Below are 57671 nucleotides of genomic sequence, written 5' to 3' on the forward strand. Positions count from 1 at the left end.
CGACAGGCGGCCGGCTACAAGCCTGTCGGAAATATGGTCATCGATGAGGATATGCGCCAGGCGATGGTGAGGCAAAAGGCGATGGCTGTTTTGCTGAAACGCTTTTTCGACTGCTTGATTGCAGAAGAAAGGGGGCTGAATGTTGCTTGACATAACTATGCAATAAAAACTCGTAAATATTTGCAAGAGTTGTTGGATAAATAATATCTTTGTGAAACGTTAGAGGGGTATTTGCTTTCTAATGTCTTTTTTTACATGGAAAACAGAAGTGATAGCTAATCATTTACATATATTCATACTATGAGAACAAACAGAAGGGACTTCCTGAAAACTCTGGGAGGTATTGCGGCCTTTACTATTGTGCCGCGCCACGTGCTTGGAAAAGGCTTTATTGCTCCGAGCGATCAGTTGACAAAAGGTATTATCGGTACAGGTGGTATGGGACGCGGACATGTGAACTATGCCGGGACACGCCTGGTTGCGGTATGCGACGTCGACAAAAAACATCTCGAATTAGGAAAACAGCTGGTGAAAGATAAGATTGCCGCTTATCACGATTTCCGTGATCTGATTCTCGATCCGAACGTAGATATTGTACATATCGCTACTCCTCCTCACTGGCATGGTATCATGTCGACAGAAGCAGCCAAGGCAGGAAAAGACATCTGGTGTGAGAAACCTATGACACGTACCATCGGCGAAGGTAAACGCGTGATGGAAGCTATAAAGCAGAACGGACGTATGTTCCGCCTCAACACCTGGTTCCGCTTCGCTGACCCGTTCTATGGTCTGGGTACACCCGTTAAGCCGTTGAAGAAGCTCGTACAGAGTGGCATGCTGGGATGGCCGCTGAAGGTGACTATCAGTAAACACACCGGTTTCGACTGGAAGTTCTACTGGGTGGGTAAGGAGTATCTCGAACCGCAGCCTGTTCCTTCCGAACTCGATTACGATATGTGGTTAGGCCCGGCTCCATACAAACCCTACAACGCCCATCGTGTACACGGAACTTTCCGCGGATACTGGGACTATGACGGCGGCGGACTGGGAGATATGGGACAACATTATATCGACCCTGTGCAGTATTTCCTCGGAAAAGACCATACAAGCCCTGTAAAGGTGGAAGTGGATGCTCCGCAGCAACACCCGGATGCAGTAGGGACATGGCGTTCAATTACATATACTTACGAAGACGGTTGCCAGATCGTTCTTTGGGGTGGCGACTTCGGTGATCCGAATACCCCTTATATCTCAGGCCCGAACGGCAATGTTTATAAGAACTTTGTATGCGATATTCCCGACTGGGAAAAGAAACTGGCCGATTATCCGGAGCCGGAACCACAGGTGACCGACTTTATCGAATGCGTCAAAACACGCCAGCCTTTCGCATTGAACGAACAAAACGGTTTCCGTTCGGCTACGATCGTAAATATGGGGGCCGTTGCTCTTCGCCTGAACCGCACGCTGGAGTTTGATCCTGTTAAACTTGAGTTTATTAATGATGAGGCCGCTAATCGTTTGCTGGATCAGCCGATGCGTTCTCCCTGGAACATCTGATAAATTGAAAATTAATAATTGACAATTGGAAATTAGAGGCTAATCTATTAAATGAAAATAAAATGAGAAAAGTATATATATCTATTGCCAGCTTGCTGTTATTCGGCAGCGTACTGATGGCTCAGGCTCCGGCAAACCGTACAGCTAAGACAACTGCGGCCGATGTGCTGGCCCAGATGCCCGCAGAAAAGCAGGCTGAATATAATAAACTGATCAGCGATCTGAAAGGAACCGGTGAAGAGGGAGTTCTGATGCTGGTGAATATGATCAACGCTCCCGGTAAAGGAAGCAATGCCCAGGTAGACTATGCCCTGAGCGGACTGACGCATTATGTGATGGCCAAAGGAGAGGAAAGTGCCCGCCTGGCAACTGCCAACGCTTATCTGAAAGCACTAGAAATGGTGAGCGAACGCGAAACGAAGGCGTTTATTATCCGCCAGCTCCAACTGCTGGGGCAGGATGAATGTATCGACGCCCTGTCTTCTTACCTGAACGAAGAGAGCTTGAGCGGACCGGCTTCCCGTGCACTGGCGTCTATCGGTACCGAAAATGCAGGCAAAGCGTTGAAAGCTGCCCTGATGCGTCGTATGGGAACTCCGAAAACACAGAAAGATATTATTGTTGCTATCGGCGAAGCACAAGTAAAAGACTCGGAAGAACTGCTGAAAGCTCTCCTGGGCTCGGATGACGAAAATATGCAGAAAGCCGTTCTGCACGCGCTGAGTCGTGTCGGTAGCAAGGCTTCCATCAAGGAGATGGCAGATGCCGCTGCTGCTGCGGGTTATACCATGACTAATACGCAAGCTAACGAAGCTTATATCGCTCTGTTGAAGCGTGTAGCCGAACAAGGTGATGTGAAAGAGGTGGAAAAAGCCGCCAACGACTTGCTGAAGAAGGCAACGAAAGCCGGAAAAACGCAAACCCGTGATGCCGCCTTGCAGATCCTCTTGTCGCTGAAGAAGGAAAATAGTACCAAGCTGTTGCTCTCCGCTTTGAAGGATACGGACAAGGCTTACCGCAACGCGGCCCTGAATTATGCTTCAGACTTTGCAAACAAAGACGTATATATCGAAGTGATGAAGGCGATGCAGAAAGCAAAACCGGAAGCGAAGGTGGATATTATCAACTGGATCGGACGCGAAGCGAAATGCCCGTCGAAACATGACGTTATCAAGAACCTCGAACTGCGTTTCGACCTGACTGCCATGCAAGTGCTGCTGGATCAGCTGAAAAGTACCGACTTCGATGTAAGACAGGCCACGGTCTGGACGTTGGTTAAGATCGGAGATAAGCAGGTGATCCCTGTATTGGCCGAACTGCTGGCCAGCAACGACAAGCAGGTAATTTTACTGGGACAGGATGCTTTGGCTGCCTTCAATGGTGATATCGACCAGGCTGTAGCCCGCGTTATACCGTCAGCTACGGATGCCGGTAAAATTGCAGCGGCTGAATTACTGGCTATGCGTAAAGCGACCGCCAACCTTAACAGCGTGCTGGAACTGATCAAGTCAGGCTCTCCGGAGGTAAAGAAGGCTGCTTATACGGCTTTGAAGGATGTGGTTTCGGAAGGCGACCTGGTTAACTTGTGTGGTATGCTGGAAACGGCGGATGCTTCTGCTGTTGCTCCTATACAGCAAGCTGTTATTTCTGCTATATCTTCTATGTCTCCAGCCAAACAACAGGAAACGATTACCCGTCGTATGCTTCAGGCCGGCGACAGCAAGAAGCATTTGTATTATATTGTATTAGCTACAACCGGTCAGCAAGACGCCCTGGCTACCATTGTTGATGGTTTCCATAAAGGAAAAGGCGATGCCCGTGATGCCGCGTTTGAAGCTTTGCTGAATTGGAAAGGTATCGAGGCTGCCGACGAGTTGTTCGCTATTTGTAAAGATGCTTCCTCGTCTGCTTATTTCGACCGTGCCCTGAAAGCTTATATCCAGTTGGTTTCAAATCCGTCCTTTACGGGTGAAAACCGTTTGCTGGGGCTGCGTAAGGCAATGGAAATAGCCAAGACGGATGAACAGAAAATCGCTATTCTGCGACAGATCGAACGGACAGGTACGTTCCTGGGTATGTTGTATGCCGGCGAATTCCTCGACCAGAAACCTGTTCAGCAAGCGGCTGCTAATGCTGTGATGAATATTGCTTTAGGCAATAAGGAATATATGGGTGATAACGTCCGCGAGTTGCTGAACAAGGTTATGCAGGTGCTCGACAATCCGGACGCAGGTTACCAGAAAGAAGCGATAAAGAAACATCTGGGTGAAATGCCGCAGGGAGAAGGTTTCGTGTCTATATTCAACGGAAAAGATTTATCTGGTTGGAAAGGATTGGTTGCAAACCCGATTGCCCGTAGTAAGATGAAACCAGCTCAACTGGCGAAGGAACAGGAAAAGGCCGATCAGGTTATGCGTAACGGTTGGGTCGTGGAAGATGGTGTCCTGATGTTTACAGGCAAAGGTGATAATCTTTGTACCGACAAACAATATGGCGATTTCGAAATGTACGTAGACTGGATGCTCGATCCGGCTGGTCCTGAGGCAGATGCAGGTATCTACCTGCGTGGAACTCCACAGGTACAGATCTGGGATACAGCCCGTGTAAACGTAGGTGCTCAGGTGGGTTCTGGCGGCTTGTACAATAACCAGACGAACGAAAGCAAACCTTCGAAGGTGGCCGACAACAAGCTGGGCGAATGGAACAGCTTCTATATCAAGATGGTTGGCGACCGTGTAACGGTTGTTCTCAACGGGGAGAAGGTAGTGGACGATGTGATCCTCGAAAACTATTGGGATCGTAAACTCCCGATTTTCCCGGTAGAGCAACTGGAATTACAGGCTCACGGCAGCAAGGTTTACTACCGTAATATATATGTAAAGGAACTGGAGCGCAAAGAACCGTTTAAGCTGTCTGCCGAAGAACAGAAGGAAGGCTTCAAGGTATTGTTCGACGGAACCAACATGCATCAGTGGACAGGTAATACCGTGGACTATACGATTGAAGACGGTTGTATCTCCATGATACCGAGCAAGAGCTATGGCGGTAACCTGTATACCAAGGATGAGTTCGGTAACTTCGTTTACCGTTTCGAGTTCCAGTTGACTCCCGGTGCTAACAACGGTGTAGGTATTCGTACTCCTATGGAAGGCGATGCCGCTTACGTTGGTATGGAAATCCAGATTCTTGATTGCGAACATCCTATTTATAAGGATATTACCAAATATCAGCATCATGGTTCCGTTTATGGAATTATCCCGACGAATCCTGACCACCACAAGGCATTCAAGCCGGTTGGCGAATGGAATGAAGAAGAGATTGTGGCTAACGGAGATAATATCCGCGTAACGGTGAATGGCGTGGTTATCCTCGAAGGTAACATCCGTGATGCCGTGAAGAACGGTACTCCCGATGGCAAGGAGCACCCGGGATTGTTCAACAAAAAAGGACATATCGGCTTCCTGGGACATGGCTCTCCGGTGAAGTTCCGTAATATTCGTATTAAGGAATTGAAATAAGATTATATTCTTTTCAGGGAAAGCGGGGACCGATCTTGTCGGTCTCCGCTTTTATTTTTAACAAAAAACTTTGAAATCCCTTGAATATTAAAGTAATTAAAATTTGCGGATCTGGTTTATTATAGCGTATTTTGTGTGTGTTTAAGCGATGTAGTGCAAATGGATATAGAGCAATATCAGTTATTGTTGGACAACGCCCAGGTAGGTTGGTGGGAGGCCGATTTTACCAAAGGGAATTATATATGTTCAGACTTTTTGGTAGGTCTGCTGGAGTTAAGTAACAGAGAAATCCCTATTCCGGATTTTCTAGCCTTGATTCGTGAAGATTATAGGAGCAGGATTGCCAGTGAGTTTGCTTTCTTTAAAGAAATAGGTATCTATGAACAGGTGTTTCCCCTTAAAACCTGTTACGGATTTAAATTCGTCCGTTCGAAAATATGTAAGCGTGAGATCGCTCCTGACGGGAAGATAAGTGTGTTGGGTATCTTGCAGTTACTACCTTATAATGAAGAAGGGGATAAGCTACACGTAAACAATCAGGAAGATAATTTGCTCAGGCATTTGGGAAGCCTCTCGCGTTCGCTGCACTCTTTTATCCAAACGAATGATATGCCTAAATCGATCCACCAAGTTCTTTCGGAGATATTGTATTCGATTGGAGCTAAGGGGCGTGCCAGCATAATGGAGTATGATAACAGCCTGCAGACACTGAGCTGTACTTATGAAGTATGTAGTGAGGGAGTAAACTCTGTCCGCTCGTCTCTACAGGAGATACCTGTGTCGACATTACCCTGGTCTACAAAGAAAATACAAAACTTCTATCCGGTACTGATCAATCATCTGGACGAACTCCCGCCTGAAGCCGCCGAAGAAAAACGTTACCTGCAACTGAGAGGATCGCTTTCGCTTATATTAGTTCCTTTAGTTATCAAGGACAATGCCTGGGGATATATCGGTATTGATATTATGGACCGGAACCGTATCTGGAGTCTCGAAGACTATCAGTGGTTTTCGTCGATCGCCAATATCATCAGCATCATAACGAAAATGGCAAGGATCAACGAGGCACTCGACCGGGGTGAGAAGCTGTTGCGCAATATCTATACCAATATTCCTGTCGGGATAGAGCTTTATGATAAAGATGGTTACCTCGTCGATATAAATAAAAAGGATATTGAGATCTTTGGCCTGAAATCTAAGAAAGATGTGCTGGGTATCAATATCTTTGAGAATCCCGTTGTGCCGGAAGATGTCTTGAATAAGATGCGGAAAAAGAAGGCCGTATCCTTTCGTTTGAGTTATCCGTTCACCAAGGTAACATCCAATAACTACTATCCGACCCATAAACAAGGGGCGATCGACTTGCTTTCGAAAGTATGCATGCTCTATGATAATAAAGGTGAACTGATAAACTATTTATTCATAAATCTCGATAACACTGATAAAACAATTGCCTATAACCGTATAGAGGAGTTTGAATATTTCTTTACGCTGGTAAGCCGCTTTGCCAAAGTTGGGTATGCTAAATATGATTTGTTGACCTGCGATGGTTATGCCATCAGCCAGTGGTATCAAAATCTCGGAGAGAAAGACGGTACGCCTTTGCCTAAGATTGTCGGTGTATATGAAGCAGTACATCCGGATGATCGTAACATCATGTTAGACTTTTTTGAAAAAGTAAAAAAGGGACTGGCTACCAGTATACGACAGGAACTGCGTGTTCGTGCGGAGGATGGCTGGAAATGGATACGTGTAAATATCATGCGTAACCTTCAATCTAACGAGACGGATAAGTTGGAAATTATTTGTGTTAATTACGACATCACGGAACTGAAGGAAACCGAACAACAGAGGGAGAAAGCGGAAGAACTCGACCGTTTGAAGTCTGCCTTCCTGGCAAATATGAGCCATGAGATACGGACGCCTCTGAATGCCATTGTCGGTTTCTCCACCTTGCTGGTTGATACGGAAGACAAGGAGGAACAACAGCAGTTTGTGAGTATCATCCAAAAGAATAATGAGCTTTTACTTCAACTGATCTCGGATATTCTCGACCTGGCAAAGATTGAAGCCAACACGATAGAATTCAAACCTGTGGAGATCAATTTGAAGGAGTTCCTGGAAGAAATAGTCCGCTCGCTGAGTATCAAAGTGGGTGAGGGTGTGACGCTTTGCTGCTCTCCGGATCTGGAGCCTTGTGTTTTCATTTTCGACCATATCCGGTTGAATCAGCTATTTGCCAACTTCATAAATAATGCGATTAAATACACAGAGTGTGGTTCGATTACGCTAGGATACGAAATCCGTCCCGATGAAATAGAGTTTACGGTGACAGATACCGGAGTCGGGATGAAAGAAGAAATTCGTGCGCATGTATTCGATCGTTTCTATAAAGGAAATGATTTCAAACAAGGAACAGGTCTGGGTCTTTCTATTTGCAAAAGTATTGTGGAACAGATGAAGGGAAAGATCGGGGTAAGATCAGAGGTCGGTAAAGGTTCCTGCTTCTGGTTCTGCTTACCCCGTTAGTTCTTATTCTTTTTCTCCGTATGCCAGGTCGCCGGCGTCTCCCAGTCCGGGAATGATATAGGAGTGGTCATCCAGTTCGTCGTCGAGGGCAGCAATCCAGATGGTTGTTTTGTCGTCAGGCATTTTCCTTTGCAGGTATTCGATAGCCTGTTTGCTGGCGATGATAGAGGCCACATGGATATGTGACGGATGTCCCTTTGTTAGTAACGCTTCGTAAGCCAGTTCCATCGAACTACCCGTTGCCAGCATCGGATCGGTTATAATCAGGGTTTTCTCTGTTAATCTCGGGGAAGCGATGTATTCTATATGGATGTCGAAGTTCAGGCGATCCTTATATTTCCGGTAGGCTGATACGAATGCATTTTCCGCATAATCAAGATAACTCAGGAATCCCTGATGATAAGGGAGACCTGCGCGTAGGATGGTGCTGATCACGACCCGGTCGTCAGGCGTATTCATAGGGGCAATTCCAAGTGGAGACTGGATATCTTTTTGACTGTAAGAAAAATCTTTACTGATTTCATAGGCCATAATTTCGCCTATCCGTTCGATGTTTCTGCGGAAACGAAGACTGTCTTTCTGAATATTTACATCCCGTAATTCAGAAACGAATCTATTTAATATGGAGTTTGATTCTCCCAGATTAACTATTTTCATGTGACTATTTTGTATATGCCGGATATTTATTTTTTCGGAGCCGAAATTATATATAATTAGAGCATCATACAAATGTTTGTTGATAAAATCCAGAAGTAGGCACAAAGTTTCGTATTCCGAAACAAGATTGGACATCCGGATTTAAATATTGCGAAAAAAGAAGTGGGGATATGTATTCGGTTGTTTAATTAGAACCGGGCTGCTTAGGTATACTTTAAAATCACCTCTAAATACTAAAATACTATATGTATTTTTGCACAAGTGATATAAATAAGAGAAAAGGAGGTGAAAAAAACTTCCCCCATGCATAAGGCATGAAGGAAGTTATAAAAACAAATCATATTATTTTTTCTCGCCAGTGCCGTTCATAGCCTCCAGCAAGAATTTACCGGGTTTGAACTTTACCGTTGTTCTGGCTGGAATCTGTACCGGAGTACCAGTTTTTGGATTACGAGCCAGGCGACTTGTTTGAGGTCTAGGTATTAATGTACCAAAACCAATAAGAGTAATTTCCTCTTTTTGTGACATTTTTTCGGTTACGATTTCAATGTAAGCATCTAATACTTTTTTTGCTTTCTGTTTCTGTAACCCTGCCTTATCTGCTAAGGCCTCGATAAGTTCTGCTTTGTTCATGAGTGTTTCTTTTTAATGATTATATACATTGCAAATGTAAGCCATACTATCTTTTAAATGGTGTCTTTTTGCAGACAAGAAAAATGGCGGTCATTTCTTATTAAACAATAGCTGTAGGCTTTTGTTACGATTAGAGAAACAAAAAACGTTAATTAGTATCTGTTTGCGGTTATCGAAACAAAAACAAGGCTTTATGCCATTTGGATACACTGGACTGGCTATTTTTTTATGGAAAACATGAGTAGAAACAGTAAAAACAACACACTAATAGTTATGAAAGATGCATTGAATAACGGGCTTATAAAAGCCATGAGGGAACATCTCCCGGAGGAGACAAATTTGGCTAACTATATTATGGATATAATATCTATAGGAAAGGAAGCTGTATATCGTCGGTTGCGTGGAGAAGTTCCGTTTACTTTTTATGAGGTATCATTATTATCCCAGAGCCTGGGTATTTCGTTGGATCAGATTGTCGGGACCAACCGGGCAGAAGGTGCCGTCTTTAATCTGAATGTAGCTGACGGCGTAAGCCATATCGATAATTACCATGATATCATCAAACGCTATCTTAAATTGTTCACTTTCATTAAAGATGATCCGAAGTCGGTGGTCAGTACAGCATGCAACATTATTCCTTACACGCTCTACTCGCCGTTCGAGCGTATAACAAAGTTCCGCCTGTGCAGATGGTTGCATCAGAATAACGGGATGAAGATGACGGGAAGCATGGAAGATATTGTGGTTCCGGAGAAGGTGCTGGAGTCGCAGCGGAAGTTGATGCAGGAGATACGCCAGGTGCCGGTGACGTATACTATTATGGATAACAACCTATTTCAGTCGTTTGTGCGGGAAGTAAAATACTTTGCCGGACTGAATATGCTGTCGGATGACGACATCGAAGTGATGAAGAACGAACTTCACCGCCTGTTGGATGACCTGGAGCACGTAGCATCCTCCGGCGAGTTCTCCAACGGGAAACAATCTTATCTCTATTTGTCGAACATCAATTTTGAAGCGACTTATAGCTTTATTGAGAAAGGCAGTTTCCAGTTGTCGATGTACCGCCTGTATGCGATCAATTATATGGATTCGCAACATCCGGAAATATGCCGTGCGCAGAAAGAGTGGATACAATCTTTGAAACGATATTCCACACTGATTTCACAAAGCGGAGAGATACAACGGATGATTTATTTTACGAAACAAAGAGAGATAGTAGACACATTGTAAAAACAGAAAATATTTATACTATATATATAATGTAGGTATATACTTATAATATATGGTGCTTGGCGTCTCCTTCCGACATGCTGTAACGTCCCTTTTCGGTATAACGTTACATCGGGAGGAGATGTGTAATTTTCGGTTTTGCATTCTGAATTCCCGATTTTATAACTACTTTTGTCCTACAATAAATAAACAGAGAGATTATGAGGATAGAAGAAAATTACTCGTTGGAAAAGCATAACACTTTCCATCTGCCGGTCAAAACGCGTTGGTTTATGGAGTATGCGAATGAAGAGGAGTTGGGACGTATTTTACATGATGAGTATTTCCAGGAGTGTTTGTCGTTACACATAGGAAGTGGAAGTAATCTGTTATTTATAAACGACTTCAACGGGATCATCCTGCACTCGGCCATAAAAGGGATCACCCTGGTGAAGGAAACCGACGATCACGCCTACCTGCGCGTAGGAGCCGCCGAGCAGTGGGACGATGTAGTGGCCTATGCCGTGTCGAAAGGGTGGGGAGGTATCGAGAACCTGTCGCTTATACCCGGGGAGGCCGGTGCTGCCGCTATCCAAAACATTGGCGCTTACGGTGTGGAAATCAAAGACGTGGTCGAAAGCGTGGAGACATACAACCAGCTGACATTCACAAAGCATACCTTTACAAATGCCGAATGCCAGTACGGTTACCGCAACAGCTATTTCAAAAATGAACATAACGATCCACACATTGTTACTTATATAACACTGCGGTTGGATAAACACCCCCGTCTTTCCGTCAACTACGGAAACCTGAAAGAAGAACTGGCTCATTATCCGGAGATCACACCGGCAACTATCCGGGAAGCTGTCATCAAGATCCGTCGGGAGAAACTTCCCGATCCTGAGAAGCTGGGCAATGCCGGCAGTTTCTTTATGAATCCCGTTATTACTGCCGCACAGTTCGAGAAACTGAAGGCGCAGTATTCAGAAATCCCGTCATACGCTGCCGGCGAAGGCAAGGTGAAAGTTCCTGCCGGCTGGCTGATCGAGCAATGCGGGTTTAAAGGTAAGTCGCACGGGTCGGTAGGGGTTTACGAGAAACAGGCGCTTGTCTTGGTCAATCTGGGAGAGGCCAGAGGACACGAGATCGCGCTGGTGGCCGAAAGTATCCGTGCTGCCGTAAAAGATCGTTTCGGCATAGAGATCATGCCGGAGGTTAAATATGTAGGATAATGAAAATTACTTTTTTGGGGACGGGGACTTCAACCGGGGTTCCCGAGATAGGTTGCCAGTGCGAAGTCTGTACGAGTAAAGACCCCCGCGACTGGCGTCTGCGCACTTCAGTGCTGGTGGAGACGGAAGGAAAACGCATTTTGCTGGACTGTGGCCCGGACTTCCGTTGGCAGATGATAACAAATAGGACGTACCATTTGGACGCCGTTTTGATCTCGCATGAGCATTATGACCATGTAGGGGGGCTGGACGATCTACGTCCTTTCTGCCGCGAAAAAGGAGTCGATATTTATGCTGAAGACTCCGTAGCCGAAGCCATCGAGACACGTATCCCTTACGTCTTCCGTAAACATAAGTACCCGGGTGTCCCGAACCTGGAAATGCACCGGATCGGCACTGAGCCTTTCGTGGCTGCCGGGCTGCCGATTGTTTCTATCCGCGTGATGCATGGCAACCTGCCTATCCTGGGGTACCGGATCGGAAATATGGCCTATCTGACCGATCTGAAATCACTTCCGGAAGAGGAATATGCCAAGTTGGAAGGGTTGGATGTCCTGATTATCGCTGCGTTGCGGCGGGGAGAACATCCCACGCACGAAAGCTTGGAGCAGGCTTTGGCCAACGTCGAGCGTATCCGGCCGAAAGAAACCTACTTGATCCATATGAGTCACCGGATCGGACTACATGCCGAAATAGAAAAAGAATTACCTCCGCATGTGCATTTTGCGTATGATGGGCTGGTGATTTGAGGCGACTGTTAGAAAGTGCATCCCGTATAAAACACTTTTCCGTCCTCCTCATAACTCTGGCTGGAAATATGGAGTTGGGGGAAACGCTGTTCGAGTCGTAGCGAGAGCGTGTCGGCGACGGTGCGGTAGAGCGTGTCGGCCGGGGCGAGATAAGGCAGGCTGCTGAAATAACAGATGTTGCCTTCGCTTTCGAACAGGTCGGCTCCTAGCCATTTGTCGCTTATCTTCCAAAGGGTAGAGTCGCCCGTTCTGACGTAGAGGTTGAGTTTCTCGGACTGTATCATGAGGTTGAGCGGTGCGTTTTTGTCGAGGGTCTTGCGCAATTTAACCTGCGCTTTCTGCAAATAGTTCTTCTGATTTCTTTGTATGTCGGCCACCTCTTCGAGCAGTTTTTTGCTGTAACTGGCCACCCAGATGCCGTTGTACTGATAATATCCAAAAAAGCGATTGTCGGTATCCGGAAAATAAATGAACGTAATCTCCCCTTTAGTCTGTTTCTGGGGCGCAAATGAGGCAAAGGAGCTGCTCAGTATTTTGCTCTCGATGTGACTTGCTGTATGTTTGTCAGCTTTGGCATACATCACCACTCCCTGCGTGTGAAATGATAGTTGCAGGGCGGGAAGCTCTTTGTTCTTCCTGATGATAGACAGGAATATCTCCGGAATCTCCGATGCGAAGGCTTGATATACAGGCTTCTTGGATAGTATCATGTTGGCAAAGACAGCCGGGCGGTTCACGGTCAGGATGGCTTCGGGCGACGGAGCGGTCAGGGTATAGAGATCCGTTTGCTCCATGTTTATACCCTCTTTCATGTCACCGAAAAAGTAATAGACTGCCGACAGTGTAGCGAGAGCAGTTAGAATAAAAATTACTATTTCCCGCCTATGATCTTTCATGTTTTACGTTTTTGTCGTCAGGAAATGCTTGCACCAGGGCTTGAGGCCGCATTCTTCGCACTTGGGTTTCCGGGCAATGCAGGTGTAACGTCCGTGAAGGATGAGCCAGTGGTGGGCGATCGGGATCATTTTCTCGGGTATATGTTTCACCAGTTCGCGTTCTGTTTCGAGCGGAGTCTTACTGTTGTTGGTCAGTCCGATGCGGTTGGCTACACGAAACACGTGGGTGTCTACCGCCATGGCCGGCTTGTTGTAGACCACAGAGGCGATCACATTGGCTGTTTTGCGTCCCACACCCGGCAGTTTCTGCAATTCGTCGATATCGGACGGCACCACGCCGCTAAAATCGGAGATCAGCATCCGGGCCATTCCGACCAGGTGTTTCGCTTTGTTGTTGGGGTAGGAGACGCTGCGGATATATTCAAAGATGACTTCGGGCGTGGAGGCTGCCATTACTTCGGCAGTCGGGAAGTCTTCGAACAGGGCCGGGGTGATCATGTTTACACGCTTGTCTGTGCATTGTGCAGACAGGATTACGGCAATAAGTAACTGATAGGGGTTGTCGTAATGCAACTCCGTTTCCGCCACTGGCACGTTTTCGTTGAACCAGTTGAGCACGCCTTTATATCGTTCCTCTTTTCTCATCTTTATTATTTCACGAAAGATAATACATTTTTTCCGGCCAGCAAACCTAAAAAGACGGCAATAAGTCCTAATACATTGCTTGCCAGTATATTTATGAACGCAAGTTTATAATCGCCGGTTTTCATCAGCGACACTGTATCGAGTGCAAACGAAGAAAAAGTAGTAAATCCACCGAAAAGTCCGGTAAACAGGAACGCCCGTGTGTTGACGGAGAAGTCGTAATTTTCGGCCAGGCTCCAGCAAAATCCGATCAGGAAAGAACCTATTACGTTGACGGAAAGAATTCCGAAGGGAAAGGAGTATTGCAACGAACGCTGCACCCACATGGTTACTCCATAGCGTAGTACAGTTCCGATTGCACCTCCTGTAATTAAAATTAAAACCTTTATCATATATCCTCCTTTGTGTGTTTCCCCCGGGCTGGTTAAAGGCCCGGGGAAGATGGTAAATGATTTAGGTTTTCAATTTAATTGGCTGATTCGAATTGTTTCAGGAAACGGACATCGTTTTCAGAGAACATTCGAAGGTCTTTAACTTGGTATTTCAGGTTTGTGATACGTTCGATACCCATTCCCAGGGCGTAGCCGGTATAAACTTTGCTGTCGATACCGCAGCTTTCCAATACATTCGGGTCTACCATACCGCAGCCCAGGATTTCCACCCAGCCGGTATGTTTACAGAATGCACATCCTTTACCGCCGCAGAGGTTGCAGGAAATATCCATTTCCGCAGAAGGTTCCGTGAACGGGAAGTAGGAAGGGCGCAGACGTATTTTCGTTTCCGGTCCGAACATTTCTTTTGCAAAGAAAAGCAAGGCTTGTTTCAGGTCGGCGAATGAAACATTCTTGTCGACATACAGCGCTTCTACCTGATGGAAGAAACAGTGTGCGCGGTAAGAGATCGCTTCATTACGGTACACACGTCCCGGGCAGATGATACGGATCGGAGGTTGCTGTGTCTCCATTACGCGGGTCTGGACGGATGAAGTGTGGGTACGAAGTAAAACGTCCGGGTTATGTTGTATGAAGAATGTGTCCTGCATATCACGTGCAGGATGGTCTTCCGCAAAATTCAATGAAGAGAATACATGCCAGTCGTCTTCGATTTCGGGGCCTTCTGCGATGCTAAAACCCAGACGTCCGAAGATGTCGCATATTTCCTTTTTAACAAGAGAAAGCGGGTGGCGTGTTCCTAGTTCAACGGGATAAGCGGTACGGGTCAGGTCGATGTCATCGCTGCCTGTCTGTACGTTATCGAAACCCTCTTTCAGTTCGTTAATCTTATTCTGAGTAGTTTCCTTCAGTTGGTTAAGGAACTGTCCTACTTCACGTTTCTGATCGGCCGCCACGTTGCGGAAATCGTTCATCAGCGCGGAGATTTCTCCCTTTTTGCTGAGGTATTTGATGCGTAAAGCTTCCAGCTCTTCGGCATTTGCTGCCTTCATGTTCTCTACTTCTTGTAGCAGAGCCTTGATTTTATTGATCATTTCTAATCATATTTGTTTTCGACGGGCAAATTTACTCCTTTCTTTTGGATACTGCAACCCATCCTGGCAGGTTTTTTCTTAAAAACACTGTCTGTGCCAAGTTCTTTCTTAGAAATTGTAAGCCAGTCCCACCCCGAGTATCTCTTTGAACTGCACTTTTGCGCCATGCTTGGTGCCGTTGTCATCGAAGGTTTTCACGTCATTGTCGTATTTGAGCGTCGTATTGAGGGTGGCAGAGAGGAAGTTGTTGATCTTCATGCTGATGAGCATATCCCAGTTAACGTCGATGTTGCCGAACTGGTTGCTGTAGGGAGTGAAGAAGTCGGCCGTCGTGATGAGGCTTACGTTTTCCATCACCGGCATTTCGGCACGGGCTTTGAGATAAGCACCGCATTCGATCTTGAAGCGGTCGCCTGGGTCGACACCGAAGGTTCCGATCTCCGACAGGTAGTCGTCCTCCACAAAAGTCATTTTGGCCGAAACGGGGGAGAGGTAGACCGAATAGTTGCTCTTCGGACGGTATTCCATACCCAGCGAGACGTTGGAGTAGGCCGGGGCGAAGAAGTTGGAGATATAGTGCTCTTTGTCCGGGTAATTGTAACCTTTGGCGAACTGTGTGTTGAGGTCGCCCATCAGGGTGTAGAACCAGACATTGTTAGTCGAGTAGCCCAGCTGGGTGGAAAGTCCGATCTTGTCTGTACTCTTGCGCATGCCTTGCGACTTGGTTTTCGTCAACCCGTAGTCGAGCACGAGGTTGGTCACCCAGAGCCAGTTGCCGCTTTTATGTGTCAGCGAACCGTTGAGGTAAGCATTTCCGGCAACGGAGTTCTCGCCGCCGGCCGACCAGTTGGTCATCGCTGTTTGCGACAGATTGAGGCCTGATACGCCTTTCAACACATATTTTCCTTCCTCATAGCCTTTGTCATCGGTCTGTGCATATGCAATCGTTGCCAGTGCGGCAAATAATATCATGAATAATGTACGTTTCATCCTATCGTTTATTTTAGTTGTTTTAAATAGAGGGTTCCCTATTATTTAAACATGTTTGGTTTTATTTTGTTTAAACGTACATTTGTTTTGATTTCATTTAGCTCAACAAAACCATGAGCAGCGGCATATAGTCTTTGAGCTCGACTCGGAGGATCTTGAGTGCTTGTGAGATGCGGTAGGCCACGGTTTTGGGTGAAACGCCCGTCCGCTCTGCGATCTCGTTGTAGGTCAGGTTGTCGAAACGGTTCATTTCGAACGCTCTTCTATAATCTTCCGGGAGCTCCCGGATCGCCTTGGCTGCCAAGGCGATCAATTCGTTCTCTATGTAAAAATCAGGATCTTCAAACTGGTTTTCGAATTTGGCGAACAACTTTTCATGCACCCGTTGCTTGATCTGGTTGTGGGTGATGTTATTCAGGCATTTGTTTTTCACCATCATAAAGAGCAACGACTTAAGCGACAGTTCGGGAACTAGCGAGGCACGGTTTTCCCACAGCCACATCATTACTTCCTGTACGATTTCTTCTATTTCAGTTTCGGCTACATATTGGGAAGCGAAGGCGCATAGCCCCCGGTAATATTGTTTGTAGATCGTGTCGAAGGCGTTTTCATCCCCCTTTTTTAACAGATGTAAGGTTTGTTCATTTTCCGTAATCACAATAGTTAGTTTTTTTGTTCCCTACAAACATAGACAATTATTTCCTTTTTAAACAGGCAAAGCCCGGAATTTTTTTCTCTTTCCGGGCTTTGAAATTAAATTGAATAACTATTTCTTGGCTTTCTTTCCCTGGTTGGCGACGGCTTCCATCAGCTTTTTGATTTCTTCGGGGTCACCCAGGAAATAATCTTTTACGAGGTTCCCGTTATCGTCGAATTCGAGCACGTAGGGCACTGCGGTGGGGAGGTTCAGGTGAACGATGTCTTCGTCGGGGATATCGCGTACATATTTAATAATACCCCGCAGGCTGTTACCGTGAGCGGTTACCAGGATCTGGTCGGCTGTTGCGAGCGAAGGAAAGATTACCTCTTTCCAGTAGGGTAGGATGCGTTCGACAGTATCCTTGAGCGACTCCGTACGTGGTAGCTCGTCGTCGGGTACATTCCTGTAACGGATTTCGAAGCGCGGGTTGCGAGGATCGTCCTCTCTGAGGGCATGCGGGGCCACATCGTAGCTTCTGCGCCAGATGTGTACCTGTTCGTCGCCATACTTCTCCGCTGTCTCGCTCTTGTTGAGTCCTTGCGGGTCGCCGTAATGCTTCTCGTTGAGTCGCCAACTTTTTTCAACCGGTATCCAGTCCTGGTCCATCCGGTCGAGTACATTATTTAAAGTCTTTACAGCACGTTTAAGATAAGAGGTGTAGGCCTTGTCGAAAACGAATCCCTCTTTTCGCAGCAGGTCGCCTGCTTTGCGGGCTTCTTCTATACCTTTTTCGGTGAGATCGACGTCGGTCCAGCCGGTAAAACGATTCTCCTTGTTCCAGGTGCTTTCGCCGTGGCGGAGTAAAACAATCTTTTTCATAAACTTTTTTATTAGTGATAACTCTCTGTCTTATAGGATAACAACCGGGGTGGCGGAAAAGATTTTGAATTATTTCTAAAAATAATTGCATTTCTGTTTAGTAGGTTTGTTCGCTGGATTGTATTAATATTAGAAGCAGAAGAATATGGAAACGATAAATGAAGACATATTATTACAGTACATCGACGGTTCGTTGACCGCAAGCGAGACCACGGCTGTGGAAGAGTGGCTGGCTGCTTCTCCCGCGAACGAGAAGTTGTTGGAACAACTTTACTTCACCCGCGAAGTAGTGAACCGGGTACGCGTAATGCAATCAGTTGATCCCGAACAGTCGTTACGCCGTTTCAAAGCACAGGTACATGAGTTAGATAAGAAGGTACGCCTTCGCCGGATGGTTTGGTTTGCGCAGCGAATTGCTGCGGTTCTGTTTGTTCCGTTATTAGTTTTAGCTGCATTTTTCTGGATGCAGGGAGGTAAAAAGGAGGTGCGCATGGTTGAAGTGCGCACCAATCCGGGCGTCGTTTCGATGTTTAATCTGCCAGACGGTTCACGCGTTTGGCTGAGTTCAGCCAGCCAGTTGAAGTACCCGTCAGACTTCGAAGCCGACACTCGTGAGGTAGAACTTGAAGGACAAGGCTATTTCGAAGTGGCGCACGACGCCAGTCATCCCTTTATCGTACATGCCGGACAGGAATATGCTGTCGAAGTACTCGGAACAACCTTCAACGTCGCAGCCTATGCCGACGACGATCGGATCGAGACAACGCTGGTGGAAGGCTCTGTCAACGTACATGTCAGGACAGGCAGCGGACAGGAACTTTCCCGCCGCATAAAACCGCAGGAAAAGGCCACCTTCACCAAAACGACGAAGGAACTCGAAGTTGAAACCGTGAATACCGACCACGAAACGGCCTGGAAAGAAGGCGAACTGATCTTCCGTAATCATCCGATGTCGCAGGTGTTGAAGGTGCTAAGCCGTCACTACCACGTCAGGTTCGAGGTGAAAGATTCGCTGGTATTGAAGTCGATCATTACAGCCAGGTTTAAAGATGAACAACTGCCCCAGGTGATGGAATACCTCCGTCTGGCCTCGGGTATCCAATATACTATCCAAAAAGTACCTGTTAATTCTACTCAAACGCAAGACGTCCCGATAATAGAAATATCAAAATAAAAACATAGTATTAATTGTTAAATAATCTGATTGCCTATGGAATATACTTAGGAATTTCAACCGACGTGTGCTGTTTCGAACGACAGCGTTATATATCTATTGTTTAATTCATTAAAAACACAAAGTTATGATAACCTTATTCATAAATACTTTGTAACCCTAAATAAGAATGATATGAGATACTCTTTATTAAAGAATTGCTCAGGATTAAGAAAATTACTGGGTATTTTCATCGCACTGGTAGCATGTGGTTACCTGAGCGCACAGCAAGTTTCCGGCGTAGTGACGGATGCAAATGATGGTTTCGGACTTCCGGGTGTAAGTGTTTTGGTACCCGGTACAACTAACGGCACGATCACCGACGTGGATGGCAACTATACACTCGATGTGGATGGTGGAAAAGAACTGCAATTCAGTTATATAGGATATGCTACGGTTACGATAGCCATCAACGGTAAGACTAAAGTCGACGTAGAATTAAGTGAAGATACACAGAAAATAGACGAGGTCGTGGTTACCGCTTTGGGTATCAAGCGCGAAAAGAAAGCGTTGGGATATTCCATGCAGGAACTGAAAGGGGAGTCGCTTACCCAGACACGTGATGCGAACGTAGCTAACGCCCTGGCTGGTAAAGTGGCCGGTTTGCAGATCAAACAGAACGGTACTGGTGTGGGTGGTTCTACCCGTATCGTGATCCGTGGTAACAACTCTATTGCCGGTAACAATCAGCCGTTAGTGGTAGTCGACGGTGTGCCTATCGACAACTTCAGCGGAGGTACCGACGACTTTTATGGTAACGGTAACGTGGATAAAGGTTCCGGTATGTCGGATATCTCGCCTGACGATATCGAAAGTATGTCTGTACTGAAGGGGCCGGCCGCAGCCGCTCTGTATGGTAGCCGTGCCGGTAACGGTGTTGTGATGATCACAACTAAGAAAGGTACCCAGTCGAAAGGTGTAGGCGTGAACTACAATCTGAACTTCACAGCCGAGAACCCGATGCAGACCCCAACTTTTCAGAATGTATACGGACAGGGTGCTGCCGGCACTTTCGATAACAATGTATATGGTAGCTGGGGGCCGAAGATGGATGGGGCTACAAGGGAAATGGCACTTGGTTCGTTCGGTTACGCTGCCCGTGACAACAATTTGTATAAAGACTTTCTCCGTACCGGTACTTCCTGGACGAACAGTGTCGATATCAGCAAGAGCTCCGAAGATATAACCTTCCGTGCCGGTGTGACACGTCTCGACAATAAAGGCGTAGTTCCCAACAGTGGCCTTGACCGTACCTCTATCAATTTGCGTTCGACCGTCAAATTGGCTAAATGGTTATCTGCCGACATGAAGGTAAACTATATCAACCAACATACCAACAATCGTATTAAGCTGGCTACCGACCCGGACAACATCTTCCTGAATTACCTGGGCATGCCGCGTAGTGTGGGCTTCTCCGATTATTCTGGTTATGAGGCCAACAACTGGAAACGTGCCGATGGTAGTGCTGCCGGTTTCGTAGTGGATCACAAGACAAATGCTGAAAGCCCTTTTTGGTCGGCCTACCGCATGACAAACAACGATAAAAAAGACCGTCTGATCGGTTTCGCCGCTTTGGATTTTACGTTTACAGATTGGTTGAGCCTGAAACTGCGCTCGGGCATGGATAACTATACCGTTCAGTATGAATGGGTTCGCGGAACAGGCACACCATACTGGGAAACCAACGGTAGTATGCAGGCTAAATCCGAAAAATTCAACGAGATCAACTCCGACTTCCTGTTGAGTGCCAAAGGTAACTGGGATCGTTTCGGCATCGTGGGTACAGTAGGTGGCAATATCATGTATCGCTCTACTGCTCTTTATACCGAAAATTCCGGCGAATTTATTATTCCCGATTTCCATGCCATCGCAAACGGTAAGACACATGGTGGCGAGTATGAAAAGACACGCAAACAGATCAATTCAATCTACGCAACAGCTTCTATGTCGTGGGACGATTATCTGTATCTGGATCTGACAGCACGTAACGACTGGTCGTCTACCTTACCTAAAGACAACGCTTCCTACTTCTATCCGTCAGTGGGTGCCAGCTGGATCTTTACTCAGATGATAAATAAGATGGGTGGTAGCACAGGTTTCCTCAGCTTCGGTAAGCTGCGTGCATCATGGGCACAGGTTGGTAACGATACCGATCCGTATATGTTGCGTGACTATTATAAGATCGGCTACGATATCAAGGGTGGTATCTTCAGTGCCAATAACGAGGATTGGATGGCTAATCCCAACCTGAAAAACGAAACGATCAACTCCTGGGAATTAGGTCTTGAACTGAAAGGTTTCAACAATCGCGTAGGTATCGACCTGGCTTACTACAAGAAAAATTCAAAGGATCAGATCCTTAAGATCGATGTTCCCTCTGCAACTGGCTTTAAGAAGAAGATGATCAACGCTGGTAATATCGAGAATAAGGGTATTGAGATCGCTCTTAACGCCACTCCGGTGATCACCGAAACAGGCTTTACCTGGGACACTCAGCTGAACTGGTCGAAGAACAAGAACAAAGTGGTTTCACTGACCAGCGATACAAAAGAGCAGATCCTGAGTGACGCATCCGTTACTTTCCTGAAAATCGTGGCTCATGAAGGCGGTGCTTTCGGTGACATTTACGGATATGCTTACGAGCGTGACGATAATGGCAAAATAATGATCGGTGCCGAAGGTGTGCCTTTGCGTTCGGAAGATATGGTGAAACTGGGTAACAACCAGCCGGACTGGATGCTGGGATGGAACAACTCTTTCTCTTATAAGAACTTCTCTTTGAACTTTATGATCGATATGCGTAAGGGAGGCGATGTATACATGGGATCTATCCGTCAGGGTAGTTTGAACGGTTCGTTGGAAATGACGCTCGACGGTCGTGAAGACGGTCTGGTAATTCCTGGTGTGCTGGCTGACGGTTCTCAGAATACACAGAAGGTAAGTGCTGAAAAGTACTGGAACGGTATCTCCGGTATTACCGAAGCATGGATGTATGATGCAACCAACATCCGCCTGCGCGAACTGAGCCTGGGGTATAGCCTGCCGAAGTCAATGCTTTCAAAGACTCCGTTCACAGGATTAAAGCTGAGTTTCGTGGCCCGTAACCTGTTTATGATCTACAGTAAGACCAAAGGGTTCGACCCGGAAGCTGCTTATACATCAGGAAATGCACAGGGTATCGAATACGGTTCTATGCCAACCATGCGTAGCTTAGGTTTCAATCTGAATGTGGCTTTCTAAAATCTACTAATCTAAAAAAGAATTGTTATGAAAAATGTTAAGATATTAGCTGCTTGTTCACTTCTTTTGCTGGGTGTGTCCAGTTGTGATCTGACGGGGTTGAACGAGAACCCTAACAAGCCGACCAACGATGTCGATTATAATATGAACGAGCCGCGTCTGCTCGGAACCGTTCGTGGAGGTAAAATCATAGACGGTGATGTTGAACAGCGTTTGAAAGCCTTACAGGTAGACCTGTATTCGCAGATGGTGGTCGACGGAGGCGGTTGGTCAACAGCCAACTATGTTCAGAACGATGGGTGGAACCTGGTTATCTGGGAACAATACCTCAAACAGCTCGCTTCCCTCAACATTGTGATCCGTGACCTCTCAGCCCGTGAAGATGCCGATAGTTACGCAAATACGATTGCCTTCGCACGTATCTGGCGTGTATATGTACATTCGATGGCTTCTGACCTGTTCGGTCCTATGCCTTTCCCAAAACCATCCGATGACCCCGAGGCCAACCCTCCCTACCGTGAGATGGAGGATATCTATACAGAGTATTTCGCCGAACTCGACGAAGCACCGAAGATGTTCACTTCCGCAGCGAAGAGTATTTTTACGGACAAGAGCAATGATATCGTCTACCAGTGCGACAACGACGCCTGGAAACGCTTCGCTAATTCACTTCGCTTGCGCCTGGCTCTCCGCGTTTCCGAAGTGGTTCCCGATGTTTGTAAGGCCCAGGCCCAGGCTGCGATTAATGCCGATGGCGGCCTGATCAGCAGTTCTCGCCAGAATGCTTACATGCCTCCGAAGGCCGACGGCTCATGGGGACAGGATTACAACTACGTGATGTTCCAGATCACCTGGGGCGGTCCGTTGAGCATGTCGAAATCGTTTGAGAAACTAGTTACCAACATTGGTGGCGTTGCATGGCCTGCGGGCGTTGAGAACACAACTCCTACGTTGACCGGCGATCCGGCGATTCCGGTATCTTCCGTTCATCCCGCAATGGTTGACCCACGTGCTCCGAAAATCTTCCAGCCTTCTATCACAGGCGGTAATTGGCAAGGCCTGCCGTATGGTGCCCGTGTGGAAGAACAGAACAAGGGCGAATATGTGGTGAAGAACTATGCCGAGCTGGGTTACCTGGTGAAAGACGGTTCCAAATACAACTCACGCCCCTATGATGTATTTCTTTACGAAGAAGTATGCTTCCTGAAAGCTGAACTGTATGCCCGTGGCATTCTGTCGGGTGACGCCAAACACGAATACGAAGAAGGTGTAAGGTCATCTTTCGAGAAATGGGGTGTAGGCAGTGAAGCTGATGCATACCTGGCTTCCACAGAAAAGAATCTGGCCGGAACAAGCGCCAAGTATGACGATCAGGCCGGAGCAGGCAACACTGCCCTTGAAAAGATCATTACCCAGAAGTATATTGCCGGTACTCCCGATTTGAGTTGGGAAGGTTGGAGCGACAAACGCCGGCTGAATCTGCCGCGCTTGGATGTAGCTATCTACCGCGATGAAACAGTTTTCGGAGGTTATTCAAAGGATATCAAAGATCCGAAGAACTTCATCAAACGTATCAAATATCCGGTAAAGGAAAGCCTGGTGAATAAGGATGAATATCAGAGAGGTGTCCAAATGTTGGGCGGTAAGGATAACGTTGCAGCCAACCTATGGTGGGACAAAAATGTAAACTACTGTACATCTGCTGAATAAACGCTGTTGTATACGTATTGAAACTATTTCAACATAATTAATATTAAACTCACCTGGAGTGCTCTTTCTGTGAAGAAGGAGCCTTCAGATGAGTTTTTTTATGGGCTAAAGTTGTATTTGTGTAATAATTGTGTACATTTACCTGAAATAAGATTAGAATAGAGTGCATGATAAATAACGTTACTATGAAAATTTACTACTTTTTGTTGGGACTCCTTTTGTGTGTCGGAGTGAATGCCCAAGTAGTTAGGGACGACCAGTTTACGTTAAAAACTGAAGTCTCAGGGAAAAATCTGGCCCAAATATTGGATGTAATCGAGCAGCAAACCCCTTATTCCTTTATATATGACGCGCGCGCGATCGACTTGTCGTTGCCTGTCAGTGAAAACCTGCAGGGGAAAAACCTGTTCGATCTTTTGCACCTCTTATTTAAAGATACCGGCATCGTCTACACGGTTGTCAACCAACAAATCATATTGAACCACCGCGAAGACGTGATCCGTATGCAGCAAAAGGCACCCCGCCGTGTAACAGGTACCGTAAAGGATAAAAGCGACGAACCGATTATAGGTGCTAATATCCTGATCCGGGGTACGAATCAGGGTACAGTGACTGACCTTGACGGCTGTTTCACGCTCTACCTGCCCTCAAAAGCCACCCTCCAGGTCTCGTATATCGGCTATCTTCCGCAGAAAATTCAGTATAGCGGGGAGAAAACTCTTCACATCCAACTCGCCGAAGACTCACAGCAGCTGGGCGAAGTGGTCGTTACCGCCCTAGGCCTTCCCAAGCAGGAAGCTTCCCTGCCGTACGCAACCCAACTGGTGGCAGGAGACGAGCTGGTGAGGGCGAAGGATCTGAATTTCATCCAGACATTGGCCGGCAAAACTGCCGGTGTGCAGATCAATCGCACCTCTTTCGGCTTGGGAAGCTCGGCAAGGGTCATCATCCGCGGCTACCGTTCCGTATCAGGAAATAACCAGCCCTTGTACGTGATCGACGGTGTCCCGATGTTGAACAGCAGCAACGAACAGGCCGTTTCCGCCATTGGAGGTACGGCTGATGCCGGAAACCGCGACGGGGGTGACGGTATCTCCAACCTCAACCCCGACGACATCGAGAGCATAAGCATCCTCAAGGGCGCATCCGCCGCAGCCTTATATGGTTCGCAGGCCGCCAACGGCGTGATCCTCATCACTACCCGGAAAGGTAAGGCCGACGTGCAGCGCGTCACTTTCTCGTCGAGCCTGACGGTAGACCATGCTGTGAGCCTTCCCCGTTTCCAGAACGACTATGGCATGGATCGCGAAACAAAGACCAGTTGGGGACCGAAATCGGCTTTGCCTGGCTACGACAATGTGGGCGACTTCTTCCGCAACGGCCTGACCGCTATCAACTCTCTCTCGCTGACGACCGGTAACGAGAAGATGCAGACTTATTTTTCTTATGCCAACACTTCCGCCCGGGGCATTGTAGAACACAATAAGATGCAGAAACATAACCTTAATTTTCGCGAAACCGCTAGCTTCTTCGACGACTATCTTAAGCTCGATGCCAACGTCAACCTGATGACACAGAGCATCAAGGATCGTCCCGCTTCGGGTGGCTACTACATGAACCCGCTAGTGGGCCTCTACCGTTTCCCACGAGGCGAGGACATTGACGAATATCGTACCCGTTTCGAAACCTTCAACGACAAACGCAACCTGATGGAGCAGAACTGGTACACCGATGGTGAACTTGACATGGAACAGAACCCATACTGGCTGACAAATCGTATAAAGAGCGACGACAAACGTACACGTGTTATCGCCTCCTTCACCGCCAGTTTGAAGATAACGGACTGGTTGAAGTTACAGGCACGGGGCACGGCCGACTATGCACACGACACGTTCGACCAGAAAATGTATGCCTCCACTGCCCCAGCTCTGGCGGGAGCAAACGGTCGTTACATCGACCTTAATTACACGGAAAACCTTTACTATGGCGACGTGATGGCGATGGTAAACAAGAAATGGGACGAGATCACTCTGACCGGGGCCCTCGGGGGAAGTATTAACAGCCAGACGGTCAATTCGCTGAGGCTCGACTCAAAAACAGCCTCGCTCTACTACCCGAACCTCTTCACGGTGGCCAACATTATCATGTCGACCGCCGCCTATATCAACCAGAAGATCAACGAAAAGCGCGTCATCCAGTCTGCCTTCGCCACCGCGCAGCTAGGCTGGAAGGAAAGCATCTACGTCGACTTGACTGCCCGCAACGACTGGTCGTCGACACTGGCTTACACTCGCTACAAAAGTTTCTTCTACCCCTCGGTCGGTCTCTCTTGGATACTCGACAAGTCACTTGCGATGCCTGAATGGGTTAGTTACGGCAAATTGCGCAGTTCGTGGAGCAAGGTCGGCAACGACCTGCCATTGTTCCTCAGCAACCCGATTGCCGGAAGCAACGACCAAATCATAGCAGGCGGTGCAATCCAGCCCGACTCAGGTGCGCCTTTCGACGAGCTGAAACCCGAAATGAGTACATCTTGGGAGGTCGGAACGGAGTGGAAATTCTTCAATTACCGGGTCGATTTCGACTTTACCTATTATAAGACCAACACGAAGAATCAGCTCTTCACTCTGCCTTCGTCCGCTGGTGCGACCTATAAGTACTATTATGTCAATGCCGGGGACATCCGCAATCAGGGTATCGAAGCCAGTCTCGGTGTCACGCCGGTGATGACAAACGACTTCCACTGGAAGACCTTGCTCAACTTTTCGGCCAACCGCAACAAGGTGATTGCGCTTCATCCCGACCTGAAGACTTTTATTTATGGTGACGAGGGCTTTTCTTCTTCCTACTCCATGCGCCTGGTTGAAGGCGGCTCGATGGGCGACATCTATGGAAAGGCTTTCAAACGCGATGTGAACGGGGAGATCCTCTATATGAAGGACGTGGACGGCGACCAGATACCTGTCGTGATAGGTTCGGGCAATACGGAGAAGGTTGGCAACAGCAACCCCGACTTTATGCTCGGCTGGGGCAACTCTTTCACCTGGAAAAGGTTCAACCTCTATTTTCTGATCGACGGACGTTTCGGCGGTGATGTGCTCTCGCAAACACAGGCTGATATGGATCAGAAAGGTGTCAGCTGGGAATCGGGCGAGGCACGCAATACAGGTTATGTCGACCTGGAAGGCACTCACCTCAACCCGTCGAAATTCTATACCATTGTGAGCGGCCGCACAGGGTGCACGGAATATTATATGTATAGCGCGACGAACATTCGCTTGCGCGAACTTTCGCTGGGCTACACCTTCCCGGAGAAGTTGCTGGAAAAGTCGAAAATTCTGCGTGAAGTGCAACTCTCGTTCGTAGGTCGCAACCTCTTTTTTCTGCATAAACAGGCACCTTTCGACCCCGATGCGGTGCTTTCTACAAAGAATGATAACCAGGGCGTGGACGTGTTCGGTATGCCGACTACCCGTAGCCTGGGACTGAATGTTAAACTTACTTTCTAACACTGACGGATGATGATGCGAAAATACACAAAATATATCGCCTTTGCGCTGCTGCCTTGTCTGCTGGGCATGGCGGCCTGCACAGGCAGTTTTGAGTCGTACAATACTGACGGGGCTGGCTTCCCCGACGATTTGAAGGAACAGGAATTCAATAAATACGGACTTCCACTGAAAGTCGTACAGCAGGGAATCTACTTTAACTACGACTGGGGCGGGGGAAAGAACTGGACGTTTCAGGTGATGCAGAATCTCGGTGCGGATATGTTTGCGGGCTATTTCCACGATTTCAACCCCTTTATCGAGGGAAGAGGTAACACCATCTATAACATGCAGGACGGTTGGAACGGCACATTTTGGGAGAACACCTACGGCTACATCATGCCTGAGGTGTTGAAGGCGCAGGAACTGACCGAAAAAAAGTATGCATCCTTTTTCGGAATAGCATGCATCCTAAAAGTAGAAAGCATGCACCGTGTTTCCGATTTGTACGGGCCCATTATTTACACCGACTTTGGGTCGAAGACCGGATCGAGGCCCGATACCCAGCCGAAAGCCTACCGCGCTTTCTTCGAAGACCTCGACACCGGTATCGAAATGATCCGCAGCTACGTGGCCGCGCATCCGGAGGTGGAGAACTTCGCCAAGTTCGATATACTCATGCCTGTGGGTAAACGCACCTATGCCACCTGGATACGTTTCGCTAACTCCCTGCGCCTCCGGCTGGCCGTGCGCATCGCTATGGCCGACCCCGGGCTGGCCGTATCCGAAGCCCGTAAAGCTCTGTCCGATCCTGGGGGACTACTCGAGGAGGACGACGATATAATTGCCGTGTCGACCAACGGCAGCGGTTACTATAACCCCCTGGGCGAGATCAATGTAGCTTGGGGCGAGGCGATCATGAACGCTAATATGGAGTCGTATCTGACGGGATATCAGGACCCCCGCCTGCCGCGCTACTTCTCCCGGGCTGCCGGTGGTCAAGGGATCGAACTCTTTCCAGTGGGTGGCACCTACAAAGGCATCCGCCAGGGGACGGGCTTCAACCATAAGAATTATAGCGGGCATTCGAAGACCACAATCACCCAGTCGACCGACGCAGTGCTGATGACGGCCGCCGAAATCTGGTTCCTCCGTGCCGAAGCAGCCCTGCGGCGATGGTCGACCGAAAATGTGCAGTGGTGCTACGAAAACGGCATTCGTGCCTCCTTTGCGCAGTGGAGTGCCGGCGATGTTGTCCCTTATCTCCATAACACCCGTACGCCGGAAGTTTACCGCGATGCTTTCAATGCCGCCTTCGACGCCCCCCCCGTGAGTCGTGTCACGCCAGCTTGGGACGAAAAGGCCTCATCCGAAGAGAAACTCGAAAAGATCATCACCCAGAAGTGGATTGCCTGCTATCCCGAAGGCTGTGAAGCTTGGGCCGAACAACGGCGCACGGGCTATCCACGCCTCTTTCCCGTCCTGGTGAACGACAGCCAGGGAACAGTCGATACCCGCCTAGGTCCCCGTCGGCTCAATTTCTTCGTCGGCATCAAAACTGCCAACCCCGAGCAGTACAACGCCCTCGTTGAAGCCCTCGCAGGACCCGACAACTGCGGCACCCGCCTGTGGTGGGATACGGGAAGGAATTTCTGAAAATTTACCAAAACAGTAATATTGGTAATAATAACTGTAATTTATATTACATTATTTCTTTTTGGCTCCTTTATCTTTGTATCGGTAATAAAATAGTATATTTACCGCTCAAAATAAATGAAGCAATCTATGTCGATAAAACGTTTTGGCGTCTCCCTTGAAGACAACCTGTTAGAATCGCTTGACCAGTATGTGGACGAAAATGGCTTTGCGAACCGCTCACAGGCCATTCGCTTCCTGATAGAAAAGAACGTGGCCGAGAAGAAATGGCAATGCAATCACATCGTGGCCGGCACTATTATTATTATGTACGATCAAGAGAAGACTGCTATTGCTTCAAAGATCGTGAGTATCCAGCAGGATTACCGGGATGTGATACTCTCTTCCTCCCAATATTATGTCAATCAGAATTTCTGCCTTCACATCGTTACCGTGATGGGAACTGCCCACCGTTTGACCGAATTGTCGGATAAACTGACTGCTATCAAGGGGATTAAACACGGTAAACTGGTGATGAGTCGGGCTGATTAGTTATATTTTTTTGCATGAAAAGTAACACGATTTCGTTTATTTGTGTTACTTTGTGCCGCGGAACAGATGACAAATATTATACAATTTAAATTATGAAGAAAGGATTTTTACTTATTCTAGGGCTATTGTTCAGTACGTTTGCCTACTCCTTTGAACCGGTAGAACCCATCGAACCACTGGGAATAGACAGCCTGATCAATCTGAAAGGCGTCGTGATCTCGGCTAACAAGATACAGGTAAACCGCAACAGTGTCCCGCTTTCCATCTCGGTGATCGACCGTGACGAGATAGAGGCCAGCAGCGAGTCGGCCCTGCTTCCGGTGCTCTCGCAGCGTGTCCCCGGACTTTTTGTGACGCAGAAAGGTATCACCGGCTTCGGGGTGAACGACGGATCGGCAGGGATGGTCAACATCCGTGGTGTCGGGCAGGGCAACAAGGTGCTGATGCTCTTCGACGGACAGCCGCAGTGGGCCGGTATCTTCGGACATGCCCTGCCCGACACTTATGTGGCTTCGGACGTGGAACGGGTGGAAGTGATCCGTGGCCCAGGCTCGTTGATGTACGGTTCCAACGCGATGGGCGGGGTGGTGAACATCATCACCCGTCACCATAAGCAGCAGGGACGGCGCACCCAGGCACGTATCATGTACGGTTCCTACAACACGCAGAAGTATATGGTGAACAACGGCTACAACATCGGTAATTTCAGCAGCTTCATTTCCGTGAACCACGACCGTACGGACGGCCATCGGTCCAATTCCAAATTCCATATCACCAATGGTTTTGCCAACCTGGGGTACAAGATTAACGAGCATTACCGCGTGACGGGCGACTTGAGTCTGGCCAAGTTCAAGACCCAGAACCCCGGTACGATCGACGAACCGGTGCTCGACTACCTGGTAGACGTGTTGCGTGGTACGACCTCTTTTGCGCTCGAAAACCATCACGAAAAGACAAGCGGTGCCCTTCGTGTGTTCTACAACTGGGGAAATCACGAAGTGAATGATGGCTACAAGCCCGGCGGAACACCCCGCACATACCTTTTCCGTTCGGATGATCATAACACAGGTGTCCTGCTTTACCAGTCGTTTCGTCTCGTCGAAGGCAACACCTTTACGGCTGGTATCGACTATAAGAACTGGGGTGGACATGCGTGGAACGACAGCATCAATGGCCCGAAAGGCGAACTGATCGACAAATCGGTCAACGAAGTGGCCGGCTACGTCATCATGCAACAAGACCTCTTCGATATGTTAAGTATCAACGCCGGTGTACGTTATGAGCATAACAGTGTGTTCGGGGGCGAATGGGTTCCGCAGGCAGGCCTTACCTTTCGCCCGCTCGAGGGCAATGTGATCCGTGCTTCCTTCTCGAAAGGTTTCCGCAGTCCCAACATCCGCGAGATGTATATGTGGGGGGCAGCCAACGATGAACTGAAACCGGAAAACATGTTCAATTACGAACTTGCTGTCGGACAGTCGTTCTTTGACGGACGCTTGTATGGCGAGGTGACGGCTTTCTTTATCGACGGAAAGAATATGATCGAGTCGGTAAGCCTGATGCCCGGCCAGCAGTATCCGATGAAGAACCGTAACGTCGGAACCTTCACCAACAAAGGTATCGAGTTCGAGGGTCGTTACCAGATCCTCGGAAACCTCAGCGTCGATATGAATTACAGCTACCTCCACACCAGCAAACCGCTCTTGGCTGCCCCGGCCCATAAGCTCAACGTGGGTGCGACTTATGCTCCCGGACGCTTTACCTTTAACGCGAATGTGCAGTCTGTATACGACCTCTATGTGAGACTTGCCGGCGAGAAAGTCTCCGAAGTCAAGGAAAATTATACCGTTCTCAACGCCCGTGCCGCCTACCGGTTCGGCAGTCGCGACAAAGGACTCAATCTCTTCGTCAAGGGAGAGAACCTGACCGCCACGCGTTACATGATCAATTATGGCTTCCCGATGCCGAAGGCTGTGTTTATGGGAGGGATTGACGTGACGTTCTAGTTCATTATGAATTAAATTATTTAACGGGAGACTGTTCCAAAGTATTTGGGACGGTCTCTTTTTTATATGTGGTTTTTTTATGTTTATTGGTTAATTACTGTAAAATTCGGCTTGTTTTTTTCTTTCCGTTTGATCGATATGTAAAGTATATAGGTGTAAATGTATATTATATCCCTTTTGAATTTCAAAGCTACGTTAATCTATTTAAATTAACGGAAAATACTGTTCGGAAAAAGTAAATTTGTCCTGATTTAATAGTGTATTTTAACTATTGGAGAAGAGTATGAGATCCCCTTTTTTTTCGGGTTGAAGATATTTTATAGAACTTTATTTTATTAGAATTATGAGTAAAAGTATTACTTTGTTGATTGCTGGCTGCCGGCTGGCAAGGTATGTTACATCTGTCAAATGTAACTATGGGTATAAACCATTCATCCCTTTGTTTTTCTTGTTGTTAATGACCTTTTTTTCGATTCAGTCCACCACGGCTCGAGAAGTAAGTACGGTTGCTGAACTTCAGACGGCTGTGTCGGGAGCTACCGAAGGGGAGGTTATCACTTTATCAGGTAGTTTTGTATTTGGAAATGCCACATTGGCGATGCCAACTGTTAACGTCACTGTCGATGGCGAAGGGAAAGTATGGAAAGGAAGTAGCATCACCGTTAACGGAACGGGAGACAAAACGCTGACAATCAGAAATATTAAGATGGATGGTGACGGAGTGAATAACCGCCTGTTTAATAACACAGCCTCCAACGGTAAGCTGGTTCTGGAGAAAATGGACTTTTACAATTCCACGGGAGGGGGCATCAATATCAATACTTCGGGAAATGCTTCCACGGTTATCTCGTACGCAAGGATTTATGATAATACGGTAGTCAACAGCGCTGCTGCCATTTGGGTGGCCGGAACTTCGAAGATAACGATCAAAAACTCCACTATAGCGAATAATGTTGCTACCGGTGCCGGTTACGAGTGTGGTGCTATATCGTCTAAAAACTTTATGGGCGACCTGGTGATCAATAATACCGTTTTCCGGAAGAATAAAAACAAATGTCTCCTTTCCGGCCCGTTTGGCGGTGGCGGAGGTGCTATGGCCATGCATTATTTTTATGGTAATATGACTATAAACGAATGTCTTTTCCAGGAAAACGAGACGAATGGAGAAGGGATAAATATAGAGAATACTTTCGACGGCGGAGCGATCTATATCATTGACGCCGGCGGTAGCACTTACGGAGCTACCCTGAATATCAATAAAACGACCTTCGATAGTAACCTCGCCCATGACGACGGTGGCGCGATGATGATACAGGTGACCGGAACGAAGGGAATGACCACCAACATCACCAGCTGTACGTTTTATAACAATGTGGCCTATGGACTGAACGGAGCAAATGTGACCGGTGGAGCAATCCAGTTTTTCAAAAATGGCGGAAGCAGTATCATGAATAACATTCTTACGGGCTGTACTTTTGTAGGTAATGTATCCGGTGACTCAAGATCTCAAGTCGAACAGCGCGGCGGGGCGATCGGGTTAAGCGGAAACAGCAGCTGGGGTATTGTTGCCGGCCTTACCAACAACGGCTGTTTGTACTTGGGGAACAAAGTTTACAATGCATCCGGCGTGTTGAACACCGCGAGTAATTACAAAGATATATCCAATTCGACGACTGTAGCGGCCGGAACGAGAAACGTACTGAATGTCGACAAAGGCAACACTCCGGCGTATACTGAAGATGCTGTGTTAGGCAAGAACTTCCGCTTCTCCGATAACCTGTCCGGAATAAAAGCCGGTGTGGACGATGAAATTGTAAAGACCATCCCCATCAAGCCGGAGGGTATTGCTGACAACAGCTACAACTATTCGGCCACCTTACCGACAACCGACCAGCGGAATTTCAAGAATTATAAAGACCAGGGAGCCATCGAAATGTCGTGGGTGAAGTATAATGCCAACGGAGGCGTTTTCGGCTTAACCCCGCAAATCGACTATGTAGGCGAGGTTTACTACGAAGCAACGTCCGAAAACAAGGCGACCGATTACTATACCATCGGTACGATCGACGGTAAGACAACCGTTGTCGATGGACAAACCACCTTGAAAGCCAGCCTCACCGGCAAAGCCTTCAAGGGATGGGCCCTTACAGCCAATGCCGCGGAGCCTGATCCTACCTATACGGCAGGTAAAAGCCTTACCTATGCAGAAGACAACCTCACCCTTTACGCTGTATGGGGAGATGCCGGATACGATCTGACCTATCATTCCAACTTCAGCCCCGACCAGACATATGTACAGCTTGTTGAAGCGGAAACGGCGACAGTTGCCACCTATCCGGCCACGAGCCTGCCCAACCGTCCGAACTACATCTTCCTGAAATGGACGACCAAGGCCGACGGAACCGGTATAGCCTACCAGCCCGGAACGACCTTTACTATCACCGAGAACACCGACCTTTACGCCCAGTGGGAGCCCAATTCCTCGTTGAAGCTGCAATGGTCTGTCTCCAAGACCACCGCCGATTCGTATGAATTCAGCGATGTGGATAACAATTCCACGACGACCGTTATGGTCGGAACGCCTGTCTACGTACAGATCCGCCCGGTCGGCTTGGAACATGTCGACTTCGACACTTGGGCGATCGAGTACATCGCCACCCCGGTCGACTATCACTATCCGATGGGAGAGGCTATCGGGAAAACCTTGCGCTATGACTTCAATAAAGGGGAAGCCCACACGCTCGAAGGCACTTACTACTATAATGTAACCAAGCTGCTTCTGTATAAAGGTGGCGCGGAAGTGGCCACTTACATCTACCGGAACGCATCTTGTACGCATAAGGTGGTTATCCAGGACAAACCGGTCGTGAAAGATCCGGCCCTACAATGGTCCGTCTCCACCGTGACGAGCGAACAGCCTTACTTTAAGGATGTGGACGACCAGTCAATCACTTCGGTGAATTACGGCACTCCTGTCTTCGTTCAGATCCGTCCCGTCGGACATGAGGGCATCAACTTCGAACGCTGGGCAGTCGAATACACCGTGACCCCGGCTGAACACTACTATGGCATGAACCCGACACTGAAGACCGAACGTCACAACTTCAACAACCGGGAGGCCCATACCGAAAAGGGAACTTATATATACACCGTCACCAAACTGACCCTGTATGACATGTACGGCAACCAGACGGTCGAGACTTATGACTATGCAAACTCTCCCTATCGCCACACGATCGTGATCGGTGACGGCGAAGGCCCAGGTCCAGGTCCTGGCGGCGCGCTGCAATGGTCTGTCTCCACTGCCTCCAACAAGCTCGAGGACTTTCGGGATGTGGACAACCTGACGACAACTACCGTCACCAAAGGAACGCCGGTGTACGTGCAGATACGCCCGGTCGGCTTCAACAACGTCACTTACGATAGTTGGAAAATAGAGTACACAGCCACTCCGGCCGGTTATCATTATCCGTTGGACGAAGCTGTCCTGAAAACCGAACGTTACACCTTCAACAAAGGAGAGGCCCATACGCTTGTCGGTACCTATATATATAATGTACACAAGCTGACGCTCTACAACGGTGAAAGCATTGCAACGGAGCGGTACTACAACCAGCCAGCTTACCAGCATACCATCGTTATCACCGATGAAGGTATGGTCTATGTGGGCGAAACGGCACCGTATTGTAGCGTGGACGGTGAATTCAGAATCCCTGTCAGTGTCCTAAATCCGGACTATCTGCTCGAGTACGCCGTCCGTTTCCCGGATGAAGCGATTGCTGCCGGTTTCAGCGATACCGAATACCAAGACCTGATTCCGGGATACATCATTGTCCCGGTAGCCAACCGCATCCCGAGAGGTATCTACCACGCCAACATTTATGTGCGTCTGAAGAGCGAACCGGATCGCGAGGAGGTTTACCCGTTCAACATCGAAGTGTTGGAGACAACCACCATCACCCGCCAGCCGCAGTCGGTGAACGTTTGCGACGGTGATGCCTTCACCCTGTCGGTCGAAGCGACGGGTGTCAACCTGAGTTACCAGTGGTTCTTCAATGAAGTGGCCATCCCAGGTGCGACTTCGGATAGTTACACGGTAGCCCTGACTCCGGACAAGGAGGGTATCTACTACGTGGATGTATACGGCGACTGCGGAATGGAGAGCAGCCGCACGGTAACGGTGGGTAAAAACAGTCTGCGTATCCAGGTAAAATGGAACGAGTTCCTCTACATCACGAATCAGGATAACGAGTTTGTCCGCTTCCAGTGGTACAAAGACGGTCAGAAGATCGACAAGAATGGCACTTCTATCTACTACTCCGTACCGGAGGGGCTGCTGGGTACTTACTACATCCAGGCATACCGTGCGGATGATACCTATGTCGTGAGTTGCCCGATCACGTTCGATACGCTGACCCAGTTCCCGATCACCCGGGTATATCCGGCGATGGTGAAGAAGAACATGCCGATCACAGTCAGCCTCGGCACACCGGGCGAAGCTCCCGAATCGGCCATGATCGAGATCTACAACATGAACGGACAGCTGCTTGAGCGCCTGACCACCCTGACTACCGAAACAACGATCCCTGCCGACGTGGCTTCGGGAAGTTACGTGGTGAAGGTGACCACCGAGACGGGCAAGTCCTCCACCCATAAAATCATCGTAAAATAAACCAACAGATATGACAACAATGATTTCCAAGATAAATAAAACCATTCTATTGTTTGCCGCCGGCATCCTGTCCACCACCGTTTCCGCCCAGCAGGGAACGGGGGGCAGGGAATACGGCCAGTACAGCCACCAACAGCAGCGTGAGTACCGCCAGGAGCAGCGCGACACGACGCGTACGAAAACGTCTTACCTCACCGTCTCGGGCGGTGTGGGCTCTTCTTCCTTCCGTTATGACCTGGACTATCGGATTGAAGGTTTCCAGGAAAAAGGCAACCGGGACAGCAAGCTCGGTTATGAAGTTGATATCCGTTACAGCTATTTCTTCAATCCTCACTGGGGGGTTACCACAGGGGTAGGAATCTCCCGTTACGCCACAGTAGGTCGTTTGAGGGGAGATATGTCGGATGATAAATACATGAAACTGGGTACAATGACCGACGACGACGACTTCTCGGGCCATCCGCGCGACTTCGAGCTGCGTGTCCGCCTGAAAAGCCTGGAAGAGAAACAGACCGCTTTCCTGTTGGATATCCCGCTGATGGCGATGTACCAGACGCATTTCGGGGAAGAGGAAAACTGGGGATTGTACGCCGGCCTGGGTGTGAAGCTTCAAATTCCTGTCCAAAGCAAATACAAGGTGCAGGGTAACGCGGCGAGCGAATTGAACATATCGGGTTACTATCCACATATCCCTTCGGACGTGGGTTCGCCATCTGAGTCGCCCGTGCCTCATCACGGGTTCGGCACGATCAGCGACCCGGGTAAGGAACTCGACTGGAGCGACAAGAATAAGTTGAAATTAGGCGTAGTCGGAACGGCCGAAATGGGTTTCATGGTTGCCCTGGGCGAGGACACCGATCTGCTGCTGGGCGGCTATATCGACTACGGCTTCACCAACATGAAAAAGAAGAAGGATCAGGGATTGTTGTCGACCCCAGCGTCTTATCATCCGGAAGGGAATAAGATCGTCGGACAAGGTATTCCGTACAACGGCATTCTGAACTCGAATGTGACTGACAAAGTGAAGGTTATGTCGTTCGGGGTTAAGCTCGGGCTTAGGTTCAAACTGAATTGATGAAATTCTGATATTGATATTGGTAAATCCCCATAAAAAAAGGACCGTAGAGAAAACCTCTACGGTCCTTTTTTATTTGTTACCTCTCGATCATCTGAAATCCTGCAACTTCTTCTGGAGCTCCTGACGGGCGAAGAAGATACGGCTTTTGACTGTTCCGAGCGGGAGATTAAGCTTGTCGGCTATCTCGTTGTACTTGTAACCGCTGACGAACATGGAGAACGGCATCTTCAGGTCGTCGTTCAGGGCGTTGATTACCTTGGTGATCTCCTGGATGTTGTACGCCTTGTCGGGCGAGTCGAAACCGGAGTCGTTAACCACGTCCAGGTTGTAGAGGTCTACGCTAGAGTCTACTACCGTTTGTACGCGTACTACCTTATGGTAGTTATTGATGAAAATATTACGCATAACGGTCAGAACCCAACCCTTGAAATTAACGTTGTCAACGAATTTATCCTGATTATCTAAAACTTTAAGTGCTGTATCTTGCAGTAAATCCTGGGCATCGTCCCTGTTTGCAGTGAGCATAAGAGCGAAATTCATCATATTCTCTTGTAAGCTCAATAATTTTTGTTGAAATTGTATTCCATTCATAATTTTAATTTTTTGAATGTTTATAAGTCGGTTAATAGTTGTAATTCAACAACTAATACAATGCAAAAATAAACTTATACTTTATAAAAAACTAATTCTTTTGCTAATATTAATGATATAGGCTTACTATTAATATTTGTATGCTAAAACCGCTTGAGATTGAACGGAATATACAAGTTTTGTACTTGTAAATTACAATATTTGCAAGTATTGCGTCATTATTTTCAATTGCTATGATAATCAAGCGATTTTGCACGCTTTTAGTGGGCGGTTTTCGGGGTTTCCGTTTGAGGGGAGGAGGAGGGGTGGGAGACCTTGTATCCGGCGTTCAAAATAAGGGTATGCAGATTCTCGCTAGGTGTAGCGAATATCTTTTTCCGGGAGCCCGCACCTTTTTCCCCGATAGCATGCGCCCTTCCGTCTTTTTTATTTTTTCTGTTGCTTTCGATGTTGTCAGCCTATCATCATTCCTCCCCTCGTTCCTTATGGTTGAGTATCAAGGTGGACGGCATTTTCTGCAAAGCTTCGCGGCGATGTTCGGAGACGTCGTTCCAGCTTTCGTAGCTGATGAGCATGAAGTTGTAGCCGTTGAAAGTGGCCGCACTCATATCCTTGTCGGCGATGAGGGAAGCCTGCTTGACCGATTCCGTGAACTGGTGGATGGCATGTTGTATTTTTTCGCTGCCCGGCGTGGTCGAGCTGCTGCGGTCGAGGATGCCTACCGAGCCGTGCGTCGTCTTGAGCAAGGTCGAAGTATAATCCAGAAGGAAGAGGTCGCGCTCGGAGTCGATCACCACGATCACGTTGCTCGCTTTCACGAAGCCACGGTTTACAAACACGCCCACGTCGCAATTACTCTTGCCGATGAACATCTTCGTCTTATCCTTAAGCAGCGCACCGGGGTAGAACCACGATTCGGGCGCTTTGAAACGTTTGAAGTACTTGTTGTAGAAAGAGGTGCGGTAACGGTTCGCCTCGATGTCGTCCGGCTGGTTGCTCATGGATATGCCCGAGCCGACGAGGAGGAAGTCGAAACCCTCAGTGTTGACGATGTCGGTGATGTCTTGACCTGCGTTGTTCGACACCTCGTAGCGCGTTTCGATGTTCACTCCCAGCTTCTTTGCCCCGTAAAGGATCGGGCCGAAGCTCACTTCCTCGAAGTTGTCGGTGTGAAGCGGGTTCACATCCGAGCCGACGGTGAGGTGGAGCGCCGTAAGGTCTACCTGGTGACGGCGGTGCGCAAACATCTGGTAGGCCACGTCCAGCATGATCTGTCCGTTGGCGGCACGTCCGAACGAGAGCAAGACCTTGAAAGTTCCGTCCGCCACGTCCACCGCCTTGTACTCTTTGATCTTCTCCCGCGTCTGGAAGCAGAACTTTATGAACGATACCAGCGGGATGGTCATGAAGGTTGTTACGAGCGTCATCAACACCAACATCACGAAAATCGAGGGCGGAAGTATCTTCATTTCGTAGCCGATGGTGAGCACCACTAGCTCCATCAACCCGCGCGTATTCATTAACGCTCCGATGTAGAGGCTGTCTTTCCAGCTCTCCCCGACGAAACGGGCGGAAAACATCGCCCCGCCGAACTTACCGATGATGGCAACGAGTATGAACACCCCGCACATCCACCACAGCTCCGGACTGTTCAATAGCCCGATTTCTGTGCGCAACCCCGTCGAGACAAAAAACAAGGGCAGGAACAATGCCAGCGAGACGTCTTCCACCTTCTCGGTCATGATCTTGCGGAACTTCACGTTACTCGGCATCACTACCCCCGCGATGAACGCGCCGAACAACGCATGTAATCCCAGCATTTCCGTTAGGTAAGCCGAGATAATCAACAGGAGGAACATAAAAGCCACTAAACCCTTGTCGATCACTTCTTTATTATGATAGATATGTCCCACCATTTTCAGGAACGGACGGACGGCAAGGAACATGAAGGCAATGTAAATCATCGAGAAGAGTATGTTGTAGATCGCACTCAGCATCGACCCCGCCTGCGCGATGGCTATCACGACCGCCAGCAAACACCAGGCCGTGATGTCACCGTTGGCCGCGCTGGCGAGCGAGATCGTCCCCAGATGCGTACGCGTCAACCCCTTCTCCTGTATGATACGTGCCAACACAGGAAAGGCGGTGATACTCATGGCGATACCCACAAACAGGGCAAAGGATAGGAAAGGCGTGCTTTTATCAGCGTAGGTGTCGTAGACGAAGTAGGCAGTAAGCATCCCGCAGAAGAAAGGGACAATGGTACTCGTATGACTTATAAGGATCGTCTCCTTCAGCTTTTTTCGTACCTCGGTGATATCCAGTTCCATCCCGATGGCAAACATAAAGAGGATTAGCCCGAACTGGCTAAGGATCGTGATGTTGGCCAGCGACTCAATAGGGAAGAGGAACCCCGAAACTTCGGGTGACAGATGCCCCAATACCGAAGGCCCGAGCACGATACCGGCCACGATCTCGCCGATCACCGTAGGCTGCCCTATCTTCTGGAACAACCACCCGAACAAGCGACATGTCAACAGGATCGTGATGATCTGTAAGAGCAGGATGCCGATGGGCGACTGTATATGGTGAGTCATCAGTTCCCAAAAAACGGTGAAACCTTCCCCCAGGTCTTTCGGGGCGTCATAGGCCGATGTGATGGCGCTTTCAAGCTGCTGGCTTTCTCCTTCCTTGGCGATGAAGTACATCAGCGAACCGAATACAACGATCATCACCAGGTAAAAAGCGATACTCTTTGTTCCTCTACTCATATATTGCATGGGTTTGATGCAAAATTAAGAAATATCCTCGTAATATCAATACGGTATGTTTTTTTCTTTTATCTTTGCGCTAAACCAATCTCAAATAATCATGGAGTCGCTGAATCTAATAAAGAATGACCCTTGGCTTGCCCCTTATAAGGAGGCGATAGAAGGAAGGTATCAATACGTGATAGAAAAGGAAAAGAGCCTGACTAACAAAGGAAAACAAACCCTGTCGGAAATGGCTTCTGGCTATCTGTACTTCGGCCTGCACAAGACCAACAAAGGCTGGGTGTTCCGCGAATGGGCCCCGAATGCCACTGCTATATATCTGATCGGTACGTTTAACGATTGGAAAAAAGAAGAACGGTATAGCATGAAACGCCAAGGATACGGCGTCTGGGAAATAGCTCTCGGAGAAGATATGCTCCACCACGAAGACCTCTTCAAACTGCTCGTAGAGTGGGACGGAGGAAGCGGCGAACGCATCCCGGCATGGATACGCCGTGTTGTACAGGACGACACCACCAAGATATTCAGTGCGCAGGTTTGGAATCCAGCTACGCCGTATACTTTCAAAAACAAACGGTTCAAACCCAATACCGCCCCGCTGTTGATCTACGAATGTCATATCGGTATGTCTACCAACGAGGAGAAAGTCGGCTCGTACGATGAGTTCCGCCGTAACATTCTGCCCCGTATCGCCCACGAAGGCTACAACGCCATCCAGATCATGGCCATCCAAGAACATCCTTATTATGGCTCTTTCGGCTACCATGTGAGCAGTTTCTTCGCCGCCTCGTCGCGCTTTGGCACGCCCGAAGAGCTGAAGCAGTTGATAGACGACGCACACGGCATGGGAATTGCCGTCATCATGGATATCGTTCACAGCCACGCAGTGAAGAACGAAGTGGAAGGCCTCGGCCGTTTCGACGGTTCCTACAACCAGTATTTCCTCAGCGGTTCGCGCCGCGAACATCCGGCTTGGGACTCGCTTTGCTTCGACTATGGCAAGAATGAAGTGCTGCACTTCCTCCTTTCCAACTGTAAGTTCTGGCTTGAGGAGTACAAGTTTGACGGTTTCCGCTTCGACGGTGTCACCTCGATGCTCTATTATAGCCATGGTCTCGGTGAAGCATTCTGCAACTACGCCGATTACTTCAACGGACATCAGGACGGCGACGCTATCGCTTACCTGACACTTGCCAACAAACTGATCCATGAGGTCAACAAAAACGCCATCACCATCGCCGAGGAAGTAAGCGGCATGCCTGGTCTGGCGGCCAAATATGAAGACGGGGGTTATGGCTTCGACTACCGTATGGCCATGAACATCCCCGACTACTGGATCAAGACCATTAAGGAAAAGAAAGACGAGGACTGGCATCCTTCCTCCATCTGGTGGGAGACGACCAACCGCCGCGCCGACGAAAAGACAATCAGTTACGCCGAAAGCCACGACCAGGCTTTGGTAGGAGATAAAACAATCATTTTCCGTCTGATAGATGCGGAAATGTATTGGCACATGCAGAAGGACGACCATAACTTCGTGGTCGAACGCGGTGTCGCGCTTCATAAGATGATACGTCTCGTGACGGCTTCGACCATTAATGGCGGCTACCTCAACTTTATGGGCAACGAGTTCGGGCATCCCGAGTGGATCGATTTCCCGCGCGAAGGCAACGGATGGTCGCATAAATACGCTCGCCGCCAGTGGGAGCTCGTAGACAACATGGATTTGAAGTACCACTATCTGGGCGACTTCGACCGCGAAATGATCGAGTTGATCCGCAGCGTGAAGAACTTCCAGTCTACCCCGATACAGAAGGTGTGGGACAGCGACGGCGACCAGATCCTGGCCTATATGCGTAAAGACCTCGTGTTCGTGTTCAACTTCAGCCCGTCGAAGTCGTATACCGACTATGGCTTCCTCGTACCCGTAGGTGAGTATGAAGTGGTACTCAACACGGATGCTACCCGCTTCGGTGGCTTCGGTTTGTCCGACGACTCCATACATCATTTTACACAATTTGACCCATTGTATAAAAAAGAGAAAAAAGAATGGCTTAAACTTTACATTCCCGCACGCAGTGCTGTTGTATTGAGAAAAGTAAAAGTAAAGAAGTAATTTATTAAACAAAAACACATTATGTTATATCCGATGACATTCAAGCCTATCCTCAAGAAGATCCTTTGGGGAGGCTCAGACATCTGTCCGTTCAAGGGCATCACACCGGTTGAAGAAGGAATCGGTGAGAGTTGGGAACTTTCGCACGTAGACGGTAATTTTTCGGTGGTGGAAAACGGTGAGCTGGCCGGCAAAAACCTTGACGAACTGATCCGTACCTATGGAAAACAGTTGGTCGGAGAGAAAGTGATTGAGCAGTTCGGCGAGACATTCCCTCTGTTAATCAAGTTCATCGACGCCCGTGATGACTTGTCTATCCAGGTACACCCCGATGACCAACTGGCCCGCAAACGTCATAATTCCTTCGGCAAGACTGAAATGTGGTATGTGATAAATGCAGCCAAAGGTGCCGCCCTCTATTCCGGTTTCTCTCAGCAGATCGATGCCGACGAGTACGTGAAACGGGTGGAAAATAACACTATCATGGACGTTTTGCAACGTTATGAAGTAGTGCCAGGTGACGTTTTCTTCCTGCCCGCCGGACGTGTTCACGCAATCGGTGCCGGCTGCTTCATCGCCGAGATACAGCAGACCAGCAACATCACCTACCGCATCTACGACTACGACCGCAAGGACGCTAACGGCAACGGACGCGAACTGCACACCGAACTGGCTAAGGATGCGATAGACTATACCTTGCTGCCCGACTACCGTACACACTACAAGGGCCATACCAACGCGACGGTCGAACTGGCCGACTGCAAGTACTTCACCACCAACCTGCTGGATCTCGACACGATGATGGTGCGTGACTTCTCCGAGCTCGACTCCTTCGTCGTCTACATCTGCATGAGTGGTAAGGCTTCCATTCGCGACAACAAAGGCAACGAGATATTCGTCCATCAAGGACAGACCGTGCTCATGCCCGCCGATACCCAGGTCGTTACGATCTCCCCGGCACCGGGCGCGAAGTTCATGGAAACGTATATCGGGGACTGATCCCGTCCTTACCGGTTGCCGCCCGATCTACGAAAAGGCGGCATACCGATCTTCCGGGACTGACCGGAGGGGATAGAAAATAGAAAAGGGACTGAAGCTTATCGTCCGGAACAACCGGATTGGATAGCTTCAGTCCCTTTACTTTATTATATATGCCGTAGGCCTGTTTGCAGATACGTCAACTGTTTCTGCCCGGATAAGGGAACCGCGTCAGCCCTTTGTACATGAACTGGTAGGTGGGAACCCGCAGGCCTGCCTTCTCGGCTTCGCGTACGACGTAGCCTGTCAGTGTCTCAATCTCTGTAGGCCCTCCGCGGCGGAAGTCGCTGTGCATGGAGGTGGTCGAACCATTCGGCATCATCTTCTGCGACTGGATTGACGTGAATACGATGTCGTCCGGCAACTCTATCCCTTTGGTCTCGGCTATGCTTTTCAATTCATACCCCAGCGTGATAAAGAAATCGTTATGCTTCTCGATCACGTCGTTTATCGGCTCGTTGAAATAAGAGGTGATGGTGGCGGCGGTGGAGATCATAAAGAATTTCTTCCAGATCTCGATGTCTATGTCGGCCGGGTTGGTCACCAGGATGCGGGCGTTGTGCAGTAAGGAGCGGAACTCCTCCTGTTTGGCGCGGTCTCCCCCGTTGTCGCCGAAGAAAAGCCGGTCCTTTAGCGTGAATTTCTCCACCCGTCCGGGTTCAACCAGCCGCGCACCGATATAAACGCAGCCTTTCCAGATACAGTTGTTGGGCAGTAATTGTTGTATCCGTTCCGTGATGTCGGCTCCGTTGAGCAGGGGCACTACCACGGTGTCGGGTCCGATCACGGGACTCAGGTGGCGGATGTTGTCCTCCAGGTCGTAGCTCTTGGTGCAGCACAGCAGGTAATCTACCGGACCGATCTCAGCTGGATTGTCGGTTGCCAGTGCCGGACGGGCGGTTATCCGGCGGTACGACTTCTTGATCTGTAACCCGTTTTCGCGGATGGCCTTCAGGTTTTCGCCACGGGCAATAAAGAAAACGTCCACCTCATCGGAGTTTTCGTAATAAGCAGCCAGCGAACCTCCGTAATATCCGCCGACAGCTCCTATACCGGAGATCGCTATTTTAGTTTTACTCATATCGTTATCCAGGGATTTTCACGTTTATAATCATTATATGGGAGCACAAAGATGAAAAATAAATTCGAAACCTTTTATACGAGTTTGAGTTCTTTTAGAAAGTCGGGGAAACTTTGTTCAAAATTAACACCGAAGCGGTAGTCCGTCTTGGCTTCATAGGTGCGCCGGATACTTTCCGCCGTGAAATTTACGGCGATAGCAGCCGATTCGGTGAGGCTGAAACCGTTTTCCAGACCCGAAAGTAGGGCGCTGGCGAAGACGTCGCCCGTACCGTGGTAATAGCCGGGTATCTTACGGGTGAAAACGTACTCGATCATGTCTGTTTCGCGGTCGTAGGTGGCGGCGCCGAGTTCGTCCTCCTTGAAGAAGACGCCGGTCAGTACTACCCGTTTGGGCCCGAGATCAGCTAACTTACGCAGCGTGTTCTCGATGTAGGCGTGGGTATAAGGACCACCGTTGAACGGCTCGTCGAGCAGCAGGGCCGCCTCCGTCAGGTTAGGTACGATGATATCGGCTTTCTCGCAAACCGACCTCATTCCGGCGGCGAACTCGCGGGTGAAGATGGTATACAGTTCACCGTTGTCGCCCATCACGGGGTCGACCAGGATGAGGTTATCGTCTGTCCTGAACATATCAAAGAACTCCTTTACGATATCTTGTTGCTCGAACGATCCGAGGAAGCCGGTATAGATGGCGTCGAATTTGATGTCGAGCGATTTCCAGTGTTGCATGATCGGGCGCATGTCGTCGGTAAGATCCCGGTAGGTATATCCGCTGATCCCTCCGGTATGGGTGGAGAGGACAGCTGTGGGGAGTGCTGATGTTTCAATGCCAGCGGCTGATAAAATAGGTAAGGCTACTGTCAGTGAGCATTTTCCGAAACCGGAAATGTCGTGTATAGCTGCAACTCTTTTCTGGTGTGTCTTATTCTTCATACTATTTATTTTTATATCAATAGAACAACGGGTGTGCGGGAAATGTTGGAAGCCGCTTGGGGTTGTTTTTCCCAGTGACCAAAAATAGGCAGTTTTCAGCAATATTAAAACGAGATTGTTATGAAATGAGTAAATTTTAGGTTCGGGGAGTCGTTTTGTCTTTTTGGGAGGATTTTGCAGCGGAGTAGGCCTGCTTTTATAAATATCGTAACTGAAATAGTTGAAGATGGTAGTAAAATAGTGGTTTCAGGGAGATATCTTTACATCAAAGTTTTTGAGATTGTTATCAGCCATGCTGAGTAATGTTTAAAAAATGATTATAGTTGAGATGATTTTTACTAAAACCGAATTCTTTCCACCGCTATCGGGCTGGGGCGAAAGAGTACAAAGATCAGTATTGGTTTCCGGCAAACGGAAACGTGGTGTTTCACCAGAGTGGGCTTGTGAAGACTCTGCCAAAGGTAAAAAAGATGACCAGGAGGCGAGTTACAAGCCGGATTATACGGGTGGTTTTATAACGGACTGGGAAGTTCCCGCTGAAATGGATACCCCGAAAAAGGGTAACAAACCGGGAACAGATTTTATTGTAGATTGGAAAAATTAAATGTGAGAATCGTTTTTTTGAATGTAATTGGTGAAATCATACTTTTTACTCTATAACGTTAATCCTCATATCTAATAACGTTGTATCCCAAGCCCTTTAGAGGGCAAACAACCGCTCTGTTCGTGAGAATAGGGCGGCTTTTGTTTGTGGTCACCATAAGCAAAAAGTTCTGCCACCTGCATAGCAAAACATTGCGTTTTTAAACGCAAATATACTTCTATAACTTACTCTACAATCCAGTCGACAATCTTTTCGGATAGCGGATCTGTTGTCGAGCCGTAGGAGGCGACCCAGTTACCGTTTTCATCGATTAGGAATTTGTGGAAGTTCCAGCCTACTTTGGCGTTGGCTACACCGTTTTCATTTTTTTGCGTGAGCCACTGGTAAAGGGGGGCGATGTCCTTTCCTTTAACGGATATTTTCGCCATCATGGGGAATGTGACTCCGTAATTCAATGTGCAGAACTTTTTGATATCTTCGTTGCTGCCGGGTTCCTGTCCGAGGAAGTTATTGGCGGGAAAGCCGATTATTATGAAGTTATCTTTCTCATATTTGGTGTATAATTCTTCAAGTTTGGCATATTGTGGAGTGAAGCCACATTTGGAAGCTACATTGACAACTAATACTTTCTTCCCTTTTAAAGAGGAAAGTGGGAAATCCTTTCCGTCGATTGTTTTCACAGTGAAGTCATAAAAACTTTTCTGCTGTGCGTTGATTGTTGTTGTCATTATTATTGCAATTAGAGTTATAATGAATGTTTTCATAAAAATGTCCTTTAGTTATATTAATATAACAACAAATCAATCTAAAAGTTGGATTACATGGGCACAATTTGAATTAAGCGGAAGGAAAGGTTACGTTGGGTAGCAAACAAAAACAGCATTCACCGTTTTACCGATAAATGCTATTCTCCTTTTCTCTTTTGTGACCTGGGAGGGGCTCGAACCCTCGACCCAATGATTAAGAGTCATTAGTGGTCAATTTGCATCATGTTAATAAACAGGATGTTACAGCTGAATATTTTATGATTTTCAAATTAGTTTCAAATCAGGGTGATTATAATGGAAACAAGCCAGGAAAATTCCAGGCTTGAATTATTACTTTTTGAGATTTGTATAACCATGAAGATTAAGTTGAATATCTGGAGCTTTCATGTCTTCTTTGAAGATGTTGCTATAATATTCAGTTACTCGATCCTTGTCTTTCTGATAAAGACGTTGTTCACGAGTCGTAGCTTTATTTACTACTTTTTTGTTCATAGTGATGCAAAGATAGTCTCTAATTTTGATATTACTTGTGTTTTATCTATGTTATTAGAACATTGGCTAGTACAATTTGTTGTTTTGCCATCTTTAGTTTTATAAACTTTAATATCAAATTTATCAGCTTTTGAATTTAAACAGACTTTGTACATATATCCGTTTTTAGGAGCTTCCCAAAATTCACAACTCGCATCTCTGCCATATCTTATATCTAGATTTTCATCAATGGAAGCTAATTCATTTATTATTTGAAGCGTATTGTCATATCTATCATTTGGATCTGGCTCTATACATTTTTTGATTATCTTCTTGAACTTTTTAGGAACATGCGGTAGATATAATTTTCTGTCAGGGAATTTGCCTTTAACAATTGCTTCTGCTAACATCTGACCCGTTTTTAAATCATCTCCAGTATTTGGAATCTGTTGGTAAAGAAGTTCATTCCCATTTACCATCCTATACATAGTTACTCCAGCCTGATATATATCATTTTTTATTGTTTGCTGTAAGTCATATAGTTGTTCAGGTGTTACATGTGGAGTGTAGGCGGCTTTTGATTTACAAAAACCATATACGTTAGTATATAAAGCTAATCCAAAATCAGACAACATAGCTTCATTGGAGTCTGATATCAATATATTGTCAGGTTTGATGTCAAAATGTATTAACCCTTTGGAATGGATATGATTTAATCCTGATAAAAACTGTATCGAATACCGGACAGCTTCTCTAACAGTTAAATAATTCCCATTTGAAATCCTTTTTTTCAGTGACCCGTTCTTATAAAAAGGCATAGCTACATATATATTATCATCATCTTCACAAGCATAATTAACTTTTACGATGTTGTTATGATTATGAGCATATAATAAACGGGCTTCTTTGAAATACTCATCATGATGCATTGATGGATTTTTGGCTATTTCTTTGACTACTATTTCTCCATCTAATTGATTATCATGAGCCAAGAATACCTTGGAATTACGTCCCTCTTGTCCTATCTCTTTTAATTCAGTAAAATCTAATCTAACTTTACAGTTTTTCATGATATTAAATGTTTAGTGCACTCAATGAGGCTAATAATGATTCTTTTTCTTCCTTATTGAAATTATTCCAATCTTTAATGAAATCGCATTCCTTGCTGTCAATAATCTTTTTGAAGTTTTCTCTAGCCATGCCAAGCTTTGCGGATATATTTGATATTTGTCCAATGTAATACTTTTCAATGCTGGAACTAGCAAATAACTCTTGAATAATAGCTTCTATATTCACTCTTTCAATAGATATTTTTTGAGCTGTAGTTTCAGCTATGCGAATACATGCTTTATTGACTTGATTTTCATATATTATATCTAATAAAGTGCATCGGATAAACTTTAGTTGTTCTGGAATTTCTAGGGCTACAGGAACATTAACCTTGTCTACTATTAATACCTCATTATCATTATCATTTTCTCTAATGATAGAATATATTACGCAATCAGGTTTTACCCTAATGCCGATAGAAGTGTTTTTCATCTCATTTACATTTTAGTTTTTTTTATTTAGTTTATTCAATAGTTCAAATTGGTTTCAAATCAGGATGATTTTAACAGTTTGCAGAGAAAGATTTAATTGTTCCCTCTATATTGAAATCTTTTATCATGCTCTTTTCCATCACAGTCATATACCCATATAAACATAGGATCATATACATTATTCAGAGTACATTTGATACTAGTATGTTCGCCAGGTCTAAGTAGTCCAAAACTGCTTGATTCTGTTATTTTATCTACATCTTTGTAAGTATTCATATCCATAATTCTCATACTTTTTATATCAATAGTTTTAGTACTATTATTTTTTAATCCAACATATAGAGTTCCGGATAAATTTGCACCATTAATTATTAGTGAAGAAGATGGAAAAAATTCATCAATAAACATCCAGAAATCCCATACATCAACTCTACATGATGTAGAAATACCCGCATCTGCAGTCACTGTGATTTGTGATGAACCTAGATATATACCTTTTGCATTACCATTTTGATCAATAAATACACTATTGGGGTTAGAAGATGTCCATGTGACTTTTTTGTTGGTCGCATTTTCTGGATAGAAGCTTATAGGAATATTGATTTCAGAACCAATTTCAATATAATAAGAATAATCTCCTAATTTTATATATGATAAAGGAATATCTTTTACAATTAGATGACATTTTGCTTCATGTTCCCCATCTTCAGATGTGGCGATTATATAACATTCTCCAGGAGTATTTGTAATAACCTTTCCTTTTTGATTAACAATTGCTATATTTTCATTGGATGAAGACCATGTGATATTTTTATTAGTTGCATTATCTGGTAGAAATGATGCAATAAGCAAGACGCTATCGCCTACTTGAATGTCTAATGCGGAGTGATTTAGCCCTATTGCTTCGACTTTAATTGGATTGACTATAATATTGCATGTATCACTTATTTCTGTATTTTTAATTTTTACTATAATATTTGCGCTACCAGATGAAAGAGGTTGGATAAAGCCTGTATTGTCAACGTTTACAACTTTTGGGTTATCAGACTTCCATTCAACCTCTTTATGTGTGGTGTTTTCTGGAGTGATTGTATAATAGAGACCTTCTGACTCGTGTATATCTAAGGTTATATTATTTTTGTTTAGTTTTATACTTTCTGCGTTGACTGGCTTAACTATTATTTTACATGTGGCTTTAATGTCAGAACTTTCATCGGGATAGAAAGCTTCTACTGTTAATACTGTCTCGCCTTCATAAATCGCTGTAATGTGTCCATCCTGGGATACAAATACAACCTCCCCGTCATATGGAGAAGATGACAATTTATCTGCACGCCAAATATATGTCGGAGTTGAAGCGTTTTCTGGTATCTGATTTACCTTGAATGTGTATTCTTCTCCAATTTTTAAGGTTAGTTCTGTCTTATCTAGCTGAATGGCTGTGACTTTTGTTTTCTCTTCATTTTTACAGGCAAACAACATAGCCAACATGATAATGGCTAAAAATTCTTTTTTCATTTTATTCTTTATTTAGTTTGTTTTTATTTGTGTTGCCAACAGTAGATACTACCTTTTGAAGCCGTCCTTTTACAGCGTTTTCCTTTTTTTGTATAAGCTGCGCATTGGCGTGAAACAGAAGAACCTCCATTGTTAATATTTCCACCTGAATTACCATTGTTTGAGCCGTTGCTTCCCGAATTGTTTCCATTGGAATTATTATTGCCAGAACCGTTATTGTCATTACCTCCACTAGAGTTACCTCCATTATCCGAGGAACCTCCACTATTCCCATTCGATTTATAGCCTTCTTGTAAGACAGTTAAGGTGTCAGAAAGGTTATACAAGTCATTGGTAAGAATAAGATTACATGACCGTGCATCTGTAGACCAATTCTTATCTATATCTATAAATACAGAATCTTCTCTTGATTTGTAATCAATCCAAGAACAGTAATTCTCTGTGTCTAGGTCGAAGTCTACGTTTGTCTTTACAAAGACACGGTCTGAATATTCTTCAAATGAACATTCGATTTTCTTTTTCTCTAATAAAAGGGTTTTGTCTCCTGATCCGTTAGATGAATCGGCGTTATCACAGCTAGTAAATACGATTGAAACTGCGAATAGTAGTAAAAATTTATTCATTTATCTCTGATTTAGTTTGTTTCTTTGATTTTTCGTTTAACTTTTTAGCCTTTTCGAGTCTTGTTATATAATCCATGACATTGTATTGAACAAACGCCCATTTCCCATCATCGTATCTGATACTTTCATTTGTTTCTAAAGCTTGCATGACTTCGTTATAGAGAGACGAATCACCTTCAATTACACGTCCGGCCCTTCTTTCGTTTTCAGCCATGAAAACAGATATGGCGTCTTTAATTATCCGGATTTCATTTACATAATCCTTCTTTTTACGATAGAGAACCATTAAACGATCGTAGGGTATTGTCGCTGGTAACTTAGATAAAATACTCTTTTCATAAACAGCTATTGCTTCATCTATCATTCCTTCTTTTTCTAAAGATTGACCGATATGAATTAATCGAGAGGAGTTTTCGGTATCTATGATAGCTTGATCTACAGCAGAACTGTCAAATTCATTTTCTTTGTTTTCGCATTCAACAATATCAATACGGTTCAATATATTTTCAAGATCATGTTCATTCTTTATAAGAACTTCTCTTGCCTTGCTCCCCTCGAAAGGACTGACAATACCAGTGGCTTCTAACTGATCCATCAATCGCCCAGCACGATTATAACCAATCGCAAACTTACGTTGGATAAGCGATGTTGAACCTTGTTGCTGGATAACGATTAATCGAGCAGCTTCTTCGAATAATGGATCAAGTCTGCTTACGTCAGCATGACCAACGGAAAAATGCTCTTTTTCTAATGGCTGATCTATTGAAGGCATATTTAATTTATCATGTGCTTCATTTTCAATATAGCTTTTTCTTAATACAATGTCTTCATTGTAGTTAATGCTGCTTAATAGCATTTCAAGATCGTATTCTGTCTTGATAAGTACCAATCTTGCTCTATTTCCCTCGGTTGATCCCACAACACCAACAGCTTCAAGTTGATCCATCAAATATCCAGCTCGATTATAACCAATTTCAAATTTACGTTGAATAAGGGAGGTTGAGCCTTTCTGCTCCGCAACAACTAATCTTGCCGCCAACTTAAACAAGGGGTCTATATTAGATGGGGGATTAATTGGTTCTTCAAGTTTATTTGCTACTTCTTCTTTTAATATATCTAGAGGTTTGTTTATCAGTGTTGATGGAGGTATGTTGTTTTCTAAACTATCCTCTTTTTTAGATGGTATAAGACAACCAAGAATAATTCCACCAATAAAGAAACCTGGGAAAAACCACCAAGAGCCTCCACCTACTACCGGTACAGCAACGGCTAATAACAAGCAAATGAAGATAATACTAAAACGTAAAGGGTTTTTGTTGATAGCCTCTATATCGGATTGTTTGTTTGACACATATCTTTGATTAGCTTTACTCCCTGATATCTTTTCTCTCATATAAATCCCAGTACCAGGAATACTCGTATTGAGATAAGTTCCCTTCTTACTAAAGTTGACTTTAGCACCACGCGACCCGATGGAAACGCTAGTTCCTCTCTTCCCAAAGTTCAACCTTACTCCAGGAGCTATTTTGACGCTTTTTCTAAAGAAAATGCCCATGATAATTAGTATTAGAGATATTAATAACTAGTATATTAGATGATTTAATCTTACCTCCTTCTTGGACGACTCATCTCGATTACATTGAATATTTGTCGTACATCAGCTAAATGCAAAACGCGGTCAGGATAGAAACTATTCAAGGAGTGTATCGTGATGGTGCAATTCTCAACATCGTGATCGACAATTCTCTTTACGAGGACACCTTCCTTATGAACAATAACAAAATCCCATTTTCTAATATGCAACTTTGAATCTCTCCACAAATTTCTTTGTATTTCCCTACATAATAGACGATCGCCCTCTTTGTAGGCTTCGTCAGTTCCATCATCCATACTGTCACCTTTCACCTCAAAAGCAATATAATGTCCTTTTGCTTCCTGGTCTATAATAAAAGGTATTTTAGGTAAAGATTCTATGTATTCTGCGTCTGCATAGCCGCATAAATAACCGGCATGTGCATATTGATTTACTAATGGCACGTATATAATGTGATCAAGGGCTAAAGGAATTGCTTCAACCGTTTTATTAATACTAGGTTCTTCTTCTTTACTAAAATATTGCAGTAATATTTCGGCGTTTGCAGGAGTCGGACTAGTCTTCCCATTTTTATAGTTACCTAGTGTACTTTGCGAAATATGCGTATCCTTTGCGATTGCATAATTTGATAACTTTGTTTCTTTCAGTAAGTTAAGAGCCAAGTTAATCCGATCCGAGTTGTTTTCCGAAATAGCCATGCTTTAATATTGTAGTTAAATAATATTAAATACATCAATATTGCATTATTGTTGATTGTAATGCTGTAATATTGTAGTATATTTGCATCATCAAACAATTAGATATTTAATGACCCCACAAAGAAAGCCATTTTTATCCAATTGTCATATAGTATAAACGCATTAAAATTCACGGTTATGGCACGAAATTATGAAACAGCACTTGCAGAACTCAATAGTTCGAAAGCAGAACTTGCAGAGATTGAAGCAATGACAGACGAAAAAGCCTGCTATATATATAATGTAGATAGCAAGTCTGAGATCGTGAAAAGCATCTCTGAAGATATAGAAGCTCTCGAAAAAGAAGTTGAATATCTCACCCCTGAGATTTACGAACCCGAATACGATTACTAACACATAAACACACACACGATTATGAAAACGAATTTCAGACACAAAATATTTTGCATGGCTTACGAGCTAATGACAGCTACCGGTAAAGCATTCGCAGTATGTCTTTCTCGCACTTGGGCTTTGTACCGCTTAACAAGACAGATGCACAAGGGCGTTGTAACCTTTGCTTACGAGAAGGCAGACGGATCACTTCGCAAGGCTAAAGGTACTCTCAAAGACGTTCAGAACCTTATCAAAGGGACTGGATCAGAAAACTTCAAGACGGTTCGATACTTCGATGTAGATGCGAACGGATTCAGATCATTCAAAGTAGAAAACTTCATAACTGCCTATTAAGGCCGGGTGTGCCGGCGTAGTGAATATCCGGCACATTCACTCTGTTAGTTCTTTCACTTGCTTACACCTTAGTACCCGCAGAAATGGGGTTGAAACGAAAGGATTTAATCTAACTTATTAATGAAGGTAATAAGGTTGGTAGCATTGGGTATTATTATCGTGTCCGTGATATCCGGTTGACTTGTCCCGGTTCGTTAGCGGTCTATCGAATGCTACTTTATGATATAGCCCGGCATAATGCGTGATGTTGCCGATCGGATCGGTTGCCGGGCGCAAATAAAACTAACGCTTATGGAAATAGATATTCATCAATTACTAGAGATTATTCGCGTTACCGCTAGAGAGACAGTAAGCGAATATATTGTATCTAACGATCCAACGTCTGACGAGGTTTCTGAGTCACAAGCAATAAAACTGAAATACGGTAGAAAGTGGCTTGCTCACCAGTGCGCGATAGGTGCTCTTACTTGGAGAAGAGCCGGAACCAACAGTCGTAGTCAGAAGATTTATTCACTCAAACGACTGAAAGAACTGAAGGCTTTAGACGAAATCAAAAAGATGCAGCGTGACAATAAATCATTGAAGGACATTTTAAAACAGCTGGCTTATGAAAAAGATAATTGACTCAATACAGTTTGAATCACCGATCCAGGCTGTAATCTGTGTTGTGATGGCTTTGTTCGCTGTGATATGCTTTGTCGGCATCTTCTATAATCCCTTTCACATCCTATTCTTTATTGGATCGGTTTCGGTGTGTAGGGTTTGCTATACGAATTGGTAATTACCATTAAAAAAATAATTGAAGTATGAAAGATATGAGTCTTGATGAGCTTATAGCACAACTTGAAGAATTAAGGGATTCTCACGTAGGAAGGATTGATGTAGCTGTACAAGTCGCGCCTGGAACAAAATGCTGGGAAAATTCTTGGACGCAATTCTCTGTTAATTGTGTCAGCACTGACGGATGTTCGGTTTATTTACAATGTTCATAACATAAAAAACATGAAGTACATACCTGTTTTCGGCAGAGATATTGAATCGATTCGAAAAAGTTTGAATAACAGAACTCATTTGATTGAAACGTTTGAAAGGGAGGACGGTTTAAAATTGTACATATTGGCTAAAGAAATAAAGATGGGACTTGATGATAATTCTCCGATGCCATGGGGAAAATATAAAGGCGAAAAAATGGCAAATGTTCCAGCTACATATCTAATGTGGCTTTACGATAACAACAAATGTAATGCAGAAGTCCAGGCTTACATTAATGATAACATGGACACTCTAAAAGAAGAGATTAGGCAATCAGGTAATAATAAATATTGAATACATGGAAACTAAAGGCATTGAAGAAATGACAAAAGACGAACTAATTGAATTGGTGTCGTCTCTGAATAAAGAACTTGAAGGTGCGAAAAAAGACCTTGAACTCTATCGGGATTGGAAAAATCGAGAAGAAACGGGTAGGATATTGGCTGAAAAGAAAATATCGGTTATAAAAGCCCTTTTCGAAGTTGTTTAATTCGTTTTGTGTTTAGCGTGAAAAGCAGCCGGGTGAAAGTCCCGGCAAACGGTGGTATGGCGGAATTGGTAGACGTAATATGAATGTCGCAGTCATCAGCAATGACACATAGGGATGATAACCCGTGCAGGTTCGAATCCTGCTACCACCACAGTCTTGTATCAATGAACGCACCACTCCATCCGAATCGAGGACGGGTGTCGGGTCTGTCTGAAGATAGGAAAGCCGATGGAGTAGTAGATAAAAAGGGTATGGTAAATCCGAAATGAGTCCAAAGAGTATTTATCGAGGTGGATTTCCACAAAATCATGTGGCAGGTGACGGTGACGACATGGCGGTTCATGATGTTGGCACTCTGGAAAGACAGAGATGTATGTTTAGGCATACCCCAGCGTAAGCTCATGGGTGATCGAGTGGTTCGGGTGCAACACCGATGGCAGCACGGAAAGACGTGCAAATGGTCGGTTGGTGTAATTGGTTAGCAGGCACAGGCCTGTGTGATGCCGGTTCGATTCCGGCACCGTCCACATCTAATTTGAAATACAATAATCCTATGAGAAAAAGTGAAGAAAGATTGAAGATTGAATCTCTTAAACCTGGTAAAAAGGCAGAGTTCCCGGCTAGTCAGTATGTGAAGATTTGCCGAGTTGTAACCACAGCTAATACAACGGCAAGAGCAAGAGGGGCTTGTAATCCTGACGATCTTATGTTTAGCATAGATGGCAGAACCAAGAAAGGGAAGGTTTTGGTCGTAAGGAACCTCTAATTCTCAATACACACACGATTATGGAAGTATTCACCGAACTAACACCTGAATGCGATATTACCGCACAAATGTACGCAGCAGGGTATGAGAAGAAAGAGATTGCCGGTCTAAAGAAAAGAGCTGTAAGCACTATAAATAATCAGCTTCAAACGGCATTCTTAATTTTAGGTGTCCGGAATGGGAGGGAGTTGGCTTTGAAATTGGCCGAACGGTTATCCGGTATCCGGTTGACCTTTGACTTTTCGCCAGTTGCACGGTCGGCAGTCGCTTGTTGTCTTCTTCTTATCCTGATCCTGGATAGTCACTTTGAAATGCGCCGGCAAAGAATCCGGACACGATCGAATGTAAATGTAGAACTTGTTGCCCGATCCCGAACCAGGGTGAGAGGGCGCGATATACCATTAGTAGCATGACATTAGAAAACAGAATGTACTCTCCTTTAGAGGTATTGGATATTGCAGAACAATACGCAGAGAGTAAATCAAAAAGACTTATCACAGAAACGGTTCGTACCACTCTCAGGACGATCGGTGTCCTTAAACCAACAATGAACCGATCAGAGGCAGAACGTGAAGCTGGTTCCCGCCGAAAGGTGGCCAACGCTCTTAAGAATGGTTCACTACGTTGTGTGAAGAAAGGACGAAACGTAATTATCAACCGTGATGACTTCGAGTCATGGCTGAAAGAGAATGAATTTAACTAACCTGTGAAGGCTGTTTATTAATAAGTTGCTTAACCGGATTGTCCGGGGTGGTCTGAATGTTTTCTCCTTGTCAAGCGAGACTGGGCCGGGTTCGATTCCCGGAGACTAGCAAAATCTTAGTATTTACTTTATAATTAAGAATTATGGAATCAAATGTATTAAATCAGGTTGCTGGACAACAGGTAACATTATTCATCCCTAACACTGAGCAGATTGGTAAATTAGAATCAATGGATAGTAAGTTCAGTCTTACTACAAAATACCGATCCGCGGATGATTGGGCTGCACTAAAAGATAAGCCTGTTCGTTGTTATTATATGGGAATCAAAGATATTCCTAATGATCAGGGGGAAGCTATAGCATGTGGCGTATTTGTTACA

46 protein-coding genes, 2 tRNA genes and 1 pseudogene (1 of these 49 running past the window's edge) are annotated in these 57671 nt (G+C 46.1%); 28 read left to right on the forward strand and 21 right to left on the reverse strand.

Translation table 11 applies throughout. The features are described 5' to 3' along the window. Window positions 1-300: 300 nt before the first annotated feature. The 3 genes from QZ076_RS11575 to QZ076_RS11585 all read left to right on the forward strand — a co-directional run bounded on the left by QZ076_RS11575 (window position 301) and on the right by QZ076_RS11585 (window position 7604). Entirely contained in the window at window positions 301-1557 is a 1257-nt protein-coding gene (locus tag QZ076_RS11575) for a Gfo/Idh/MocA family oxidoreductase (protein ID WP_293713469.1), read from the forward strand. A gap of 62 nt (window positions 1558-1619) precedes the next feature. Further along, window positions 1620-5075 (forward strand): family 16 glycoside hydrolase, encoded by a 3456-nt coding sequence (locus tag QZ076_RS11580; protein ID WP_293713470.1) that lies wholly within the window; start codon window positions 1620-1622, stop codon window positions 5073-5075. A 159-nt stretch (window positions 5076-5234) separates the two neighbouring features. After that, window positions 5235-7604, forward strand: coding sequence for an ATP-binding protein (locus QZ076_RS11585; RefSeq protein ID WP_293713471.1), 2370 nt, complete (start codon window positions 5235-5237; stop codon window positions 7602-7604). A 3-nt stretch (window positions 7605-7607) separates the two neighbouring features. On the opposite strand, the gene upp is transcribed toward QZ076_RS11585, so the two are convergent. Next, window positions 7608-8261 (reverse strand): uracil phosphoribosyltransferase, encoded by a 654-nt coding sequence (gene upp / locus QZ076_RS11590; protein ID WP_293713472.1) that lies wholly within the window; start codon window positions 8259-8261, stop codon window positions 7608-7610. A gap of 342 nt (window positions 8262-8603) precedes the next feature. Beyond that, window positions 8604-8894 (reverse strand): HU family DNA-binding protein, encoded by a 291-nt coding sequence (locus QZ076_RS11595; protein WP_007652950.1) that lies wholly within the window; start codon window positions 8892-8894, stop codon window positions 8604-8606. A gap of 273 nt (window positions 8895-9167) precedes the next feature. On the opposite strand from QZ076_RS11595, the gene QZ076_RS11600 reads away from it, so the two are divergent. From QZ076_RS11600 to QZ076_RS11610, 3 genes are all read left to right on the forward strand, one after another. Further along, window positions 9168-10127 (forward strand): hypothetical protein, encoded by a 960-nt coding sequence (locus QZ076_RS11600; protein ID WP_293713473.1) that lies wholly within the window; start codon window positions 9168-9170, stop codon window positions 10125-10127. 200 nt (window positions 10128-10327) lie between these two features. Beyond that, window positions 10328-11341: a UDP-N-acetylmuramate dehydrogenase gene (gene murB, locus QZ076_RS11605; protein WP_293713474.1), complete on the forward strand. Its 1014-nt coding sequence runs from the start codon at window positions 10328-10330 to the stop codon at window positions 11339-11341. Beyond that, on the forward strand, window positions 11341-12090 hold the full coding sequence (locus tag QZ076_RS11610) for an MBL fold metallo-hydrolase (RefSeq protein ID WP_293713475.1): 750 nt from the start codon (window positions 11341-11343) through the stop codon (window positions 12088-12090). Before murB ends, QZ076_RS11610 begins: the two co-directional genes overlap by 1 nt. 8 nt (window positions 12091-12098) lie before the next feature. Here the strand turns inward: QZ076_RS11610 and QZ076_RS11615 are convergent, their stop codons facing one another. The 7 genes from QZ076_RS11615 to gpmA form a co-directional block, all read right to left on the reverse strand. Next, complete coding sequence (locus QZ076_RS11615; protein ID WP_293713476.1) at window positions 12099-12986, reverse strand: hypothetical protein; 888 nt, start codon at window positions 12984-12986, stop codon at window positions 12099-12101. 3 nt (window positions 12987-12989) lie between these two features. After that, window positions 12990-13631 carry an endonuclease III gene (nth, locus tag QZ076_RS11620; RefSeq protein WP_293713477.1) on the reverse strand — a complete coding sequence of 214 codons (642 nt, stop codon included), beginning with the start codon at window positions 13629-13631 and terminating at the stop codon, window positions 12990-12992. A 5-nt stretch (window positions 13632-13636) separates the two neighbouring features. Then, on the reverse strand, window positions 13637-14023 hold the full coding sequence (crcB, locus tag QZ076_RS11625; RefSeq protein WP_293713478.1) for a fluoride efflux transporter CrcB: 387 nt from the start codon (window positions 14021-14023) through the stop codon (window positions 13637-13639). 74 nt (window positions 14024-14097) lie between these two features. Beyond that, the gene (gene pheS, locus QZ076_RS11630; RefSeq protein WP_293713479.1) at window positions 14098-15117 is read right to left on the reverse strand and encodes a phenylalanine--tRNA ligase subunit alpha; all 1020 of its coding nucleotides are present in this window, start codon (window positions 15115-15117) and stop codon (window positions 14098-14100) included. A gap of 108 nt (window positions 15118-15225) precedes the next feature. Next, on the reverse strand, window positions 15226-16107 hold the full coding sequence (locus tag QZ076_RS11635) for a DUF3078 domain-containing protein (protein ID WP_293713480.1): 882 nt from the start codon (window positions 16105-16107) through the stop codon (window positions 15226-15228). 97 nt (window positions 16108-16204) lie between these two features. Next, window positions 16205-16762, reverse strand: a complete 558-nt coding sequence (locus QZ076_RS11640) for an RNA polymerase sigma-70 factor (RefSeq protein ID WP_293713517.1) — start codon at window positions 16760-16762, stop codon at window positions 16205-16207. A 111-nt stretch (window positions 16763-16873) separates the two neighbouring features. Beyond that, window positions 16874-17626, reverse strand: coding sequence for a 2,3-diphosphoglycerate-dependent phosphoglycerate mutase (gpmA, locus tag QZ076_RS11645; RefSeq protein ID WP_293713481.1), 753 nt, complete (start codon window positions 17624-17626; stop codon window positions 16874-16876). Window positions 17627-17771: 145 nt separating this feature from the next. On the opposite strand from gpmA, the gene QZ076_RS11650 reads away from it, so the two are divergent. The 9 genes from QZ076_RS11650 (at window position 17772) to QZ076_RS11690 (ending at window position 37217) form a co-directional block, all read left to right on the forward strand. Continuing rightward, window positions 17772-18800: a FecR family protein gene (locus QZ076_RS11650; RefSeq protein WP_293713482.1), complete on the forward strand. Its 1029-nt coding sequence runs from the start codon at window positions 17772-17774 to the stop codon at window positions 18798-18800. Between the two features lie 174 nt (window positions 18801-18974). Next, complete coding sequence (locus QZ076_RS11655; RefSeq protein ID WP_293713483.1) at window positions 18975-22079, forward strand: SusC/RagA family TonB-linked outer membrane protein; 3105 nt, start codon at window positions 18975-18977, stop codon at window positions 22077-22079. 27 nt (window positions 22080-22106) lie between these two features. Next, window positions 22107-23789: a SusD/RagB family nutrient-binding outer membrane lipoprotein gene (locus tag QZ076_RS11660; RefSeq protein ID WP_293713484.1), complete on the forward strand. Its 1683-nt coding sequence runs from the start codon at window positions 22107-22109 to the stop codon at window positions 23787-23789. Window positions 23790-23974: 185 nt separating this feature from the next. Continuing rightward, window positions 23975-27298, forward strand: coding sequence for a TonB-dependent receptor (locus QZ076_RS11665; RefSeq protein WP_293713485.1), 3324 nt, complete (start codon window positions 23975-23977; stop codon window positions 27296-27298). Between the two features lie 15 nt (window positions 27299-27313). Beyond that, on the forward strand, window positions 27314-28933 hold the full coding sequence (locus tag QZ076_RS11670) for a SusD/RagB family nutrient-binding outer membrane lipoprotein (protein ID WP_293713518.1): 1620 nt from the start codon (window positions 27314-27316) through the stop codon (window positions 28931-28933). 129 nt (window positions 28934-29062) lie between these two features. Next, the gene (nikR, locus tag QZ076_RS11675) at window positions 29063-29464 is read left to right on the forward strand and encodes a nickel-responsive transcriptional regulator NikR (RefSeq protein WP_293713486.1); all 402 of its coding nucleotides are present in this window, start codon (window positions 29063-29065) and stop codon (window positions 29462-29464) included. A gap of 92 nt (window positions 29465-29556) precedes the next feature. Beyond that, window positions 29557-31470, forward strand: coding sequence for a TonB-dependent receptor (locus tag QZ076_RS11680; RefSeq protein ID WP_293713487.1), 1914 nt, complete (start codon window positions 29557-29559; stop codon window positions 31468-31470). Window positions 31471-31813: 343 nt separating this feature from the next. Beyond that, window positions 31814-36142, forward strand: a complete 4329-nt coding sequence (locus QZ076_RS11685; protein WP_293713488.1) for a T9SS type A sorting domain-containing protein — start codon at window positions 31814-31816, stop codon at window positions 36140-36142. Window positions 36143-36161: 19 nt separating this feature from the next. After that, window positions 36162-37217, forward strand: coding sequence for an outer membrane beta-barrel protein (locus tag QZ076_RS11690; protein ID WP_293713519.1), 1056 nt, complete (start codon window positions 36162-36164; stop codon window positions 37215-37217). A 90-nt stretch (window positions 37218-37307) separates the two neighbouring features. Here QZ076_RS11690 and QZ076_RS11695 read toward each other — a convergent pair whose 3' ends face one another. Further along, complete coding sequence (locus QZ076_RS11695) at window positions 37308-37811, reverse strand: RNA polymerase sigma factor (RefSeq protein WP_293713489.1); 504 nt, start codon at window positions 37809-37811, stop codon at window positions 37308-37310. Window positions 37812-38275: 464 nt separating this feature from the next. After that, window positions 38276-40582 (reverse strand): cation:proton antiporter, encoded by a 2307-nt coding sequence (locus tag QZ076_RS11700; protein ID WP_293713490.1) that lies wholly within the window; start codon window positions 40580-40582, stop codon window positions 38276-38278. Window positions 40583-40682: 100 nt separating this feature from the next. Between QZ076_RS11700 and QZ076_RS11705 the strand changes: the two genes are divergently transcribed. Next, window positions 40683-42701: an alpha amylase C-terminal domain-containing protein gene (locus tag QZ076_RS11705; protein WP_293713491.1), complete on the forward strand. Its 2019-nt coding sequence runs from the start codon at window positions 40683-40685 to the stop codon at window positions 42699-42701. 21 nt (window positions 42702-42722) lie between these two features. Then, window positions 42723-43700: a type I phosphomannose isomerase catalytic subunit gene (locus QZ076_RS11710; RefSeq protein ID WP_293713492.1), complete on the forward strand. Its 978-nt coding sequence runs from the start codon at window positions 42723-42725 to the stop codon at window positions 43698-43700. 178 nt (window positions 43701-43878) lie between these two features. Here QZ076_RS11710 and QZ076_RS11715 read toward each other — a convergent pair whose 3' ends face one another. Next, window positions 43879-44820 (reverse strand): 2-dehydropantoate 2-reductase, encoded by a 942-nt coding sequence (locus tag QZ076_RS11715; protein WP_293713493.1) that lies wholly within the window; start codon window positions 44818-44820, stop codon window positions 43879-43881. 74 nt (window positions 44821-44894) lie between these two features. Continuing rightward, entirely contained in the window at window positions 44895-45755 is an 861-nt protein-coding gene (locus QZ076_RS11720; protein WP_293713494.1) for a pyridoxamine kinase, read from the reverse strand. A gap of 328 nt (window positions 45756-46083) precedes the next feature. On the opposite strand from QZ076_RS11720, the gene QZ076_RS11725 reads away from it, so the two are divergent. Beyond that, window positions 46084-46359 (forward strand): hypothetical protein, encoded by a 276-nt coding sequence (locus QZ076_RS11725; RefSeq protein ID WP_293713495.1) that lies wholly within the window; start codon window positions 46084-46086, stop codon window positions 46357-46359. 224 nt (window positions 46360-46583) lie between these two features. On the opposite strand, the gene QZ076_RS11730 is transcribed toward QZ076_RS11725, so the two are convergent. From QZ076_RS11730 to QZ076_RS11760, 7 genes and pseudogenes are all read right to left on the reverse strand, one after another. Continuing rightward, window positions 46584-47123, reverse strand: coding sequence for a glutathione peroxidase (locus QZ076_RS11730; RefSeq protein ID WP_293713496.1), 540 nt, complete (start codon window positions 47121-47123; stop codon window positions 46584-46586). A 491-nt stretch (window positions 47124-47614) separates the two neighbouring features. After that, a complete protein-coding gene (locus QZ076_RS11735; RefSeq protein ID WP_293713497.1) occupies window positions 47615-48667 on the reverse strand; it encodes a serine/threonine-protein kinase in 1053 nt (350 codons plus the stop codon). Window positions 48668-48671: 4 nt separating this feature from the next. Then, the gene (locus QZ076_RS11740; protein WP_293713498.1) at window positions 48672-49139 is read right to left on the reverse strand and encodes a hypothetical protein; all 468 of its coding nucleotides are present in this window, start codon (window positions 49137-49139) and stop codon (window positions 48672-48674) included. Between the two features lie 92 nt (window positions 49140-49231). Then, entirely contained in the window at window positions 49232-50656 is a 1425-nt protein-coding gene (locus QZ076_RS11745; protein WP_293713499.1) for an Ig-like domain-containing protein, read from the reverse strand. A 23-nt stretch (window positions 50657-50679) separates the two neighbouring features. Next, complete coding sequence (locus tag QZ076_RS11750) at window positions 50680-51279, reverse strand: hypothetical protein (RefSeq protein ID WP_293713500.1); 600 nt, start codon at window positions 51277-51279, stop codon at window positions 50680-50682. 493 nt (window positions 51280-51772) lie between these two features. After that, window positions 51773-52810 (reverse strand): annotated as a pseudogene (locus tag QZ076_RS11755) (DUF4236 domain-containing protein); the annotation flags it as partial. 74 nt (window positions 52811-52884) lie between these two features. Then, window positions 52885-53571 carry a helix-turn-helix domain-containing protein gene (locus tag QZ076_RS11760; RefSeq protein WP_293713501.1) on the reverse strand — a complete coding sequence of 229 codons (687 nt, stop codon included), beginning with the start codon at window positions 53569-53571 and terminating at the stop codon, window positions 52885-52887. A gap of 177 nt (window positions 53572-53748) precedes the next feature. Here QZ076_RS11760 and QZ076_RS11765 point away from each other — a divergent pair, with 177 nt between their 5' ends. The 6 genes from QZ076_RS11765 to QZ076_RS11790 all read left to right on the forward strand — a co-directional run bounded on the left by QZ076_RS11765 (window position 53749) and on the right by QZ076_RS11790 (window position 55973). Next, window positions 53749-53964 (forward strand): hypothetical protein, encoded by a 216-nt coding sequence (locus tag QZ076_RS11765; protein ID WP_293713502.1) that lies wholly within the window; start codon window positions 53749-53751, stop codon window positions 53962-53964. 54 nt (window positions 53965-54018) lie between these two features. Next, on the forward strand, window positions 54019-54300 hold the full coding sequence (locus QZ076_RS11770; RefSeq protein ID WP_293713503.1) for an SH3 beta-barrel fold-containing protein: 282 nt from the start codon (window positions 54019-54021) through the stop codon (window positions 54298-54300). 291 nt (window positions 54301-54591) lie between these two features. Beyond that, window positions 54592-54924 carry a hypothetical protein gene (locus QZ076_RS11775; RefSeq protein ID WP_293713504.1) on the forward strand — a complete coding sequence of 111 codons (333 nt, stop codon included), beginning with the start codon at window positions 54592-54594 and terminating at the stop codon, window positions 54922-54924. A 378-nt stretch (window positions 54925-55302) separates the two neighbouring features. Beyond that, window positions 55303-55626: a DUF3820 family protein gene (locus QZ076_RS11780; RefSeq protein WP_293713505.1), complete on the forward strand. Its 324-nt coding sequence runs from the start codon at window positions 55303-55305 to the stop codon at window positions 55624-55626. Window positions 55627-55630: 4 nt separating this feature from the next. Then, window positions 55631-55822, forward strand: a complete 192-nt coding sequence (locus QZ076_RS11785) for a hypothetical protein (protein ID WP_293713506.1) — start codon at window positions 55631-55633, stop codon at window positions 55820-55822. Window positions 55823-55872: 50 nt separating this feature from the next. Further along, a tRNA-OTHER gene (locus QZ076_RS11790) sits at window positions 55873-55973 on the forward strand. Here the strand turns inward: QZ076_RS11790 and QZ076_RS11795 are convergent. Next, window positions 55965-56225: a hypothetical protein gene (locus QZ076_RS11795; protein ID WP_293713507.1), complete on the reverse strand. Its 261-nt coding sequence runs from the start codon at window positions 56223-56225 to the stop codon at window positions 55965-55967. The two genes, QZ076_RS11790 and QZ076_RS11795, sit on opposite strands and share 9 nt — an antisense overlap. Before the next feature lie 56 nt (window positions 56226-56281). On the opposite strand from QZ076_RS11795, the gene QZ076_RS11800 reads away from it, so the two are divergent. The 4 genes from QZ076_RS11800 to QZ076_RS11815 all read left to right on the forward strand — a co-directional run. Next, window positions 56282-56349 (forward strand) — tRNA-Ser (locus QZ076_RS11800). A gap of 259 nt (window positions 56350-56608) precedes the next feature. Beyond that, window positions 56609-57001, forward strand: a complete 393-nt coding sequence (locus QZ076_RS11805) for a DNA-binding response regulator (RefSeq protein WP_293713508.1) — start codon at window positions 56609-56611, stop codon at window positions 56999-57001. Next, window positions 56998-57291, forward strand: coding sequence for a hypothetical protein (locus QZ076_RS11810; protein ID WP_293713509.1), 294 nt, complete (start codon window positions 56998-57000; stop codon window positions 57289-57291). Before QZ076_RS11805 ends, QZ076_RS11810 begins: the two co-directional genes overlap by 4 nt. Window positions 57292-57434: 143 nt before the next feature. Beyond that, window positions 57435-57671, forward strand: the 5' portion of a protein-coding gene (locus QZ076_RS11815; RefSeq protein ID WP_293713510.1) for a hypothetical protein. It continues 156 nt past the right edge of the window; 237 of the gene's 393 nt are visible here — the first part of the coding sequence; the start codon lies at window positions 57435-57437; the stop codon falls past the right edge of the window.

Source organism: uncultured Parabacteroides sp. (assembly GCF_905196875.1).
In the GTDB taxonomy this organism is placed as follows: domain Bacteria; phylum Bacteroidota; class Bacteroidia; order Bacteroidales; family Tannerellaceae; genus Parabacteroides.

Coding starts and splice junctions, on each gene's coding strand:
- QZ076_RS11585 (WP_293713471.1), top strand. CDS start 5,235: ATGGATATAGAGCAATATCAGTTATTGTTGGACAACGCCCAGGTAGGT.
- QZ076_RS11750 (WP_293713500.1), bottom strand. CDS start 51,279: ATGAATAAATTTTTACTACTATTCGCAGTTTCAATCGTATTTACTAGC.
- QZ076_RS11740 (WP_293713498.1), bottom strand. CDS start 49,139: ATGAAAAACACTTCTATCGGCATTAGGGTAAAACCTGATTGCGTAATA.
- QZ076_RS11795 (WP_293713507.1), bottom strand. CDS start 56,225: ATGAGCTTACGCTGGGGTATGCCTAAACATACATCTCTGTCTTTCCAG.
- QZ076_RS11805 (WP_293713508.1), top strand. CDS start 56,609: ATGGAAGTATTCACCGAACTAACACCTGAATGCGATATTACCGCACAA.
- QZ076_RS11780 (WP_293713505.1), top strand. CDS start 55,303: ATGAAGTACATACCTGTTTTCGGCAGAGATATTGAATCGATTCGAAAA.
- QZ076_RS11655 (WP_293713483.1), top strand. CDS start 18,975: ATGAGATACTCTTTATTAAAGAATTGCTCAGGATTAAGAAAATTACTG.
- QZ076_RS11765 (WP_293713502.1), top strand. CDS start 53,749: ATGGCACGAAATTATGAAACAGCACTTGCAGAACTCAATAGTTCGAAA.
- QZ076_RS11680 (WP_293713487.1), top strand. CDS start 29,557: ATGAAGAAAGGATTTTTACTTATTCTAGGGCTATTGTTCAGTACGTTT.
- QZ076_RS11690 (WP_293713519.1), top strand. CDS start 36,162: ATGATTTCCAAGATAAATAAAACCATTCTATTGTTTGCCGCCGGCATC.
- QZ076_RS11650 (WP_293713482.1), top strand. CDS start 17,772: ATGGAAACGATAAATGAAGACATATTATTACAGTACATCGACGGTTCG.
- QZ076_RS11715 (WP_293713493.1), bottom strand. CDS start 44,820: ATGAGTAAAACTAAAATAGCGATCTCCGGTATAGGAGCTGTCGGCGGA.
- QZ076_RS11635 (WP_293713480.1), bottom strand. CDS start 16,107: ATGAAACGTACATTATTCATGATATTATTTGCCGCACTGGCAACGATT.
- QZ076_RS11595 (WP_007652950.1), bottom strand. CDS start 8,894: ATGAACAAAGCAGAACTTATCGAGGCCTTAGCAGATAAGGCAGGGTTA.
- QZ076_RS11695 (WP_293713489.1), bottom strand. CDS start 37,811: ATGAATGGAATACAATTTCAACAAAAATTATTGAGCTTACAAGAGAAT.
- nikR (WP_293713486.1), top strand. CDS start 29,063: ATGTCGATAAAACGTTTTGGCGTCTCCCTTGAAGACAACCTGTTAGAA.
- QZ076_RS11745 (WP_293713499.1), bottom strand. CDS start 50,656: ATGAAAAAAGAATTTTTAGCCATTATCATGTTGGCTATGTTGTTTGCC.
- QZ076_RS11575 (WP_293713469.1), top strand. CDS start 301: ATGAGAACAAACAGAAGGGACTTCCTGAAAACTCTGGGAGGTATTGCG.
- QZ076_RS11725 (WP_293713495.1), top strand. CDS start 46,084: ATGATTTTTACTAAAACCGAATTCTTTCCACCGCTATCGGGCTGGGGC.
- QZ076_RS11705 (WP_293713491.1), top strand. CDS start 40,683: ATGGAGTCGCTGAATCTAATAAAGAATGACCCTTGGCTTGCCCCTTAT.
- QZ076_RS11730 (WP_293713496.1), bottom strand. CDS start 47,123: ATGAAAACATTCATTATAACTCTAATTGCAATAATAATGACAACAACA.
- QZ076_RS11600 (WP_293713473.1), top strand. CDS start 9,168: ATGAAAGATGCATTGAATAACGGGCTTATAAAAGCCATGAGGGAACAT.
- QZ076_RS11775 (WP_293713504.1), top strand. CDS start 54,592: ATGGAAATAGATATTCATCAATTACTAGAGATTATTCGCGTTACCGCT.
- QZ076_RS11670 (WP_293713518.1), top strand. CDS start 27,314: ATGCGAAAATACACAAAATATATCGCCTTTGCGCTGCTGCCTTGTCTG.
- QZ076_RS11660 (WP_293713484.1), top strand. CDS start 22,107: ATGAAAAATGTTAAGATATTAGCTGCTTGTTCACTTCTTTTGCTGGGT.
- QZ076_RS11685 (WP_293713488.1), top strand. CDS start 31,814: ATGAGTAAAAGTATTACTTTGTTGATTGCTGGCTGCCGGCTGGCAAGG.
- QZ076_RS11810 (WP_293713509.1), top strand. CDS start 56,998: ATGACATTAGAAAACAGAATGTACTCTCCTTTAGAGGTATTGGATATT.
- QZ076_RS11700 (WP_293713490.1), bottom strand. CDS start 40,582: ATGAGTAGAGGAACAAAGAGTATCGCTTTTTACCTGGTGATGATCGTT.
- pheS (WP_293713479.1), bottom strand. CDS start 15,117: ATGATCAATAAAATCAAGGCTCTGCTACAAGAAGTAGAGAACATGAAG.
- QZ076_RS11580 (WP_293713470.1), top strand. CDS start 1,620: ATGAGAAAAGTATATATATCTATTGCCAGCTTGCTGTTATTCGGCAGC.
- QZ076_RS11610 (WP_293713475.1), top strand. CDS start 11,341: ATGAAAATTACTTTTTTGGGGACGGGGACTTCAACCGGGGTTCCCGAG.
- murB (WP_293713474.1), top strand. CDS start 10,328: ATGAGGATAGAAGAAAATTACTCGTTGGAAAAGCATAACACTTTCCAT.
- crcB (WP_293713478.1), bottom strand. CDS start 14,023: ATGATAAAGGTTTTAATTTTAATTACAGGAGGTGCAATCGGAACTGTA.
- QZ076_RS11615 (WP_293713476.1), bottom strand. CDS start 12,986: ATGAAAGATCATAGGCGGGAAATAGTAATTTTTATTCTAACTGCTCTC.
- QZ076_RS11710 (WP_293713492.1), top strand. CDS start 42,723: ATGTTATATCCGATGACATTCAAGCCTATCCTCAAGAAGATCCTTTGG.
- upp (WP_293713472.1), bottom strand. CDS start 8,261: ATGAAAATAGTTAATCTGGGAGAATCAAACTCCATATTAAATAGATTC.
- QZ076_RS11720 (WP_293713494.1), bottom strand. CDS start 45,755: ATGAAGAATAAGACACACCAGAAAAGAGTTGCAGCTATACACGACATT.
- QZ076_RS11665 (WP_293713485.1), top strand. CDS start 23,975: ATGAAAATTTACTACTTTTTGTTGGGACTCCTTTTGTGTGTCGGAGTG.
- QZ076_RS11770 (WP_293713503.1), top strand. CDS start 54,019: ATGGCTTACGAGCTAATGACAGCTACCGGTAAAGCATTCGCAGTATGT.
- nth (WP_293713477.1), bottom strand. CDS start 13,631: ATGAGAAAAGAGGAACGATATAAAGGCGTGCTCAACTGGTTCAACGAA.
- QZ076_RS11785 (WP_293713506.1), top strand. CDS start 55,631: ATGGAAACTAAAGGCATTGAAGAAATGACAAAAGACGAACTAATTGAA.
- gpmA (WP_293713481.1), bottom strand. CDS start 17,626: ATGAAAAAGATTGTTTTACTCCGCCACGGCGAAAGCACCTGGAACAAG.
- QZ076_RS11735 (WP_293713497.1), bottom strand. CDS start 48,667: ATGAAAAACTGTAAAGTTAGATTAGATTTTACTGAATTAAAAGAGATA.
- QZ076_RS11760 (WP_293713501.1), bottom strand. CDS start 53,571: ATGGCTATTTCGGAAAACAACTCGGATCGGATTAACTTGGCTCTTAAC.